The following is a 55,518-nucleotide window of genomic DNA, read 5'->3' as shown; positions in this document are numbered from 1 at the left end:
GCAATGGTGGTGGCGCGCTGGAAACAGGCCGCAAGCGGTGTGAAGACGGTGCTTGCTGCTTGCCTTGTCGCGCCAGGCAGCGCGGTCCGTTCAGGACGGATCGTGCTGCCCGGCGACGACGGACACCGAGAGGGTCGCGTGCCCGGCTCAGAACTCCGCGTGCGCGCGCACGGCCATGATCGAGACCGGGCCGCGGTCGGCGTTGTAGGCCGGGCTCGCGACGAACTGGTAGTCGAGCGTCACCGAGCTCCAGGTGTTGACGCGGTAGGCGTAGTAGGCCTCCAGGATCTTCTCGGCGCTGTAGTTGAGCCGGCCGTCGCCGATCAGCAGCCCGGTGCCGCCAGCGGCCAGGAAGTCGCGATGGGCCGACGACAGGCCGTTGAGCGCGCCGCCGATGCCGATGGTGTCGTCCGGCCGGCCCCACGCGCGCCCCTTGATCGAAACGCCGCCGGACAGGCTCTGATCGATGTCGGTGAACGACAGGATCTCGCTGCGGCCGTCGTTCCAGCTCAGGCGGGCGAACACGCCGACGTCGTCGGTGATCGCCTGCTCGAGATTGGCATAGAAGCCGTATTTGAGCTGGTTCTTGCGGATGCTCGTCATCACGCCGTTGATGTCGAGGGTCGGGTCGGTGGCGGCGATGCCGAGCGCGTCGCGATACTTGCCGGTGACGCCGCGGTTGGCGAACAGGCCGAAGCGCAGCTTGCCGGGCGCACCGAGCAGGGTGTGGCACTCCTCCAGCTCGACCACGCCGCCGGCACCGCCCTTGTAGGCGAGGACGTCGCTGTTCGGCGCTTCGGGCACCTGGAAGAAGCCGCCGCGCACCGCCCAGTCCTTGCGGTTGAGTTCGACCACCGCGCCGCGGGTGAAGCCGGGCAGGTCAGCGGGGAAGTCATAGGCGCCGGATGACCAGATCGCCCAGTTCATGAAGTCGGTGCGCGGGTCCTTGGCGTAGGCGTTGCCGTCGAAATAGTCGCCGACCGCGAAGCGGCCGATGGTCAGCGTCACGCGATCGATGTCGCGCTTGCCGGCGAGCTGCATCGGGCCGTCGGCGACCTCTTCCTGCTCGCCGCCGAGACCGAAGGTCTGGCGGAAGATGTAGCGTTGCGGGCGGAATTTGGGGAAGGTTGCGCCGCCCTTCTGCGCTTCGCCGTTCGGAAAGCCGCCGACGCCGAGCGTGCCGTCGAGGCCGAAACCCTGTGCCAGTTCCGGGTTGAAGTAGAGCTCGCCGCCGTCCCACAGCCGCCAGCCGAGAAAGATGTCCGCAGTCCAGGTCTCGCGCGTCTGGCCGCCGCGCGGCAGGCTGTTCGCGCCTTCATAGGGCGAGCGGATCGAGGGATAGCCCTGGGCGATGAAGGTGGTCTGGCCGTGCACGTTCCAGTTCGGCGATGGCGCGGTGTCGGTCAGCCCTGCGGGCATCGCGAACGGTGCGCCCGTCGCGGGGTCCCACAGGCGGTAGTTCAGCCCGAAGGTGATGCGATGGACGCGCGGATCGACATGAACGTCCGGCAGCGCGAGGGCGTCGAGCTGGTAGGCCTTGCGGCCGAGATCGATGTAGTCGTAGGCGACGCGTGCGCTCCAGGGACCTGCGACCGCCATCTCGATGCCGGCGCCGGCGGTCCAGCCGACCTGCATCAGATGATGCGAGGACATCACGTTGCCGTCGTCGGTGTTGAGGCGCAGCCGGCTCTGGCCGAAGGCGAGGCCGCCGGTGACATAGGGCATGATCGGGCCGAACGCGTAGCCGATGCGGGCCCGCGCCGTTCCCGTGAAGTCCAGCGTGGTGTTGTAGGGCGCCGGGGCAAGACGCAGCTGGTCGATAGGGCTTGCGAAGGTGAGATCGGCTTCCGCACCCAGCACCCAGTTGTTGCGGAGCTGGAGATTATAGCCGGCCTGGAAGCCGCTGATCAGACCGGTCACCGTCGGCTCGACGAACACTGCCTGGGCGGGAATGGCCTGCGTGTCCGGGCCGAGGCTGCCGGTGCCGTAACCGGCATGGCCGCCGACATAGAAGCCGGTCCAGTTGTACAGCGTTGCCGCGGGTGCCTTGAGCGGCAGCGTGCGTGCGGGAAGGTCGGCCGCGAGCGCATTGGTCGCGATGAGGGCGTGCAGGCCGCCGACGGCCAGATGAATCCGTTTCATGTAGTCCTCGATTGGAATCCGTGGAATTGCGCGGGGAGACCGCGAACAAAGGCGGGGAACTGCGGCGCGAGGCCGAAGTGTCGGGTTGGTGAATGGAAACGAGACGAACCGGGTGAGCGGCTCACTCCCTGTCGCAGAAGGTGCGGCGCGGTCCGAGGAGCAGCGCCGCGCCGAGCCGCTCCAGCACGCTCGCGAGGGCGAGCGCGGCACGCAGCGGCTGGGGCGGGAAGCGACAGGCGATGGCGGTGCGCAAGGTCAGGCTGGCGAGCTGCAGCATGAGACGCGCGCTCCATCGGCTGAAGCTTCCCGGCGCCATTGTCATGAGCCGGACATCGCGAGCTGGACGATGCGCACCAGCACGAGGCCGCCGGCGATGACGAGATAGCCGCGCAGCACGATCATCCAGATCCGGCTGAGCGGGCTGAGCCGGGCCGGCGGCAGTTCCTCGAGCGGCGGCATGCGCCAGGTCGTGGGATCGGGCTGGCGTGCCGTCACTGCGAAGCGGGGCTTGTGGACGCTGGCGCCGTAGAGCTTGGTCAGTGCGGTGACGGCGAAGGCCAGCACGCTGCCGCCGATCAGGATGCCGAGGATCCAGCGCTCGTCCATCTCGGGGAACAGCACCGAGGCGGTGAGGATGATCGACAGCATGACGAGGCCCGCGACCACGGCGCCGGTGAACAGGTTCAGCACCTTGGAGTTCACCCACGGCCCGAGCACCGCCCTGTCGTTGCACAGCAGCAGCAGGAACACGGTTGCGCTCGGCAGCAGCACGCCGGCAAGGGTCTGCACCGCATTGGTCAGCAGGCCAAGCGGCGTTCCCGGCGTCAGCACCAGCACGGCCGCGATGGCGATCAGGCCGAAATAGACGCCGTAGAATCCCTTGGCGTCCTTCGGCTTGCGGTGCAGCGAGTGCTTCAGCGAGAACACGTCGCCGATCGCGTAGGCGGTCGACAGCGAGACCGCGGCGGCGCCGATGATGCTGGCATCGAGCAGCGCCAGCGCGAACAGGACCGCCGGCAGGCGGCCGGCATAGGCCTCCAGCCCCTTCGCGGTGCCGAGCGCGTCGGTGTAGTTGCCGAATTCGGGCCGTCCCGCGAACGTCGCGGCGCAGAAGCTCATCATCGCCACCGCGCCGAGGATGACCAGCACGATGCCCAGAGACAGGTCCCAGCGCTCGTAGCGGATGAAGCGCGGCGTGATGCGCTTGTCGACGATGTAGCTCTGCTGGAAGAACAGCTGCCAGGGCGCCACCGTGGTGCCGACGATGGCGATGATCAGCAGCATCACCTCGCTGAGCTTGCTGTCGGTCGGCATTTTCGGCACGAAGAAATCGTGGGCGATCTGTTCGACCGGCGGATGCACCATCAGTGCGATCGGCACCAGCAGCAGGCTGCCGAACACCAGGACGATGGCGAAGCGTTCGAAGCGGCGGAAGTTGCCGGTGGATACCGCGAACATCACGATCAGCGCCGACGCCGGCACGCCCCAGGCCTGCGGCAGGCCGAGATAGCTGAGCGCGAGGCTGACGCCGATGAACTCGGTCACCAGTGTCAGCGCGTTGAGCAGGAACAGGTCGATGACGCTGAACGCGCCCCAGAACTTGCCGAAGCGCTCGAAGATCAGCCGGGCGTGGCCGACGCCGGTGACCGCGCCGAGCCGCACCACCATCTCCTGGTTGACGTAGAGCACCGGGATCAGCATCAGCAGCGTCCAGAGCAGCGTGGTGCCGTAGTTCTGGCCGGCCTGGGTGTAGGTGCCGAACGCGCCGGCGTCGTTGTCGCCGACCATCACGATCAGGCCGGGACCGATGATCGCCATGAGGGTCTTGCAGCGGGCCCACAGGCCGGTGCGCGGGCCATGGTCGCCCTGCCGGATGGAGCCGAGCGCGCCGTGGATGTCGCCGACATGGGCGTCGTCCAGCACCGCGGTGCGCGCCAGCTGCAGGTTTGCGTCTTGGATGATGGTGGTCATGATCTCAGTCCGATACGTGTGGACCGCGGGCGCGTGGCGGCCGCGGTCGGAAAGGGGATGACGTTGTCGCGCGCGGGCGCGGCCGCGCGCGGCCGGCCCGGGGCGGGCTTTGCAGGGGGCGTTGGTGTCGCGATCAGCGCGATGCCGAAGCCGGCGAGATGCCGGACGAGGCCGGTGCTCTCGCGGATGACGGCAATGGCGCTGGTGAGAACGGGCGCGAGCGCGCCCTCGATCGGGTCCGTGGGCGCAGCGATGCGCAGCGGCTGCCGCCTGGTGTTGTCGATGCCGGTCATGGCGATCTCCCGTGTTCGCCCGTGCCGCATCGTCGGCACCAAGGCGAGCGGGAGCATCAGGCGTGGAGGTCGTTTCGACTCCGGCCGCCCTGGCTCATGTCACCTTGGCCGGATCGCGTCACGGCCATCTGCTGAAGGGTGAATTGTCCCGAAGGGATTCCCGCCGCGGCGCCGGATCGGCGGGCGGCGGGACATCTAGGTCCCTCGTCCATGCGGATCTCCTGCGTCTAGACCGCGGCGCGCCGCGGCGGATGATGGGGGGCGGGCGGCGTGGCCGCGGTGGACCGTCCGTCGTGGGGCGTGCCGGTGTGTTCGGCCTCCCAGCGGCAGACGAGACGTTCGCCGTCGATCAGGATCCAATGACAGACCAGCGCCGGTTTTGGAATCCGGCGCCGGCCGGCCGGGTGGCGAAAACCCGGCTGGTTGTCATTGGAAGCGGGGGTCTGGTGGGACCAGATGGCCGCGGCCGCGCACGCAAGGCGAGGTCCGAACGGCCGGAATTGTGCGAGTTTTTCGAACATCGCTCACCTCCACATCCGCATCGTGCGGCAGGTCGGTGAGTCAGGCGGTCAGCGTGTGTGACCGACGAAGCTCACGCGGCCGAGGCCGTCGCGATTGGTTTTGTCGTCCTGTAGCAGTACGAAGCGGCATAAGACCGGATCGCTACTGCCCGAGTTGCTACTGCCCAAGGTCGTACAGAGTCCTTCGTTGGGTGCTTGATCGGGATCTCGCGGCCCACCGGAAACAGCGGGAAGAAAGAGCCCGTCCGGAACATCAAATCCCGGAACAATCCGCCAGTACGCCCGGGCCCAAAGCCTGTCAAGCCGTTTTATTCATCCTGGGGGGAGGATGGTTCATATCCTCTGGGGAGCATGCATGCTATCCTGCCGGCAGGATAGGAGAAGCAATGCCCCACAACCACCATCCCGCCATCGTCAAGCGGCTCAAGCGCGCCGACGGTCATCTGCAGACCATCATCCGGATGATCGAGGAAGGTCGGCCGTGCCTGCAAATTGCCCAGCAGTTGCAGGCGGTCGAAGGCGCGATCGAGAATGCCAAGAAGGCGCTGATTCACGAGCACATCACGCAATGCCTGGAGCAGCCGCTGAAAACGGCGGGCCCGGCGGCGCGCGCCACGCTCAAGGAGTTCAAGCTGGTCGCGAAATATCTCTAGGCCGGTCCGTGCCGCCCGCGCACGCCCGGTCGCGACCGTTTGTCGCGGCGCAGATGCGAGGCGTTCGCATGCGGAACGAAGTGAACGACGGCTCCTTCGCGAGCTGTCCCGTGGCGGTGGTCGGCGTCCCGCTCGAACGGGGGGCTGCTCACCGCTCCCGCTGGCTCGGGCAAGATGCTCGACCTTTGCATTCATCGCCTCGCGCCGTCGGGGCGATGACAGCGAAGCGCGCCGCAGCGCCCGGCGGCAAATCGATTGCATAAATCGGGCAGTGGCCGCGGCTGCGACATCGCGCCGGCGGTACAACTGCGGACATCGCACCGACCCCCGGCCCGTGAGGCCCGTCGTGGCTCGACCGTGCGCCACCGCGATGCTTGAATGGTTCTGATCGGCGTTCCGTCGCCGCCATTCATCTCATGTCACGGCAATGTCCATGGTCCATCATCATCTCCGCGCCAGCCCCGAGACCTGCCACTGGGGCTTCTTCGACGCCACGCTCAAGCCTGTGCTCACGGTGAAGAGCGGCGACGAGGTCACGGTCGACACCCTCAGCGGTGGTCCGGAGGTGCTGCCGGACAGCAGTCGCTTCAGCATCCCGCCGGAGCTGCTGCAGATCCACGCCCGCAACGAGCGGATGCTGCCGGGGCATATCCTCACCGGGCCGATCGCGGTGGACGGCGCCGAGGTCGGCGATGTGCTGGAGGTCGAGATCCTCGACATCCGGCTGCGCCAGGACTGGGGCTGGAACCTGATCAGGCCGCTTGGCGGTACGCTGCCCGATGATTTCCATGCGACGCGGCTGCTCAACATCCCGCTCGACGCCGCGCGCATGGTCGGGCGGCTGCCCTGGGGTCTCGACCTGTCCCTGGCGCCGTTCTTCGGGGTGATGGGCGTCGCGCCGCCGCCGAACTGGGGCCGCATTACGTCGCTGGTGCCGCGCGCCATGGGCGGCAACCTCGACAACAAGGAGCTGGTCGCCGGCGCGAAACTCTACCTGCCGGTGTTCGTGCCGGGCGCGCTGTTCTCGTGCGGGGACGGCCATGGCGTGCAGGGCGACGGCGAGGTCTGCATCACCGCCATCGAGACGGCGCTGCAGGGCCGCTTCGCCTTCACCCTGCGCAAGGACCTCAGCTTCACCTATCCGCGCGCCGAGACGCCGACCCACTACATCACCATGGCGATGGACCCGGACCTCGACCAGTGCGTGGTGCGGGCGCTGCGCGACATGATCGTGCTGCTCGGCGAGGTGCGCGGGCTGTCGCGCGAGGACGCCTACACGCTGTGCAGCCTCGCCGCCGACCTGCGGGTGACCCAGACGGTCAACGGCTCCAAGGGCATCCACTGCATGATCGCCAAGGCGATCGCGCTGGGGTGAGCGTGTCGCGTTCAGCCCTCGGGCGCTGCCGCCCCGAACCGGCGCAGCGCCGTCGGCGCATGGGCGAGCGAGCCGCCCGCGCGCACCGCGGCTGATGGTCCATGGGAGCTCCTTTTTTGGAGGGGGCCCAGAGAGGCGCTGCATGCCCGGACCGGTGCGCGGCAGCTGCAATTTTTTTTGAGGTCCTCGCGAACCGGTCGCGGCTCTGGCCGCCTCTGTTGGCCGATACCAACAGAAAGGACGGACCATGATCTATGTGAAGAACCGGCTGGGAGCGCTGGTCGTGCGCGGCGATGGGACTGGGGTTGATGGCCTATGCCCTGATGGCGGCGTGGGGCGGGGTGCTCGGCTGGGCGACTATCTGGCGCGTTGAGCCGCCGCGGGAACTCGTGGCGGGAACTTGTGGGCGCCGGTCGCGAGAACGTGATTGCGGCCGGTGGGAACCGAAGCCGCGCGACATATCCTTTCACAAATGTTGCGGCTTTGTCACAGTCGGCGGCTCCCGAAAAACAGGCCGGGAACGCGGAACCGGTGGACGCGTTATCGCTGCAGTCACGTTCGCAAACGGGGATTCGTCATGAAAAAGCTTGCTCTCGCAGCCCTCGGCGCGGTGGCATTCGCCTCCTCCGCCGTTGCGGCTGATCTGCCGGCGCGGGTCTACACCAAGGCGCCGCCCCCCTATGTCCCGCCCCAGATCTACAACTGGACCGGCTTCTACATCGGCGGCCATCTCGGTGGCGCGTTCGATGGCAACTCGGCGTTCGGCAACAGCAACGGCCGTTTCCTCGGCGGTGTGCAGGCCGGCGCCGACTATCAGTTCGCCACCAACTGGGTGATCGGCATCGAGGGCCAGTACTCCTGGACCGACCGCAGCACTTCGTCGGCGGCGTTCGTGCCGGGCGGCTTCACCGTTTCCGATCGCGCGAGCAACTTGGGCTCGGTGACCGGACGTCTCGGCTATGCCTGGGGCCCGGCGCTGCTGTACGCCAAGGGCGGTGTCGCCTTCCGCGATGGCAATGGCGTCTGGGACACCGACACCGTGCTCGGCACCGCGCGTCCCTTCGCCGTGAGCAGGAATACGGTCGGCTACACSGTCGGCRCYGGCCTCGARTACMTGTTCRCSCMGAACTGGTCGGSCAAGGTCGAGTACCAGTACTACAACTTCGGCAAGACCAATGTGACCGACGTGCTGTCCGGCACCACGGTCGGCTATACGCGTGACACCCATACGGTGAAGGCGGGCGTCAACTATCGCTTCAACTGGGGCGGCTGATCACGCATCGCATCGCCAACGGAAAAGCCCGGCAGTGCCGGGCTTTTTTGTTGCGTGCTCGCACAATCGGCGAGGCTTCAAGGGCGCTTGGGAATTTCGAGGCCGCGCTGCACGGCGGGCCGCGCCAGGGCACGCTCGAGCCAGGCCGGCACCCGCTTGAGGCTCTTGAAGTCCACGAGCTCGCCGGCGCCGTAGAAGCCGATGAGGTTGCGCACCCAGCCGAGCATGGCGATGTCGGCCACCGTGTAGTCGTCGCCCATGATCCAGGTGCGGCCTTCGAGGCGCGTTTCGATCACGCCGAGCAGGCGTTTGGATTCGGTGACATAGCGCTCCAGCGGGCGCTTGTCGGCGATGTCCTTGCCGGCGAACTTATGGAAGAAGCCGACCTGCCCGAACATCGGGCCGATGCCGGCCATCTGGAAGAACACCCATTGCAGCACCTCGTAGCGCTGCGCCGGATCGGCCGTCAGCAGCTTGCCGGTCTTTTCGCCGAGATAGATCAGGATGGCGCCGGACTCGAACAGGCCCAGCGGCTTGCCGCCGGGGCCGTTGGGATCGATGATCGCGGGAATCTTGCCGTTCGGGTTCAGCGACAGGAATTCCGGCGTCCAGGTCTCGTTCTTGCCGATGTCGATGGTGTGCGGCTCGTAAGGCAGCCCGATCTCCTCCAGCATGATCGAGACCTTGACCCCGTTCGGGGTCGGCAGCGAATAGAGCTGCAGTCGGTCCGGATGCTGCGCCGGCCAGCGCCTGGTGATCGGGAAGGCGGAAAGATCAGACATGTCGAACTCCACGGCGGGCGATTGTGAGGGATCGAGGAAGGGTGACTATCCCGCACATGACTAGTTTTTCGGACATGCTATACTTCGCGCAAGGATTGGGGAGGTCATCATGGCAGTAGTCAGTTTCGGCGTAACATTGCGACAACGCGGGTATTAGTGCGTTGTTGAGTTGCAATCAAAACCGTAGAAAACGGAAGCGCTCTCGGTGATTTGGATCATCATTGGCATAGGTTTTTTACTGATAGAGGTATTAATTTTGCACGATGCGGCACGCGAAGAAGGGCATGACAAAGAAAGTGCCACGCACAATCCTGGCAACGTCTCAATTATTCTCGGTACGCCAGAAAATGAAGAAGCCCGAGTGGAAAGGCATCGCGCCGCAGAACGAGACCATTGGTCTCATGAGCGATGTCATAATCTGCGAGTAGCAATATTTAGTGGCGTCGCGGCAGCAGCCGCGATCCTTGCCGCAGTTATCGCGGCGTGTGCTTTCGTCCAGACCAAACGGCAGGCCGACGAAGCTGCGAAGCAAACTAGAATTTCTGAGCAACAAAATTTGCCGATTATTTTCGTCGAGTTCGACGAGGTGAATGCGAAAGACTGGCTTTCCGGAAAGGGCACGATGATCGCCAAATACCATGTGAACAATTACGGCCGTGCCCCTGCTGTCGTGCGACGTATTGAATGCCTTTTTGCTGTCGTTCCTGCAAGGACCTATCCGGACTTCGCGATGGGCAGCTACGCTCCCCATGAAATTTTGAATGGCAAGCCTTTGATTATCGCAGCTGAAAGCAAAAGCGACCCCATTGACTGCGGAGGTTTTGGCTGGCCAGTTGGTCCAGTTGGTTCTGAGATTCCGCGTATCCCGTGGGGAGCAACCGAGGACGCTGTCAAGGAGCGTATGCGTCAAGTAGTACAAGAACAGTTGTGGCTCCTTGGATCGGCAACATACGAAGATTTGTCGCACGTCACCTACCGAACCACCTTCTGTCTGAAAGTCAGGCCTGTCTCGACCACCCACGAGGATGGCGGCCCCAATTGCAACGTGGTGGGCAAATCGCAGAGCAGTACCAACTAGCGGCTCGTTGCGAAAAGGTGATCGATAGTCCAGATCGGCACTGCTAAAATTAGTCAGGTAGGCAGAAGCGTGGATCATACTGGCGCGCGACGAATACCCAAGCGTAGCTAGTCTGTGTCGCGTCCTAGCGAGGCAATCGGCCCCTCGTGGACAATTCGGGGAGGAGTTCGTATCTCAGGGAGATGGGAAGCGTCATGAATCACCGCAATCTCGGCCGCAGCGGCCTCAAGGTCTCGCCTTTGTGTCTTGGCACCATGATGTTCGGCGACGCCACCGACGAGGTCACGTCCGCCACCATCATCGCCAAGGCGAAGGACGCCGGCGTCAATTTCATCGACACGGCCGATGCCTATTCGCAGGGCAAGTCGGAGAGCATCGTCGGCCGGGCTATCGGCAAGCAGCGCCACGACTGGGTGCTGGCGACCAAGGCGGCGAACCCGATCGGCGAGGGCGTCAACCGCCGCGGACTGTCGCGCAAATGGCTGCTGCAGGCGGCGGAGGAGAGCCTCACGCGGCTCGGCACCGACTATCTCGACATCTATTACCTGCACAAGGAAGACCACGGCACGCCGCTCGAGGAGACGGTGCGGGCGATGGGCGACCTGATCCGCCAGGGCAAGGTGCGCTATTTCGGGGTGTCGAACTATCGCGCCTGGCGCATCGCGGAGATCTGCAACATCTGCGATCGGCTCGGCATCGATCGGCCGGTGGTGAGCCAGCCCTACTACAACGCCATGAACCGGATGCCGGAGGTCGAGCAGTTGCCCGCCTGCCGTTTCTACGGCCTCGGCGTCGTGCCTTATAGTCCTCTGGCGCGCGGCGTGCTGACCGGCAAATACGCGCCCGGCGAACGACCGGAGCAGGGCACGCGCGCCGGCCGCAACGACAGCCGGATCATGCAGACCGAATGGCGGCCGGAGTCATTGCAGTTGGCGCAGACGCTGCGTGCTCACGCCGAGGCGCGCGGCATCACTGCCGGCCAGTTCGCGGTCGCCTGGGTGCTCAACAACCGCCTGATCGATGCGGTGATCGCCGGGCCGCGCACCGAGGCGCAGTGGGATGACTATGTCAAAGCGCTCGATCACCGCTTCAGCGCCGAGGACGAGGCGCTGGTCGACAGCCTCGTGGTCAGTGGCCATCCCTCGACGCCGGGCTACAACGATCCGGCCTATCCGATCGAGGGCCGCCGGCCGCGCACCACGCCGCTCGACGGCTGATCGCACGCGGTCGCCATTCAGGATCGGACGACCGCCGCGGGCCGCCATGCGGCCTGCGGCCCTTGCCAGCGCCGCATTTCCCGTCTATGGGCATGGTCACCATCACGAGTTGAGCTGACGCTCAACGCCAACCTGCTCCCGAGCAAGGTGGCGGTCCCCGGTCACGGGGAGATGCGGCCGATCCGGCAACCAAACGGGCCCTCGCCACATCATCGCGTCTGCTTCGCCCGGTCGATGGACAGACCAGGAAAGGCGGCGTGCATGAGCGAACCCCAGCAATTTGCCAGCGACAATTATTCCGGCATCTGTCCCGCTGCATGGCAGGCGATGGCCGAGGCCAACAGCGGACACGCGCCGGCCTACGGCGAGGACGCCTGGACCGAGCGGGCGGCGGATGCCTTTCGCACGCTGTTCGAGACGCCGTGCGAGGTGTTCTTCGCCTTCAACGGCACGGCCGCGAATTCGCTGGCGCTGGCGGCGTTGTGCCAGTCCTACCACAGCGTGATCTGTTCCGACGCAGCCCATGTCGAAACCGACGAGTGCGGCGCGCCGGAGTTCTTCTCCAACGGCTCCAAGCTGCTGGTCGCGCCCGCCGTCGGCGGCAAGCTGACGCCGCAGGCGATCCGCGCGCTCGCCACCAACCGCCGCGACATTCACTTTCCCAAGCCGCGCGTCGTGACCATTACCCAACCCACGGAAACGGGACAGGTCTACAGCCTCGACGAGGTGCGGGCGATCGCTGCGGTGTGCCGCGAGCTCGGCCTGCACCTGCACATGGACGGCGCGCGCTTCGCGCACGCCTGTGCTCATCTCGGCTGCAGTCCGGCGGACCTGACCTGGCGCGCCGGCGTCGATGTGCTGTGCTTCGGCGGCACCAAGAACGGCATGGCCGCCGGTGAAGCCATCCTGTTCTTCGATCCCAGGCTCGCCGAGGATTTCGATTATCGCTGCAAGCAGGCCGGGCAGCTCGCCTCCAAGATGCGCTTTCTGGCGGCACCGTGGGTCGGCATGCTGGGCAATGGCACCTGGCTTGCCAACGCCGCGCACGGCAATGCCTGCGCGCAGCGCCTCGCCCGCGGGATTGCCGGCACGCCTGGGCTGGAGATCATGTTTCCGGTCGAGGCCAATGCGGTGTTCGTGCGCCTCGCCGAGCCTGCGCTTGCGGCGCTGCGTCGCAGGGGCTGGCGCTTCTACACCTTCATCGGTGGTGGCGCGCGGTTCATGTTCGCATGGGATGCGGATCCGCTGCGCGCCGATGAGCTTGCGGCCGACCTGCGGGCCGTCGCCGGGGAGGCCGCGGCGATGCCGCTGCCGGCCTGAAGGCCGGCGCGGAAAAATACAGTGGCTAAAGCCGCTGCACGGCCTTACCACAGCGCTGGGATCAACGATGTGAACTGATCATGAGACTGCTGATCGTCGAGGATAATGTCGAGCTGGCGCGGCTGCTGGCGAAGGGGCTGACCGGAGCGGGCTTTGCGGTCGACGTGCTCAACAGCGCGGCGGAAGCCCGCGCGGCGCTGACGACGACCCACTTCGCGGCGCTGGTGCTCGATCTCGGGCTGCCTGATGGCGACGGCCTCGCCATCCTCAGGGAGATCCGCCATCGCAAGGACCCGCTGCCGGTGCTGGTGCTGACCGCGCGCGACGGCCTGCAGGATCGCGTCACCGGCCTGCGCAGCGGTGCCGACGACTATCTGGTCAAGCCGTTCGCGCTGGAGGAACTGGTGGCGCGGCTGGAGGCGATCCTGCGCCGGCCGGGCCAGTTGCTCGGCAGCTCGCTGCATCTCGGCAATCTCGTCTACGACACGGAGAGCCGGCAGGTCTTCATCGACAGCAAGCCGTTCGTGTTCTACGCGCGCGAGACCTCGGTGCTGGAAATCCTGCTGCGCCGCCAGGGCCGGGTGGTGCCGAAGAAGACGGTGGAGGACCACATTTTCGGGCTCGCCGGCGAAGTGGCCTCGAACGCGGTCGAGGTCTATGTCTCGCGGCTGCGCAAGCAGCTCGCCGAAAATGGCGCGAAACTGCAGATCCACACCATTCGCGGCGTCGGCTACCTGTTGTCCGAGGACAAGTAGCGTGTTCCGCTTTCCGTCGATCGCCTCGCGCGTCGTGCTGCTGCATGTGGTCGCGGTGATGCTGACGGCGGTGGTGATGCCGCTGGTGCTGTTCTGGCTGCTGAATTCCGAAATCACCAACCTGCATCGCGCCGCGATGCGCGATCAGGCGGAGGCGATCGCGCGCAAGATCACGGCGGGGCCCGACGGCAAGCTCGTGCTCGATCTGCCGCAGGCGCTGCGCGACCTCTATTCGGAGGCCTATGGCCGTTATTTCTACGACGTGATCGAGCCCTCGGGCGAACTGCTGTTTTCGTCGCGCAAAAGCGGGACGCTGCTGTTTCCCGTGCCGTCCGTCAGCCAGCGCGTCAGCTACCAGGAGGCGCGGCGCAACGGCAGCGTGGTGTCCGGCGCAAGCGTGCTGCGCAGGATCGGCAGCCACTCGGTCTGGATCCAGGTCGCCGAGGATCTGTCCCATCGCGACGTGATCACCGACGACATCGTGGCGAACTTCTTCCGCCATGTCGGCTGGATCACGCTGCCGATCCTGCTGCTGCTGCTGGCGATCGACATCGTCATCTTCCGCCGGGCCATGCGTCCATTGCTCGACGCGTCCGAGGACGCCAAGCAGATCGGTCCTGCGCGGACCGATGTCCGCCTCTCGGCTGAGCGGATTCCCAGCGAGATCCTGCCGCTGGTCGCAGCCGTCAACCAGGCGCTCGATCGCCTCGCGGCCGGCTTCCGGGCGCAGCGCGAGTTCACCGCCGACGCCGCGCACGAGCTGCGCACGCCATTGGCCATCCTGCGCACCCGGATCGACACCATTGCCGATCGCAGCGTGGCGGCCGATCTGCACCGCGATATCGACGGCATGGGGCGGATCGTCGGGCAGTTGCTCGACATCGCCGAGCTGAACACACTGGTGGTCGATCCGGCGGAGACCGCGGACCTGTCCGCGGTCTGCGCCGAGGTGGTGGAGTTCATCGCGCCGCTGGCGGTCACCCGGCACAAGAGCATCGGCCTGAAGGGCGCTGCCGAGCCGCGGCCGGTGCATGGCAACGCCGAGATGCTGCGGCGGGCGATCCGCAATCTGGTGGAGAATGCGGTGCATCATACTCCGGCCGGGACCTCGGTCGAGGTGGTGGTGGAGGCGGACGGCGCCGTCAGCGTGCTCGACGAGGGGCCCGGAATTCCGGCGGAGCAGCGCGATCTGATCTTCGAGCGCTTCTGGCGCAGCGACCGGCGCCGCCCGGGCGGCGCCGGTCTTGGCCTGTCGATCGTTCGGCGCGTCGTCGAGCAGTATGGCGGCACGGTCACGGTTGGCGATGGCCCGGCCGGCGGTGCGCGGTTCACGGTGCGGCTGCGTACCGCCCGTGCGGCCCACTGAATTCCATGTGAATGCGACGGATGTGGAGTGCGGTGCGCTATAATTGTTGCGCATCGCGAAACCGTGCGCGCACTGTCATAAATTCCATCGCCAATCAGGTCGGCCCCGGGCGCACCATGTGCCGAAGCCACATCAGCCGGCTGCAGGAGCGCCATGAACGGGACGGCCAGGCGCAGCGCGTGGCTACACGTTTCCCGGTTACACCGCGCTCACCACGGTGGTCCTGAACCTGATTGTCGTCGTGGCGCTGACGGCGGTGTTCAACGCCATCGGCGTCAAACCCGCGGACGAGACCTGCGCGGCAGACGACGACGCGCCGTGAAAGGGGGAGGGATCCCCCTTAGACACGCGGCTCCAGGTGGGAGCGCGTCATGCCCTGGCGCTCGCCGATGAACACCGCGCTCAGCGCGCGGGCACGGAAATGCTCGAGCACGAACAGCCGAATGGCCGATGACAGGTTGTTGGTCTTGCGGTGCTGATCGATGACCGCGATCTGGGTCGACAGCGTCATGCCGCGTCGCGCGGCGATATCCTTGAGGCTGCGCCAGAACGCGTCCTCGAGGCTGACGCTGGTCTTGTGGCCATCGACCACGACCGAGCGCTTGACGACTGCAAACTCCTTGTCGATCGGCATCGCCACAGTATCGGCGACGTGTCTTTCGGTTTCCATGCCCAGCTCCTTCTCCAATTCGTCACCAAATCGGTCACCGTGCAGGTTCACGCGGCCAAAGCTTCATTAGGCCAAGCGTCTTCGCTTGCGCGCGACGAGTCTTCGCCGGACGCGAACCTTTGCACAGTCAGAATGGAGGGTGAGAGAGGCGCGGCCGGCGCCTGTCTCGGCCCCGTCGCATCACGCTTTTTCAATCAGGCGATGCGATGCGGGTAAAACGTAACCCACTTTGTCTACCGTTGATATTCGGTAAACAACCTAGCCGGGTTCACGAATTCGGGGGAGGCCGTCAGGTGTTTTCCTGATGGGAGATCTGCGCAGCCTTGTCCACCCCGTCACCCGATTTCACGTGATCGTTCAACTTCGCGTGACCGTTGGCGCGCTGGCGGAAGTAGTCCAGCACGAACAGCCGGATGGCGGACGACAGGTTGCCTTGCTGGCGATGACCGTCGATCTCGCCGACGAGCTCCGACAGCGTGAGGTCGCGCTCGCTGGAGATCTCCTTCATGCCGCTCCAGAAGGCTTCTTCCAGGCTGACGCTGGTCTTGTGCCCGGCGACGACGATCGAGCGTTTGACGACGGGGGACTTCATGACGCGTCCCCTTGGTCGAGGTGATGCTGATCGAGCAGCGCCTCCTGCCGACGCGCCCTGGCGTCCTCGATGGTCCGTTCAGTCTTGGTGCGTCCGAACTTCGCCCGGTTGGCTTCGGCTTCTTTTTCGGCCTGCGCCCGCGCGGTTCGTTTTCTGACGCGATTGAGGTTGACGACTTCGCCCACGGTCACTCCTCTGGGGTCGGTCCAGCGCCTTGCCCCCGGCACTCCCGAGGGCCTTCCACCGCCGCACCGCCCGATTCCCGTTCGATACACGTTTAACGTGTATAAGTCTGCGACTTACGTGGCAATTCGCAACAGGGGGGACGTACGACTTTAGTTTTTGGCCGCCACCACCACACCATGCTGCCACCGCTATGTCGTATCAATATTTAGTGTGTCCAGATCAACCTGGCTGCGTCATTTTGTCCGGCTGCACCAACTGGTCGAACTCCGCCGGGGTCACAAAACCGAGCCGGACAGCCTCCTCGCGCAGGGTGGTGCCGTTGGCGTGGGCAGTCTTTGCAACCTTTGCGGCATTATCGTAGCCGATCTTGGGCGCCAGCGCGGTGACCAGCATCAGCGAGCGCTGCATCAGCTCGTGAATCCGCGTCTCGTCGGCCCTGATGCCGCTGACGCAGTGATCGGTGAACGAGCGCGCCGCGTCGGCGAGCAGCCCGATTGATTGCAGCATGCAATGCGCCAGCACCGGCTTGTAGACGTTGAGCTCGAAATGGCCCTGGCTGCCCGCGACGGTGATGGTGGTCTGGTTGCCGAACACCTGGCAGCACACCATGGTCAGCGCCTCGCACTGGGTCGGATTGACCTTGCCCGGCATGATCGAGGAGCCCGGCTCGTTCTCCGGCAGGATCAGCTCGCCGAGCCCGGAGCGGGGGCCCGAGCCGAGCAGGCGGATGTCGTTGGCGATCTTGAACAGGCCGGTGGCGGCGGCGTTGATGGCGCCATGAACCGCCACATAGGCGTCGTTGGAGGCCAGCGCCTCGAACTTGTTCGGCGCGGTGACGAAAGGCAGTCCGGTGATCGCCGCGGCATGCTTGGCGAACTTTTCGGCGAAGCCGGGCTTGGCGTTGAGGCCGGTGCCGACGGCGGTGCCGCCCTGCGCCAGCGCGTAAAGTTCCCCGATGGCGCCGCGGATGCGCGCGATGCCGCTCGCGACCTGGGCGGCATAGCCGGAGAACTCCTGGCCGAGCGTCAGCGGCGTCGCATCCTGGGTGTGGGTGCGGCCGATCTTCACGATCCCGGCGAATTCCTGCTGCTTCGCCTCGAGCGCGGCGTGCAGGTAGGCGAGCGCCGGCAGCAGATCGGCCGTGATGCGCTCGGCCGCCGCGATGTGCATGGCGGTCGGGAAGCTGTCGTTCGACGACTGGCTCATGTTGACGTGATCGTTGGGGTGCACGGGCTTCTTGGAGCCACGCACGCCGCCGAGCAGTTCGATGGCGCGATTCGAGATCACCTCGTTGACGTTCATGTTGGTCTGGGTGCCCGAGCCGGTCTGCCACACCACCAGCGGAAAGTGCTCGTCGAGGCTGCCGTCGACCACCTCGCCGGCGGCGCGGATGATGGCGGCGGCGCGCTGGTCGTCGAGCAGGCCGAGTTCGCGGTTGGTCTCGGCCGCGGCCTGCTTGACCACGCCGAGCGCGCGGATGATCGGCTGCGGCATACGCTCGCGGCCGATGCGGAAATTGTTGCGCGAGCGCTCGGTCTGCGCGCCCCAGTAACGGTCGGCGGCGACCTCGATCGGGCCGAAGGTATCGGTTTCGGTGCGGGTTGCCGTCTTGTCGTTCGATGCGTTCGCCATGGAGCCTTCCGTCGGTCGCTGGACGCGGGATATCGGCATGCGGCCGCCCGCGGTTCCTACCTAATGACAGGCATCGCCGGGCGAAAGCCGCCCGGGGCAGAATTGATCAAAACGGCGGAAGGAGCGGCGTCTGGACGCGGCTATTTCTTGCGGAAGCGGTCCAGCCGCACCACCTCGGCGCCCTCGGTGGGCTTGGTCGGCTCGTCTGCGGGCTCGTCCTTGCCCTCGGCCGGGCTCGCCTCCGCCGCGGCCGGGAGCTGTGCGGCCGGCTCGGCCTCGGAGGGTTCGAACTGCAGGCCGAACTGCACCGACGGGTCGAAGAAGCTCTTGATGGCGCTGAACGGGATCGACAGCCGCTCCGGCGTGCCGCCGAACGACAGGCCGATGTCGAAGCGCTCGTCGGTGACGGTGAGGTCCCAGAACTGATGCTGCAGGATGATGGTCATCTCGTCGGGATATTGCGCCAGCAGGCGCGGCGACAGCTTCACCCCGTCGGCCCTGGTGAGGAAGGTGATGTAGAAGTGATGGTCGCCGGGCAGGCCATGGGTGGCGGCATCCGCCAGCACGCGGCGCAGCACGCCGCGGAGGGCATCACGCGCGAGGACGTCATAGCGGATGAGATCGGTCGGCATCGGTCGGTCCAATAATAGCGGCAGCCGGCGACGGCTGCGAACACAACAGCGCGCGAGCAGGGGCGGACAAATCCGGCCGACTCGCATTTTGTTCCATGCTACCCCGCCAGCCGGCCGAGGTCAGTAGCCGCCAGGGCCGATATCGGGCCGGATTGGGGATAGTTCCGCCCCGCGCCAAAGCCGGCGCGGAAAATTGAAGTGGAGGCTTCTGTTGCCAGGTGCCTCCGAACCCCGCCTAACGGAGCTTAACCCGCTAGGACTTTAAAGTGGTCTTTCAAACTGCGTTACGCAGCCTGAGCAACCGGAGCAAAGTTGTCGTTGGCAACTATTGCATAGCCCGATAACGGCGGAACAATCCCGGGAAAAAACACGCCCTTTACGCCCTCGTCGATCCTGTTTCGCCCCCGCCGAAACCCGCGCGTGCGCTGCGGGCTTGGGTGGAGGCGCCGGGTGCTGCCCCCGGGTCCGAATGGTTTATTGCGACGGCCATCTATTTCCATAGCCGGCGAACCGGCACCCCCAATATAGGGGGCAAAACCGCGTCATGCAAAGGGAAGGTCCCGCCATGGCGGCGCGAAGCCCGGCTCTTCACAGCCGAGGCGACGGCATGGCGACTCAGCGTCGCACGGCGCGCATCCAGCGCGGCGCGCGGCCTCCGGCAAATTGACAAAGCCCGTTCGCAATGGTTTGCAAGGTCGTACAAAAACAGTGCGAACAGCCAGTTCGTGACGGGGAAGGGGCGTTCATGGATAAGGCGACAGGCCGAGCGACCGCACCGGTCGTGACCGTGCACCGTGGCGGGGTGCAGAATCCCATCGGCTCCATCTCCCTCATCGCACTCGCCTTCGGGCCGCAGCTCCTCGTGCTGGCGTTCTGGTTCGCCCGCTCGGTGCTGGCGCTCATCCCCGGCAACGAGGCGCTGTTCGGACCGTTCGCCGCGGGGCCTGCCTTCGACATCGTCTCGGGGCTGCTCGCCGACCGCACGCTGCTGACGGTGTACTCGCTGCCGCTGGTGCTGATCGCGATCTTCACCCTGTTTCCGCGCCTGAAGGGCGCGCAGGACTACTATGGCGGCGTCGCGCTGATCGCGGTGGCGCTGTTCGCGTTCTGGGCGTCGAACGACCTCAACGGCATGCGCGGCTTCTCGTTCGGGCCGGGCACGGCGCCGCGGATGTTCGCCGCTCTGCTTGCGGCGCTCGGCATCGCGGTCGCGGCCGGCGGCCTCGTCACCGATGGCGCGCCGCTGGCACGGTTCGCCTGGCGCGGGCCGTTCTTCGTCACGGTCTCGGTCCTGCTGTTCGCGGTGGCGATCCGGCCGCTCGGCCTGATCGTGTCCGGCATCATCACCTTTCTCGTCGCCGCCATGGGCTCGCCGGAAACGCGCTGGCTCGAGGCCGTGATCGTCGGCGTGGCGCTGACCGCGTTCTGCGCCGTGCTGTTTCCATTCATGCTCGGGCTGTCGTTCCAGCTCTGGCCGCAATTCCTGCAGTGAGGGCGTGATGGGGGACGTTTTCGCCAATCTCGGCCTCGGCTTTCAGGTCGTCTTCCAGTGTGTGCCTTGGACGCCGTCTTGGCTCGGCGGGCTGTCGATCCCTATTCCGTGGAACATCATCTTCTGCCTGATCGGCGCGCTGGTCGGCACGCTGGTCGGCGTGCTGCCCGGCGTCGGCACCATCGCCACCGTGGCGATGCTGCTGCCGATCACCTTCAAGCTGGACCCGGTCGGCGCGCTGATCATGCTCGCCGGCATCTATTACGGCGCGCAGTACGGCGGTTCGACCACCTCGATCCTGGTCAACATTCCGGGCGAGGCGACTTCGGTGGTCACCACCCTCGACGGCTTCCAGATGGCCAAGCAGGGCCGCGCCGGCCCGGCGCTCGCCATCGCCGCCATCGGCTCGTTCGCCGCCGGCTGCATCGCCACCGTGCTGATCGCCGTGCTCGGCGCGCCGCTGACCAAGCTGGCGCTGCTGTTCGGCCCGGCGGAGTACTTCTCGCTGATGGTGCTCGGCCTGGTGTTCGCCGTGGTGCTGGCCAAGGGCTCGGTGCTCAAGGCGATCGCGGTCATCGTGCTCGGCTTGCTGCTGTCGATGGTCGGCTCCGACATCGAGACCGGCGTGTCGCGTATGGCCTTCAACATCCCCGAACTCGCCGACGGCCTTGGCTTCGCTACCGTCGCGATGGGCGTGTTCGGCTTTGCCGAGATCATCCGCAACCTCGACCACGGCGCGGAGGAAGACCGCAGCCTGGTGCAGGAGCGCGTCACCGGCCTGATGCCGACCAAAAAGGATCTCATCGATTCCACGCCCGCGATCCTGCGCGGCACCGTGCTCGGCTCGATCCTCGGCATCCTGCCCGGCGGCGGCGCCGTGATCGCCTCGTTCGCGGCCTATACCTTCGAGAAGAAGATCGCCAAGAACCCGTCGCGGTTCGGCCGCGGCGCCATCGAGGGCGTCGCCGCGCCCGAGAGCGCCAACAACGCCGCGGCGCAGACCTCGTTCATTCCGCTGCTCACCCTCGGCATTCCGCCGAACGCGGTGATGGCGCTGATGGTCGGCGCCATGACCATCCACGGCATCGTGCCGGGGCCGCAGGTGATGCAGAAGCAGCCGGAGCTCGTCTGGGGCATGATCGCCTCGATGTGGGTCGGCAACCTGATGCTGCTGGTGATCAACCTGCCGCTGGTCGGCATCTGGGTGCGGCTGCTGCGCGTGCCCTATCGGCTGATGTTCCCCTCGATCGTGATCTTCTGCGCCATCGGCATCTACTCCATCAGCAACGCGCCGATGGATGTGGTCATGGCCGGCGCGTTCGGTCTCGTCGGCTACTGGCTGGTGAAGCACGACTTCGAGCCGGCGCCGCTGCTGCTCGGCATGGTGCTGGGGCCGCTGATGGAGGAGAACCTGCGCCGCGCGATGCTGATCTCGCGCGGTGACGCCACGGTGTTCTTCACGCGGCCGCTGTCGGCGGCGCTGATGGCGATCGCGGCCTTCCTGCTGGTGATCGCGGTGCTGCCGGCGCTGCGCCGCAAGCGCGAGGAAGTGTTCGTCGAATCCGAGAACTAGGGCAGGATATTGCGGGATCGTTCGCGGCCGGCCGCCTCGCGCGCGCCGGCCGCGCTGCGTTTCGGGGCCGTGGTGCTGCGGCGGTTTGGCCGGTTACGCGCCTGCGACAACTCTGCTAGGCCAGCGTAACGATAAATTTTGGGAGGGGCTTTTCATCATGTCTTTTCGCAGCCTTGTGGCGCGCTCGCTCGGTGCGCTGGCCATTGCCGCAGCGTTCGCCGGCATCGCGTCCGCGCAGGACTATCCGACCCGTCAGATCACCATGATCGTGCCGTTCGCGGCCGGCGGTCCGACCGACGTCGTCGCGCGCATCGTCGCCAGCCACATGGCGCAGACACTGGGCCAGGCGATCGTGATCGAGAACGTCGTCGGCGCCGGCGGCACCACCGGCGCGACGCGGGCGGCGCGCGCGCAAGCTGACGGCTACACCCTGATCACCGGCCACATGGGCACCCATGCGGCCGCGGTGCCGCTCTATCCCAAGCTCGCCTACAATCCGGAGAAGGACTTCGAGCCGATCGCGCTGCTCGCCGGCACGCCGATCCTGGTGCTGGCGCGCAAGGACTTTCCGGCCAATGATCTCAACGGCCTCGTTACCTATCTCAAGGCCAACACCGACAAGATCAACATGGCCCATGCCGGCGTCGGCTCGGTGTCCCATGTGTCGTGCGAGCTGTTCAACTCGATCCTCGGCATCAAGCCGACCGGCGTGCCGTTCAACGGCACGGGCCCGGCGATGAACGCGCTGGTGGCGCAGCAGGTCGACTACATGTGCGACCAGGTCGTCAATGCCGTGCCGCAGATCAAGGGCGGCACCATCCGCGCCTATGCGGTGGCGACCGCCGAGCGCAATCCGTCGCTGCCGGAGCTGCCGACCACGGCGGAAGCCGGCCTGCCGGCCTACCAGGCGTCGGCCTGGAACGCGGTGTTCGCGCCCAAGGGGACGCCGGAGCCGATCCTCGCCAAGCTCAATGCGGCGGCGGCCAAGGCGCTCGACGACGACACCGTGCGCAAGCGCCTGCTCGACCTCGGCAGCGACATTCCCAAGCCCGAGGGGCGCACCCGCGAGGCGCTCGGTGGTCTCGTGAAGAGCGAGGTTGCCAAATGGAGCGCGGTGCTCAAGGCGGCGCAGAACTGATCCACAGGGCTGAAAAGGCCTGGTGACAACCGGGCGGTGCCGAGGGCACCGCCCTTGTCGTTTGCGCCGGCCGCCGCCATGGTCCGGGGCAGGGGCGGGGTGTATGATCGCCGTCGGCGGGGGCCCTGAGTCGCCGCTCCGCCCCGGTTCCCGAGCCCGAAAAACCCAGATGCATCAATATCACGACCTGCTTGAGCGTATTCTCGCCGACGGCGCGGAGAAGACCGACCGCACCGGCACCGGCACGCTGTCGGTGTTCGGCCATCAGATGCGCTTCGACCTCGGGCGCGGCTTCCCGATGCTCACGACCAAGAAGCTGCCGCTCAAGGCGATCGTGCACGAGCTGCTCTGGTTCCTGGCCGGCGACACCAACATCAAATACCTGCACGACCACAACGTCACGATCTGGGACGAGTGGGCGGACGCGAACGGCGACCTCGGCCCGGTCTATGGCAAGCAGTGGCGCTCCTGGGTGGCGCCGGACGGCCGTGTCATCGACCAGATCAGCAACCTGATCGCGATGATCCGCAACAGCCCGGATTCGCGGCGGCTGATCGTCACCGCCTGGAATCCGGCCGATGTCGACAAGATGGCGCTGCCGCCCTGTCACTGCCTGTTTCAGTTCTACGTCGCCAAGGGCCGGCTGTCCTGCCAGCTCTACCAGCGCTCGGCGGATGTGTTCCTCGGCGTGCCCTTCAACATCGCGTCCTATGCCCTGCTGACCATGATGGTCGCGCAGGTCACTGGCCTGAAGCCCGGCGAGTTCGTGCATACCCTCGGTGACGCGCACCTCTATTCCAATCATCTCGAGCAGGCGCGGCTGCAGCTGACGCGCGCGCCGCGGGCGCTGCCGACCATGACGCTCAACCCCGACGTCAAGGACATCTTCTCGTTCCGGTATGACGACTTCACGCTCGTCGGCTACGATCCGCATCCGCACATCAAGGCCGAGGTTGCGGTGTGAGCGCGGCCGGTGGCGGCGTGCTGCTGCAGATGGTGTTCGTGGTCGCGGTCGCCGACAATGGCGTCATCGGCCGCGACAATGCGATGCCGTGGCGGCTGAAGTCCGACCTGAAGCGTTTCAAGGCGCTGACTCTCGGCAAGCCGGTGATCATGGGGCGCAAGACGTTTCTGTCGATCGGCAGGCCGCTTCCCGGACGCACCAACATCGTGGTGACGCGCGATGGCAAGTTCCAGGTGCCGGGTGTCATTGTCGCGCGGTCGCTTGACGCAGCGCTCGATGTCGCGCGCGGCGATGCGCTGCGTCGTTTTGCCTCCGAGATCATGGTGATCGGCGGCGCCGAGATCTTCGCCCAGTGGCTCGATCGCGCCGACCGGCTCGAGGTCACGCACATCCATGCGCAGCCGGACGGCGACGCTTTTCTCGATGTTTTGCGGGCGCCGGATCCTGTGCGCTGGGACGAGACCGCGCGCGCGCGCAACGCCGCCGGTGCCGACGACAGCGCCGATTTCACTTATGCGACATATATACGCCGGGCCGGCATTAACCCCGTTTCCCGATGTTTGCATTGACAAAAACCGGGCCGCGCCTACCTGCTGGCGGAGCAGAGGCTGCGTTGTAAGGGGCGCAGCCGTCCCCTATAAAGCCGTCCGGATTGCGTCCGACGCCGTCGGTCCGCGTCAAGGAGACAACTGATGCCGTGGAAGAATCAAGGTGGCGGCCCGTGGGGCTCGGGGCCGAAAGGGCCATGGGGCTCCGGACCGCAGTCGTCGGGACCCAAGCCGCCGGATCTGGAAGACCTTCTGCGGCGCGGCCAGGACCGCCTGCAGTCGATCCTGCCGGGCGGCCATTTCAGCGCCATGGGCATCGTGCTGCTGCTGGTTGCGGCGGTGGCGATCTGGGCGCTGTCCGGCTTCTTCCGCGTGCAGTCTGAAGAGCTCGGCGTCGTGCTGCGGTTCGGTCAGCATGTCCGCACCGTCGGCCCGGGCCTGCACTACCATGCGCCGTATCCGATCGAGAGCGTGCTGCTGCCGAAGGCGCTGCGCGTCTCCACGCTGAGCATCGGCATGCGCTATGACGAATCCCGCCGCGGCGGCAGCTTCCGCGACGTGCCGGAAGAGAGCCTGATGCTGACCGGCGACGAGAACATCGTCGATGTCGACTTCACCGTGCTGTGGCGCATCAAGAACGATGGCGTCGGCGACTACCTCTTCAACATCCAGAATCCCGAGGGCACCGTGAAGGCGGTGGCCGAGAGCGCGATGCGCGAGGTGATCGGCCGCACCAACATCCAGCCGATCCTGACCGGCGCGCGCACTGCGACCGAGACGGCGGTGCAGGACCTGATGCAGAAGACGCTCGACAGCTACAATTCCGGCGTGCTGATCCAGCAGGTGCAGATGCAGAAGGTCGACCCGCCGGCCCAGGTCATCGACGCCTTCCGCGACGTGCAGGCGGCGCGTGCCGACCTCGAACGGCTGCAGAACGAGGCCCAGACCTATGCCAACCGCGTGGTCCCCGACGCCCGTGGCCGCGGTGCGCAGATCCTGCAGGCCGCGCAGGGCTACAAGGAGCAGGCGGTGGCGGAGGCCAAGGGCCAGACCGCGCGCTTCCTGAAGGTCTACGACGAATACAAGAAGGCGCCCGACGTGACGCGGCAGCGCATCTATCTCGAAACCATGGAGCGCGTGCTCGGTTCGGCCGACAAGGTCGTGATCGACCCCGGCTCGTCGGGGCAGGGCCAGGGCTTCGTGCCCTATCTGCCGCTGACCGAGCTGATGCGCCGGCCGCAGGCCGCGGCCCAGACGCAGCAGGGGAGCACACGATGAAGTCCGGCTTTTCAGGTATCGTGGCGATCCTCTTGCTGATCGCCCTCGTCGTGGTTGGCTACAGCGCGCTGTTCACGGTGCGGCAGACCCAGCAGGCGCTGGTGGTACAGTTCGGCAAGCCGGTGAAGGTCGTCACCGAGCCGGGGCTGCACGTCAAGGCGCCGTTCATCGAGAACGTCATCGAGATCGACAAGCGCATTCTCGACCTCGAGAACCCGTCCCAGGAAGTGATCGCGTCCGACCAGAAGCGTCTCGTCGTCGACGCCTTCGCGCGCTATCGCATCAAGGACGCGCTGCTGTTCTACCAGCGCGTCGGCACCATCCAGGCCGCCAACCTGCAGCTCACCACGCTGCTGAACTCGGCGATGCGCCGCGTGCTCGGCGAGGTGACGTTCATCCAGGTGGTGCGCGACGAGCGCGACGCCCTGATGGCCCGCATCCGCGACCAGCTCGACCGCGAGGCCAGCGCCTACGGCATCGCCGTGGTCGACGTCCGCATCCGCCGCGCCGACCTGCCCGAGCAGAACAGCCAGGCGGTCTACCAGCGGATGCAGACCGAGCGTCAGCGCGAGGCCGCGGAATTCCGTGCCCAGGGCGGCCAGAAGTCCCAGGAGATCCGCTCCAGTGCCGATCGCCAGGCGACCATCATCATCGCCGACGCCAATTCGCAGGCCGAGCAGATCCGCGGCGAGGGCGACGGCGAGCGCAACCGCATCTTCGCCGAAGCCTACGGCAAGGATCAGGACTTCTTCGCGTTCTATCGCTCGATGGCGGCCTACGAGGCGGGCCTGAAGCCGAACGACACCCGCTTCGTGCTGCGGCCCGATTCGGACTTCTTCCGCTACTTCAGCAATCCGGCCGGCAAATCGGCGGCGCCCGGGCCCGGTCCGCGGGCAGGCGCAGCGGCCCCCGCCAACCAGTAAGGTCACAGGCGCCGGAGACCCCGGCGCCTGTTCCATTTGTGCCATGGCGGTCCGGCGATCCCGCCGCGTCCGGGGGCAGGCCAGCCCTTCTGAAAACTGCTTTCCACGCCCGCGGATCATGCATTAAACAGCACGGGCGGACCGTCCTTGCGGAGGGCTCGCGGGGTCTGTCTGCGGCGATGGGGCGTCAAGGCCGCGCGCGACGGGACACGACGGCTTTAAAGAGATCGCGCCACGAGAACGTCGCCGGGGAGGCTGGGTGTGCTGAGGTCGATTGCGTTTTCCGACTTGCTGGTCGGCGTCGGCATTCTTCTCGTCGTCGAGGGCCTGCTGTTCGCGGCCCTGCCCAACTGGATGCGCGAGGCGATGAAGAGCGCCATCCTCACCCCCGACAATATCCTGCGGGTGGTCGGCATCGGTTCGGCGGTGTTCGGTCTGATCCTGATCTGGCTGATTCGCCGCCCTTGACGCCGCCGGCCGGCGGTCTGCCGACCGTCTGCGGAGGTCCGCCGGCGCAGTCACGATTTTGCGATCGGGACGCCCTCGTTGCGGCGTACAACCGGCCGTGGTGCAGGCCCGTATTTCGCCGCAATCGGCGCTTTGATCGCCTTCCGGAACAGCTTGCGCCGGCCCCTCGTTCCGGCGCACTCTGACCCGAACTTGGCGACCCCTTTTGTTTCAGGAGACGACCACCCTATGACCAATGCCATCGCAGCATTGAGCCACTGCCTGCCTTCGCGATCCCGGCTGTTTCGCCCGATCGTTCGTGCTGCGGCCGGTGCCGCCGTCGCTGGCCTGCTGGCGGCCTCGCCCGCCGCGGCGCGCGGACCGGACGGCATCGCCGACGTCGCGGAGAAGGTGATCGACGCGGTCGTCAACATCTCGACCTCGCAGACCGTCGAGGCGCGGGGCGGCGAAGACATGCCGAACATGCAGCTGCCGCCGGGATCGCCCTTCCAGGAGTTCTTCGACGACTTCCTCAAGAACCGCCGCGGCGGCAAGGGCGGCGGCGGCGACGGCAAGAACTCCCAGCCGCGCAAGGTCAACTCGCTGGGCTCCGGCTTCATCATCGACCCGTCGGGCATCGTGGTCACCAACAACCATGTCATCGCCGACGCCGACGAGATCAACGTCATCCTCAATGACGGCACCAAGTATCGCGCCCAGGTGATGGGCCGCGACAAGAAGACCGATCTTGCGGTGCTCAAGTTCACGCCCGACAAGCAGATGACCGCCGTCAAGTTCGGCGACTCCGACAAGCTGCGCCTCGGCGAATGGGTGGTGGCGATCGGCAACCCGTTCTCGCTCGGCGGCACGGTGACCGCCGGCATCGTCTCGGCGCGCAACCGCGACATCAACTCCGGTCCCTACGACAACTACATTCAGACCGACGCCGCCATCAATCGCGGCAACTCGGGCGGCCCGCTGTTCAACCTCGATGGCGAGGTCATCGGCGTCAACACCGCGATCATCTCGCCGTCGGGCGGCTCGATCGGCATCGGCTTCGCCGTGCCGTCGAAGACCGTCGCGGGCGTCGTCGAGCAGTTGCGCCAGTTCGGCGAGACCCGCCGTGGCTGGCTCGGCGTGCGCATCCAGCAGGTCACCGATGAAATCGCCGACAGCCTCAACATCAAGCCGGCGCGCGGCGCGCTGATCGCCGGCGTCGAGGACAAGGGTCCGGCGAAGCCTGCCGGCATCGAGCCGGGCGACGTCATCGTCAAGTTCGACGGCAAGGACATCAAGGAGATGAAGGACCTGCCACGCGCGGTGGCGGATACCGCGGTCGGCAAGACCGTCGATGTCATCGTCATCCGCAAGGGCAAGGAGGAGACCAGGCAGGTCACCCTCGGCCGCCTGCCGGATGACGAGAAGCCGACGCCGGCCTCGGCGAAGTCGAGCTCGCCCGAGGCCGACAAGACGGTGACGCAGAAGGCCCTCGGCCTCGACCTCGCGGCGCTGACCAAGGACCTGCGCACCCGCTTCAAGATCAAGGAGAGCGTGAAGGGCGTCATCATCACCGGCGTCGACAGCGCATCCGATGCGGCGGACAAGCGGCTCGGTGCCGGCGATGTCATCGTCGAGGTGGCGCAGGAGGCGGTGACCAACGGCGCCGACGTCAAGAAGCGCGTCGATCAGCTCAAGAAGGACGGCAAGAAGTCCGTGCTGCTGCTGGTCTCCAACGCCGAGGGCGAGCTGCGCTTCGTGGCGCTCAGCCTGCAGTAGGGCGCCTCACCACGATCGTCGCGATGGCCGGGCTCGTCCCGGCCATTTGCGTTTTGGAGCGTCGCTCCAGCCCGTGTGCCTGCGCGATGGCCGGCGCGCTCTCGCGGGCGCCGGCATTGCGGCGTTCACCATCGTCGAGGTGCTGGCCGCGAACCCGTTACGCCGTCACGAATTCGGTGCGCTTGAAGCCCTGAGCGTAGAGCAGCGCGGAGAGGTCGCCATGGTCGATGCGCGCGCCGGCGGCGGCGGCGACCTTGGGTTTGGCGTGATAGGCGACGCCGAGGCCGGCGGCCTCGATCATGGCGAGATCGTTGGCGCCGTCGCCGACCACCAGCGTGTCGATGGCGTCGAGGTCGAAGGTTTCCCGCAGCTCCAGCAGTGTCGCGAGCTTGGCCTCGCGCCCGAGGATCGGCTCGGCGACGGTGCCGGCGAAGCGGTCGCCCTCGGCGATCAGGGTGTTGGCGCGGTTCTCCTGGAAGCCGACCATGGCCGCGATGCGGCTGGTGAACACGGTGAAGCCGCCGGACACCAGGCAGGTGTAGGCGCCGTGGGCGCGCATGGTGCGCACCAGTTCGGTGCCGCCCGGCGTCAGGGTGATGTGCTTGGCCAGTACCTCGTCGACCACGCCGGTCGGCAGGCCCTTGAGCAGCGCGACGCGCTCGCGCAGCGCCGGCTCGAACGCGATCTCGCCGCGCATCGCCCGCTCGGTGATCCCTGCGACATGGGCCTTGAGCCCGGCGAAGTCGGCAAGCTCGTCGATGCATTCCTGCCCGATCATGGTGGAATCCATGTCGGCGAGAAAAAGCTTCTTGCGCCGCGTCGCGACCGGTTGCACCACCACATCGATCGGAAGGTCGCCGCGGGCCTGCCGCAGCCGTTCCGCGATGGCGCGGGGGTCCTCGTCGCTGTCGAAGGTAATATCGGCGGCGACTTCGTCGTGCAGCCAGCTCGGTCTGGCGCCGGCCGGCAGAATGGCGCACGCTGCGTCGATCGCCGTGCTGTCCAGGGCGGGATCGTTGGGGTTGGAAATCAGCGTGGCGACGAGCGACATTGCAGACCTTGGGCTTGGGGGAAACCGCAGCGTGAACCACAGGGGCAGCGCGTGAACAGACACCGTCCGTTCCGGGCCGTGCTTATCGCAGGACCGACCGCCAGCGGCAAGTCGGCGCTGGCGCTCGACCTCGCTTGCGCCGTCGACGGGATCATCATCAATACCGATTCCATGCAGGTCTACCGGGACTTGCGGGTGCTGACCGCCCGCCCGACGCCGGACGACGAGGCCCGCGCGCCGCACCGCCTGTATGGCTATGCCGACGCCGGCGTGAACTGTTCCGCCGGCATGTGGGTCAACGACGCGGTCTCCGCCCTGTACGAGGCGCGGGAGAGCGGCCGGGTGCCGATTTTCATCGGCGGCACCGGGCTGTACTTCAAGGCGCTGACGCGGGGGCTGTCGGCGGTGCCGCCGATTCCGCCGAAGGTGCGCGACGATGTGCGGGCGCGGCTGGAGCATGGCGGGGCGGAGGCGCTGCATCGGGAACTGGCGCTGCGCGATCCCCTGATGGCGCTCAAGCTCAAGCCGCGCGACCGTGTCCGTGTCGCCCGGGCGCTGGAGGTCGTCGAGGCCACCGGCCGCTCGCTCAGCGACTGGCACCGCGAGGGCCTGCCGCCGCTGCTGCCGCCGGACGAGACGCTGGCGCTGTTCCTGGCGCCGGAGCGTGCCGAGCTCTATGAGCGGATCAATACCCGTTTCACGGCGATGCTGGACCAGGGCGCGCTGGAGGAGGTCGCTCGGCTCGCGGCCCGCGGGCTCGATCCGCTGCTGCCGGCCATGAAGGCTCATGGCGTGCCGGCGCTGATCCGCCATCTCGCCGGCGAAATCAGCCGGGACGAAGCTGTAACCATCGGCCAGACCGACACCCGCCACTATGCCAAGCGCCAGTTCACCTGGTTCCGCCACCAGATGTCCGAGTTCCAGTGGATCGCGCCCCACGAGGCGCGTGCCTGGCTCGCCGAGGCGTTTGCGCTGCGCGGGCTGGGGTAGCCGCGGTCCTCACGACGATCTCTCGTTGGGGAGAGGGGCCTGTCGGGGAGCGTGTGATGGACGACGTGGTGCGGCGGGCTGTCGAGGGCGCCGCAATCCTGGCGGCGAGGCAGGGGAACATCAGCTTTCGCGAGCTCAACGAGCTGCTGGGTCATGCGCTGCTGACGGCCGGGCAGATCGAACAACTGCTGGCGGCATTGAGCGCGCGGCATATCCACCTCGTCGACGACGATTGAACGGCGCGCCGGGAGTGTGGACCGCCGCCGCTCAGTGATGCCCGGAGGCGTCGCCGCCGCCGAGCATGTCGCGTGCCGCGCTCGCATCGCCGTTGTCGCGGTTGTCGGGATCGCGCTGGTTGCTGAGGCCGCGCCAGAAGCCGAAGTAGAAGAACGCGCCCAGTCCGATCAGCGCCAGCAGGGGGAGAAACCAGTGCGGCATGGTCTTTCATGCTCCGGGGATCGACACCCCTATCAGTCGCTGCCGGCCCGTCGGAGGTTCTCCGGACCGGCGGAGGTTCTGAAGCCCGTCCGCCGGGCGCGCATGGCTCGCCCGCCAACTTTGCCTCTCGCTCTGCGGAATGAACCGCGTTAGGCTCGGAACCGCGCTGGAAATGGCCCCCAAAAGGCTCGTTCGGCTTGACTTTGGCCGGCCGGGGGCTATAAGGCGCGCAACCTTCAGGAATTTTGGGCGAGAAATGCGCAATATTATTACCAGCATTGTCGTACTTATCGTCCTTCGACACACCGCCGGGGGTGGCTGAGGCCATCTGCAATCCTGGCGGTGTGAAGGGCCCTTCAGAGGCCCTTTTTTATTACCTCGAACGACCTCGGGGAGCCGAAGGCTTCCCGGCCAAGCGGCAAGCGGATCCGGAGTGAACCATGAGCGACAGCACGAGCAACGATCCCAACAAGATGACCGGCGCGGCGATGATCGTCCGTGCGCTGATCGATCATGGGGTCGAGCACATTTTCGGCTATCCGGGCGGCGCGGTCCTTCCGATCTATGACGAGATCTTCCAGCAGAATGAGGTCGAGCACATCCTGGTGCGGCACGAGCAGGGCGCAGGGCACGCGGCCGAGGGCTATGCCCGCTCCACCGGCAAGCCGGGCGTGGTGCTGGTGACCTCGGGCCCGGGCGCGACCAACATGGTCACCCCGCTGACCGACGCGCTGATGGATTCGATCCCGCTGGTGTGCATCACCGGCCAGGTGCCGACCCATCTCATCGGCAACGACGCCTTCCAGGAGTGCGACACCGTCGGCATCACCCGGCCCTGCACCAAGCACAACTGGCTGGTGCGGCGCATCGAGGACCTGCCGCGGGTGCTGCACGAGGCGTTCTATGTCGCGACCACCGGCCGTCCGGGCCCGGTGGTGGTGGACGTGCCCAAGGACGTGCAGTTCGCGGTCGGCACCTACACGCCGCCGCGCAAGTCCGACGTTCACGTCTCCTACAAGCCGCGGGTCAAGGGCGACGCCGAGCAGATCCGCAAGGCGGTGTCGCTGCTTGCCGGCGCCAAGCGCCCGGTGATCTATTCCGGCGGCGGCGTGATCAATTCCGGCCCCGAGGCGTCCAGGCTGCTGCGCGAGCTCGTCGAAGTCACCGGTTTTCCGATCACCTCGACGCTGATGGGCCTCGGCGCCTATCCGGCGTCGGGCAAGAACTGGCTGGGCATGCTCGGCATGCACGGCACCTACGAAGCCAACATGACGATGCATGACTGCGACGTCATGCTGTGCATCGGCGCGCGCTTCGACGACCGCATCACCGGCCGCACCGATGCGTTCTCGCCCGGCTCCAAGAAGATCCACATCGACATCGACCCGTCGTCGATCAACAAGAACATCCGCGTCGACGTGCCGATCATCGGCGACGTCGCCAATGTGCTCGGCGATCTCTTGCAGGTGTTCAAGGCGGAGGCCAAGGCGCCGGACATCAAGCCGTGGTGGCAGCAGATCGCCGCCTGGCGCGCGCGCAACTCGCTCGCCTACAAGAAGAACGACGAGGTGATCCTGCCGCAATACGCGATCCAGCGCCTGTTCGAGCTGACGCGCGGCCACGACACCTACATCACCACCGAGGTTGGCCAGCATCAGATGTGGGCGGCGCAGTTCTTCGGCTTCGAGGAGCCGCACCGCTGGATGACCTCCGGCGGCCTCGGCACCATGGGCTACGGCCTGCCGGCGGCCCTCGGCGTGCAGGTCGCCCATCGCGACAGCCTGGTGATCGACATCGCCGGCGACGCCTCGGTGCAGATGACCATGCAGGAGATGTCCTCGGCGGTGCAGTACGAGCTGCCGATCAAGATCTTCATCCTCAACAACCAGTACATGGGCATGGTGCGGCAGTGGCAGCAGCTGCTGCACGGTAACCGCCTGTCGCACTCCTACTCGGAGGCGCTGCCGGACTTCGTCAAGCTGGCGGATGCGTTCGGCTGCGTCGGCATGCAGGTCAACAAGCCGCGCGATCTCGACGGCGCCATCGAGGAGATGATCCGCATCAAGCGCCCGGTGCTGTTCGACTGCCGCGTCGCGGCGCTGGAGAACTGCTTCCCGATGATTCCGTCGGGCAAGGCGCACAACGAGATGCTGCTGCCCGCGGAGGCCAACGACGAGGCCACCGCCAAGGCCTTCGCCGGCGGCAAGGCGCTGGTGTGAGTTGAGCGGCGCACCCGGCTCGTCTCCTCATCCTGAGGAGCCCGCGCAGCGGGCGTCTCGAAGGATGAGGCCAGGGCCGCGGCCTCATGGCTCGAGACGCGCGGCGTCGCTGCGCTCCTCACCATGAGGGTTCAGCCAAGGGCGATGTGACTTAGAACGAATACCGAGAAAGCAGATCATGACCCAGCCTGCCTCCGCCTATTTCCTCGATGACCGCAAGGATCCCAACGAGACCCACACCCTGTCGGTGCTTGTCGCCAACGAGCCCGGCGTGCTCGCGCGTGTCATCGGCCTGTTCTCCGGCCGCGGCTACAACATCGAGAGCCTCACGGTGTCGGAGACCGAGCACCAGAAGCACGTCTCGCGCATCACTATCGTCACCACCGGCACGCCGCAGGTGATTCAGCAGATCAAGCATCAGCTCGATCGCATGATCCCGGTCTACAGCGTCGTCGACATGACGCTCGCCGGCAATGCCATCGAGCGCGAGCTCGCCATGGTCAAGGTGCGCGGCACCGGTGAGCACCGGGTGGAATCGCTGCGGCTGGCGGAGGCGTTCCGCGCCCGGGTGATCGATGCCTCGACGGAGAGCTTCGTGTTCGAGATCACCGGCTCGACCGCCAAGATCGACCAGTTCATCGACCTGATGAAGCCGCTCGGCCTCGTCGAGGTGGCGCGCACCGGCGTCGTCGCCATCGTGCGCGGCCCGGAGAGCATGTAAGGGAACGCGTCGCCGCAGCGATGGAACGGGCGTGATGTCGCAGCACCTCCTGGTCGCCTTTGTCGTGTTCGCCGTGGTGGCGCTCTATACACCGGGGCCGAACAACGTGATGCTGATGACGTCGGGGCTGAACTTCGGCTTCCGGCGCACGCTGCCCCATGTCGCGGGGGTGGCCATCGGCTACGCCTTCCTGGTCGGGGTGATCGGCTTCGGGCTCGGCGCGGTGTTCGAGACCTGGCCGGTCCTGCAGACGGTGCTGAAATACGCCGGCTGCGCCTACCTCGTGTATCTCGCCGTCGCGATCGCGCGCTCCGGTCCGGCGGATGCCGAGCGGGCCGCCGAGGGCAGGCCGCTATCGTTTTTCGGCGCAGCCTTGTTCCAGTGGATCAACGTCAAGGGCTGGGTGATCGCGATCGGCACCATCACCGCCTATGCTGCAGTTGCGAGCTACCCCTGGAACATCATGATTCTGACTGCGCTGCTGCTGGTGCTCGGGCTCAGCTCGTCGCTCGCCTGGGCGCTGTTCGGCACCTGGCTGAAGCCGATCGTGACCTCGCCGCGCGCGGTGCGCGTTTTCAATGTCGCGATGGCGCTGCTGCTGCTGGCCTCGCTGTATCCCGTGCTGACGGAGGCATGATGTCGCTTCTAGTTATGCAGAAACTACCGGTCTGGAGGGGCTTTCGGGCTTGTCTGGACCGGCTCGCCGCCCTACACAACGGCGGCAATTCGACCGGGCCTGGTCATCGGACAAGGCCCTGACCCACCAACATCTGAGCTGAATGGGCAATCGTGCCCGCTAATGAAGGATAGCGACACATGCGTGTGTATTACGACCGCGACGCGGACATCAATCTGATCAAGGGCAAGAAGGTCGCTGTCGTCGGCTATGGCAGCCAGGGCCATGCCCATGCGCTCAACCTCAAGGACTCCGGCGTCAAGGACGTCGCGATCGCGCTGCGCAAGGGTTCGGCGTCGGCCAAGAAGGCCGAAGCCGCCGGCTTCAAGGTGCTCGAGGTTGCGGAGGCCGCGAAGTGGGCCGACGTCATCATGATGCTCACCCCGGACGAGCTGCAGGCTGACATCTACCGCGATCACCTGCACGACAACATGAAGAACGGCGCGGCGCTGCTGTTCGCCCACGGCCTCAACGTCCACTTCAACCTGATCGAGCCGCGCGCCGACCTCGACGTGCTGATGGTCGCGCCGAAGGGCCCTGGCCATACCGTGCGTTCCGAGTATCAGCGCGGCGGCGGCGTGCCCTGCCTGATCGCGATCCACAAGGACGCCTCGGGCAACGCCCATGACCTCGGCCTGTCGTACGCCTCCGCCATCGGCGGCGGCCGCGCCGGCATCATCGAGACCTCGTTCCGCGAAGAGTGCGAGACCGACCTGTTCGGCGAGCAGGTCGTGCTCTGCGGCGGCCTCGTCGAGCTGATCAAGGGCGGCTTCGAGACGCTGGTGGAAGCCGGCTACGCGCCGGAGATGGCCTACTTCGAGTGCCTGCACGAAGTGAAGCTGATCGTCGACCTGATCTATGAAGGCGGCATCGCCAACATGAACTACTCGATCTCCAACACCGCCGAGTACGGCGAGTACGTCACCGGCCCGCGCATCGTGACGCCGGAGACCAAGGCGGAGATGAAGCGCGTCCTCGCCGACATCCAGAACGGCATCTTCACCCGCAACTGGATGCTCGAGAACAAGGTCAACCAGACCTCGTTCAAGGCCACCCGCGCCAAGCTCGCCCAGCACCAGATCGAAGAAGTCGGCGCCAAGCTCCGCGACATGATGCCGTGGATCAAGAAGGGCGCGCTGGTCGACAAGTCGAAGAACTGAGCTTGTTCGATTTTGCGGGACGCGCAATGCGATCTCGCTACGCAATGGCCGGAGCGGAGCTCCGGCCATTGTCGTTTGTGGGGATGTGCGAGGAGATGAGTTTCCACATTTCCAGCGTCATCACCGGGCGGACGCCAACGGGTCCGCGCGAAGCGCGGCCCGATAAAAGGCTCCGCGTCGAGACCCGGTGATCCAGCTTAAGCAGCTCATGTTCTGTTGCGAGGAAGCTGGATTGCCGGATCAAGTCCGGCAATGACGCATTGGCTGCGGCGAATTTCGAAACGAAACCGACAGGTTTGTAGCCCGGATATTGCAGCGCTCATCCGGGCTACCTGCTGCGTCATCGCAAACCTTTCTGCTCATCCTGAGAAGGCGGCGCAGCTGCCGTCTCGAAGGATGAAGGCCGGTGCTGTCGCCCTGTGGCCTCATGGTTCGAAACGCGGCCTACGGCCGCTCCTCACCATGAGGAGGGTGGGTCGTCGCAGGCCGCGCGATCGCGCAGGCCGAAGGCCGTGGTTTGAACCCCGCCCTCGTTCCCGTCGACCAAATTGTCGGGCGCGCGATGTCGTGCGCGAGAGGTCCTGCATGCCATGACTGCGCGATGGTCCATTGCCGCTGGCTTGATCGCTGCCGTGCTGGCGCTGGCGCACAGCCCGGTGGCGTCCGCTGCCGAGCCGGATCGCGCCAAAGGATCCGGCGACAAGGGCTCGGTCGAGGCGTGCCTCGCGTCCGCCGGCCATGGCAACAGGGCGCTGGAGGCGTGCATCGGCAAGGTCGCGGGCGCCTGTATCGGGCCTGACGAGGGCGCCCGGCGAGATGCGGAAGTCGTCGCCTGTCTCGATGGCGAGCAGGCGCAGTGGGATCGCCTGCTCAACCGCGCCTACCAGGTGCTGCTCAAGGGTCTCGAACAGGACCAGCAGGTCAAGCTGCGCGACATGCAGCGCGCCTGGATCGACAGCCGCAACAAGACCTGTAAGTTCTATTACGACGTCTTCCAGGGCACGATGGCCAACCCGATGATCGCCAACTGCCTCAATCTGGAGACGGGGCGGCGCGCGATATTCCTGCGGGCCTTCGTCGACGACCTCGCGCGGCAATAGCCCGCATGCGGGGCCGTGGTCCGGGTGCAACTGCCCGGCGAGTTCCATTGGCGATGACAGAGGCGCGGAACGTGTGCGTTGCCGCGGCGGCCGGCCATATCGCTGATGCGCAGCCGGCGAAATTGCCATACATCTGGGGCATGGAAACGTTCTCGGAAACGTCCTCGCCTGCCGTGCCGGCCTTCGACGCGCCGTTCCGCAAGCATTTGCTGGAGTTGCTGGTGTGGCGGCGCGACGTGCGGCATTTCCGTCGCGATCCACTGCCCGAGGGCACGCTCGCGCGCCTGATCGGCCTCGCATGCCTTGCGCCGTCGGTCGGCCTCAGCCAGCCCTGGCGCTTCGTGCAGGTCGACGACCCCGCGCGGCGCCAGGCGATCCGCCGGAATTTCGAGGCCTGCAATGCCGCGGCGCTGCAATGCCAGGCGGGCGAGCGCGCCGCGCTCTATGCGCGGCTCAAGCTTGCGGGCCTCGACGATGCCCCCTGCCAGTTCGCGGTGTTCGCTGATCGTGCGACCGTACAGGGCCACGGCCTCGGCCGCCTCACCATGCCGGCGACCATCGAATACTCCGCGGTGATGGCGGTGCACACGCTGTGGCTTGCCGCCCGCGCCGAAGGCATCGGGCTCGGCTGGGTGTCGATCCTCGATCCGGCTGAGGTCGCCGCGATGCTGGCCGTGCCGCCCGAGTGGACTTTTATCGGCTATTTCTGCCTCGGTTATCCGCAGCACTGCGACGATGTGCCGGTGCTGGAACGCGAGGGCTGGGAGACGCGCCGGCCGCCGGCCTCCGTGCTGCTGGTGCGCTGAGCGCGGCGTCGCGCGGGCTACTCGATCGGTTTCAGCGTCAGGTCCGCTGCGCTGGCGCCGACGAAGCCATAGCCGCGGTAGATGTCCTGCGCCGTGCCGGATGCGATGAACGCGAGCCAGGCGCTGGCGGCGCCGCCATGCGGCGTGTCGTCGAGGCGGCCGATCGCGTAGGACACCTCGTCCCGCAGGCTGTCCTGTGGGGGAAGGTCGACGGCCTCGACCGCGGCGCCGCTGCGCAGCGCCTGCAGCACTTCGGTGCGCCACACCACGCCGACGTCGGACTGGCCCGCGGCGATCCGCTGCGGCGTTTCGCGGTGATGCACCGCGGTAAACCAGTTGTTGGCCGTGGTCTGGCAGCCCGTGCATTCCTGTCCGCCGGCAATTGCCGGCCACAGGCCGTGCCGCTCCAGCACCTTGCGCAGGTAGAACTGCATGATGCCTTCGTTGACGGGGTTGGGCAGCGACGTGCGTACGTCGGCGCGGACGAGGTCGTCGATGCCGGCAACCTTCTTCGGATTGCCGCGCGCCACCATGATCTGCAATTCGTTGTGCATGTAGACGAGGGACTGGCTCATCAGCCCGGCGCGCTTCAGCTCCCGCAGATGGCCGAGATTGACCGAGGCATAGATGTCGGGGCGGCCGCGCACTGTCTCGCCGTCATAGCTTACGCCGCCGGCCTTGATGGCCTGCAGCAGCAGCCCTGGCGGCAGGGTCAGCAAGCCGACGGTGGCGGTCGGGTTCTGCTTCTGGAACGCAGCAACGACCGCGTCCATGGCGAAGAACTGGTTGCCGGCCAGCCACAGGATCAGGTCGGCATGGGGCATCTGCGCGAGCGCCTGGCGCCCGGTGCTGATCGTCCCGCCGGGGTGGTAGAGCTTGATGTCGGAGTCGTGATGGCTGGGGATCTCGGTCAGCGTCGGGTCGGCTTTGGTCTCCGCTGCCGGTTGGGCCGGCGGGTCGGCGAAAGCCGGCGCTGTCGCGGCAATCGCGCTGACGATCACCGCCGTCACGCCGAGTCTCGAAAGTGTCCTGAACATTGCTGATCGCGATATCTGGCTTGAGGTCGTGAGCATCGTCGCCTGCGCGACGGCACGGCCGGGAGGTTTCAACGTAGAGCGGGGTTCGCCAGACCGCAAGCTGCGGCATGAGCGCGATGACGGACCTTGCGTGCGGTCCGTCATGACAGCGCAATCTGCAACGTCCAGTTTCGCCCGTGATATGCTGTCGCCGGGATTTGAAGCACACTGCAGTCGGGGGAGAGATCATGCGATCCGTCGTTATCACCGGGACATCGACTGGCATCGGCTTTGCGGCCGCGAAGGTTCTCATCGACCAGGGCTTTCGCGTGTTCGGCAGCGTGCGCAAGGCGGCGGACGCGGAGCGGCTGCGCCAGCAGCTGGGTGCCAACTTCGTGCCGCTGGTGTTCGATGTCACCGACGAAGCCGCGGTGCGCGCCGGCGCCGAGACGGTGCACGCGGCGCTCAGCGGCGAGACGCTGGCAGGGCTCGTCAACAATGCCGGGATTGCGGTCTCCGGGCCATTGCTCGAGCTGTCGGTCGACGAGTTTCGCCGCCAGATGGAGGTCAACGTCACCGGCGTGGTGATCGCGACCAAGGCGTTCGCGCCGCTGCTCGGCGCCGACCGCACGTTGAAGGGGCCGCCGGGGCGGGTCGTCATGATCGGCTCGGTCGCGGGTCAGAACGGCAACCCGCTGCTTGCGCCCTACAGCACCTCCAAGTTCGCGATCGAGGGCCTGTCGGAAAGCCTGCGCCGCGAGTTCATGCTGTTCGGCATCGATGTGATCCTGATCGGCCCCGGTGCGGTGAAGACGCCGATCTGGGACAAGGCGGAAGAGATCGACATTGCCCGCTTCAGCCAGTCGCCGTTTCTGCCGGCGCTGGAGCGGCTGCGCACCTTCATGCTGACGCTGGCCAGGACTGGCCTGCCGCCGGAGCAGATCGGCGCGCTGGTGCATCATGTGCTGACCACGCCGCGGCCGCGGGTGCGCTATGCCGTCTCGCCCGAGCCGTTGCAGCTGCTGCTGGCCAAAATCCTGCCGAAGCGGCTGATCGACCGCATCATCGCCAAGCGCCTGGGACTGCTGCCCGCCGGCAATGGCTGATCCGGAAAGACAGGCGCCACGTCCGGGGGCGGACGTGGCGCGGGGGGATGGATCCAAGCAGGATATCTTACGACATCGCGTAGCTCGGCTCGCTGCGCTTGCGGCCCATCATCAGCGACAGCAGCGCCGCGACGATCCCGGTGACGCCGGCGATGACGAAGGCCTCGAGGTAGCTGCCCTGCGCCGACCGCATCACGCCGGCGAAGAACGTTGCCGAGGCCGCGCCGAGCTGATGGCCGGCGACCACCCAGCCGAAGATCATCGGCGCGTTGCGGTCGCCGAAGGCTTCGTTGGCGATGCGTACCGTCGGCGGCACCGTGGCGATCCAGTCGAGGCCGTAGAACACCGCGAACACCGTCAGGCTGGTCAGCGAGAAGTTCGAGTAGGGCAGGTAGATCAGCGACAGGCCGCGCAGCCCGTAATAGAAGAACAGCAGCTTGCGCGGATCGAAGCGGTCGGTCAGCCAGCCCGACAGCGTGGTGCCGAACAGGTCGAACACGCCCATCAGCGCCAGCAGGCTCGCGGCCTGCACCTCGGCGATGCCGTAGTCGCCGCAGAAGGCGATCAGGTGGGTGCCGACGAGGCCGTTGGTGGTGAAGCCGCAGATGAAGAACGTGCCGAACAGGAACCAGAAGGTGCGGGTCTTCGCGGCGCCCAGCAGGTTGTCGATCGCGGTCTTGAACGGATTCTGCGCCGGCGGCGGAGGGGCGACATCGTCCTGCGTGCTGCCATAGGCGCGCTGGCCGATCGAGGCCGGCCGCTCCGGCACGAGGAAGTAGACCAGCGGAATCAGCGCCGCGCAGCACGCCGCCACCGTCAGCACCACGGGCTGCCAGCCGCCGCGCTCGGTCAGAGCCGCCAGCAGGGGCATGAAGATCAGCGTGCCGGTTGCGGTGCTCGCGGTCAGAAGCCCCATCACGAGGCCGCGGTTGGTGACGAACCAGCGGTTGACGATGGTGGCGCCCAGCACATTGGTGACCGCGCCGGAGCCGAGCCCCGACAACAGGCCCCAGGTCAGGAACAACTGCCAGGGGGCGGTCATGAAATAGCTCGCGCCGGTGGAGGCAGCCATCAGCGCCAGCGCGGCGAGCACGGTGCGGCGGATGCCGATGCTCTGCATCACCGCGGCGGCGAACGGACCGGCGAGGCCATAGAGCAGGATGCCGGTGGCGGCCGAGATCGAGATGACGTCGACGCTCCAGCCGAACGACTTCTGCAGCGGCAGCATCAGCACGCCCGGGGTGGAGCGCAGTCCGGCGGCGCCCAGCAGCGAGAGGAAGATCACGGCCACCACCACGAAGGCATAGCGCTGGCCGAACGGACGTCGGGAGGGCGGGAGACTTGAACTCGGGGGTGTCTGCATGTTACTTACCGGTACGTATTGCGATGGGCTGAAGATACGTACCGGTCAGTAACATTGTCAAGGGCCATGACCGCATGAGCAAGATTACCGAGACGGCGCCGAAGGCCGCCGACCGCATCCGCGCCTCGGCGCGCGAGCTGTTCTACCGCGAGGGCATCCGCGCCGTCGGGGTCGACGAGATCGTGCAGAAGGCGGGGGTCACCAAGCCGAGCCTCTATCGCAGCTTTCCCTCGAAGGACGAGCTTGCCGCCGCCTACCTGCGCGACTACGACGAGAGCTTCCGGGAGAGTTTCGAGAAGCCGGGCGGCAAGAGCTACAGCGATCCGCGCGAGCATGTGCTCGCCTATATCCGCTGGCTGTCGAAACGCGCCGCGGCGGACGGCTATCGCGGCTGCGGCCTCAGCAACGCCACCGTCGAATATCCCGCCCGCGAGCATCCGGCGCGGCAGGTGGCCGATGCCAACAAGCGCGCATTCCGTAAGCGCCTGCGCGAGCTCGCCGCGGCGATGGGGGCGAGCAAGCCCGATGTGCTCGGCGACGGCCTGTTGCTGCTGATCGAGGGGATCTACATCACCGGGCAGCAGATGCCCGCCGGGCCGGCGCAGTCGGCGCCGCAGGCTGCGACGGCGCTGATCGAGGCGTTCGTCAAACCCGTGTGATGCGTCGCCGCTGACCGGTGGTCCTGTAGCCCGGGTCAGCACAGCGAGACCCGGGGCGGCGCGACCCGTCATCGATGGCCGTTGTTTTGATTCCCGGATGTCGCTGCGCTCATCCGGGCTACGAATTGTTCGCGCCGCAAGCCTTGCTGATCAATCCGGCAGCCGTGGTGCCGGCATGTCGCGGCCGTTCTGGTGCAGCGTCATCCGCGTCGCGCGCCCCTTGGCGTCGGTCTCGAACGCGATCTGGGCGTCGACCTCGTCGCAGAAGAACTGCGTGGGGCTTTCCGGAAACAACTGGATCTTGGTCTGTCCGGTGGCCTGGGCGAACAGGCCGTTGCCTTCGCGCGTGACCGTCAGGATGAATTTCGGCGCCAGCTGGTAGCGGCCGGCATAGCCGTCGAACAGTATCGGATCGACCGTGGCAACGCTGCGCTTCGTCGGTGGCGGCGCCAGCGGAATCTGCGGATCGAGCAGGTGGATGCCGATGTCGTCGATGCCGAGCCTTGTCGATGCGTTGGACAGCACCACCACGCCGACTTTCGATTTCGGCAGGAAGCCGATGAAGGCCTGGTAGCCGCCGGTGCCGCCATTGTGCCAGACGATCTCCTCGTCATGTCCCGGCGTGATCGCCCAGCCGAGTGCGACCTCGCCGCCGGGCGCGCCGCTGAGGCGACGGGTCCGCAGCGCGGTGGCCAGCGCCGGTGACAGCGGCGTATCCCTGGCCCCGAGCGCCATTTCCAGGAACGTCATCATGTCGTTGGCGGTCGAGCGCAGCGCGCCGGCGCCCGCAAGGGCCGGCAGATCCCAGTTGGGCACGACCTTCAGCGCGCCGTCATGGCCCGGCGCGAGGCGGGCCGTGAGCGCTGCCGACAGGGTGATGGCGGTGTCGTTCATGCCGAGAGGATTGAGGATGCGCTCGCGCACCAGCGTCTTGTAGTCGGTGCCCTGGCGCCGCGCCAGCGCATGGCCGAGCAGGCCGTAGCCGAGATTGGAATATTCGAACTGCGTTCCGATGCCGCGCGGCAGCTTGTAGGTTGCAAGGAACTGGTAGAGCTGCGCGATCGTGTAGTCGGCATACGGATTGGCTGGATTGGCCGGCGCGAAATTCTCCGGCATTCGCGGCAGCGCGGAGGTGTGGGTGGCAAGATCGACCAGGGCGATGGGGCGGCCATCGCGTTGCGGCACGCTGACGCCCTCAGGCAGATATTTCGCCACGGGATCGCCGAGCGTGACCTCGCCGCGCCGCGCCATGTCGGCGAGCAGCAGGCTGGTGAATACCTTGGTGACGGAGCCGATCTCGAACACCGTGTCGCCGTCCACCGGCCGCGGATCGGTCTTGCTGAACGTGCCGTGCGCGACGATGCGGCGGCCCTGTCCGTCGACCAGCCCGACCACGATGCCGACACCCTGCCTTTCGGCGTCGATGCGGTCGACGAGGATGCGCCGCACCGCGTCGTCCGATGGCAGCGAAGGGCCGGACGCGGAGGCCCCGGGCACGGTCACCGCCACCAGGGCCAATCCTCCTGCAAGCAAGCGCCTCATCGGTCTGAAAGCTCCGTCCACGAAAACACGGCAGTCGCCGCTCGGTCGAGCGGACGGCGAACCATCGCAGCGCTAGATTGCATGAACCTTGCCGCGATCCGGTGTCCCGGTTCGCAAGTTCGCCGCATTTGCAGCAATCGCAGGAACTTCGCGTTCAGCACGCGAGGCTGTCACGCGGCGTTCGCAGCGGTTGTTAGCGCGCAGCGTTGGCGCGCGGCTTGGCATCGCTCACGATCAGGCGCAGCAGCTCCTGCGCGGCGGGCGGCAGGGCGCGGCCACGCAATGTGAGGACGTGGCTGCGGCCGCGATACAGCAGCGCATTCTTCATCGGCAGCGCGACGATGCGCGAGGCCTCGGCCGCGGCCATGGTCAGGCGCGGCACCAGCGCGTAGCCGAGGCCCGCTGCGACGAAGTGCATCACCGCGTCGAACGAGGCGGTGGTGAGCGCGACATTGAGGCGGACCCCCTCGCTGATCTCGGCGGCCTCGATGTGCTGGCGCACGCCGAAACTGCGGTGCACGGTGGCGCCGGGGTAGGGCACGAGGTCGGCGAGGCGCAGCGGGCGGTCGATCTGCGCCAGCGGATGGCTGCGCAGCACCCAGGTCTGGATCGGCTGCGGATTGGAATGATGCGAGCGCAGCCGCTCGTCGTTCGGCGGCTTGAACAGCATGCCGATGTGAATGCGTTCCTCGAGCAGCGCCTGCACGATCTGGTTGGTGCTGCCGACGTCGAGGCCGATGGTGATCTTGGGATGGGCGCGCATGAAGGGGGCGAGCGTGCGCGGCATCAGCGTGTCGATGTAGCCTTCGCCGGCCATGATGTCGATGTGGCCGCTCTCCACCTTGCGGATGCTGTCCATCTGCGCCAGCAGGGTCTGCTTCTCGCTGAGCTGGCGGCGCAGATAGGTGGCGAGCAGGGTGCCGGCGTCGGTGGGCGCGACGCCGCGGCCGCGCCGCTCGATCAGTGCGGTGCCGCACTCCTGCTCGAGCTGGCTGACCGCGCGGCTGACGGCGGACGGGTCCATGCCCAGCGCTCCGGCGGCGCCGCGCACCGAGCCGCTCTCCAGCACCTGCATGAAGTAGCGCAGGCGACGGGTATCGAGCCGGTCATCCATGTCGCCGAGCACTGCCGCCACCTCGAAAGCTGTCGCCGGAGCCGCCGTGCGGCTGTCTGCTGCAATTGTGACCGTTGCATGAAATGCAACACATAATCACTGTCGCTGTCATTGATGCAAGGCAGATTTTCTCTGAAAGTCGAGTTCCAGAGTTGGTCACGCGCGCGACCTCAAGCGCCGCATCACATCTGGAGCGCCGAATGACGACGACAACTGCCGCCGCTGCCGCTGAACCGAACTCCGTGCCCCTGACATCCTCCGGGATGGCGAAGCTGAAGCTCTTCGTCATCGTGATGGCGATCGTCGCCGTCGCCGAGACCATCGGCATCGTCCAGTTCCAGGTCGGACCGGGCAAGGTGCTGCTGCAACCCATGGTGTGGGCGCTGCTGATCGCCGCCGCCTGGGGCGTGGCGCAGCGGCTGCTGCCGAGCGTGGCGCGGATCGAGCCCGCCTTGCAGGCGTTCGCCGGCGACCTGCTCAACGTCGGGTTGCTGCTGTTCGTGGTCAAGCTCGGCCTCACCGTCGGCAGTGCGCTGCCGCAGGTGAAGCAAGCCGGCTGGGCGCTGCTGTTCCAGGAATTCGGTCACACCTTCGGCACGCTGGTGCTGGGCCTGCCGCTGGCGCTGCTGCTCGGCGTCAAGCGCGAGGCGGTCGGCGCCACCTTCTCCATCGGCCGTGAAGGCAACCTCGTCATCATCGGCGAGAAGTACGGCATGGCCTCGGCCGAAGGCCGCGGCGTGCTCGCCGAATACATCACCGGCACCGTGCTCGGCGCGCTGTTCATCGCGCTGCTGGCCGGCTTCGTCACCAGCCTGCACATCTTCGATCCGCGCTCGCTGGCGATGGGCGCCGGCGTCGGTTCCGCCAGCATGATGGCCGCCGCGATCGGCGCCATCAACGGCCAGCAGCCGGCCTCGGCAGCCTCGCAGCTTACCGCCATCGCCGCCGCGTCCAACCTGCTGACCCAGGTGGCGGGCTTCTACTTCACGCTGTTCCTGTCGCTGCCGGCGTGCTCGTGGCTGTACGACCGCCTCGAGCCGGTGCTCGGCCGCTTCTCCAGGCGCAAGGCGCCGGAAGGCGTGGCGCTGGCCCCTGCCGGCGGTCTCGGCGCGAAGGACTTGTCGTTCGTCGATACCATGATCGCCTGGGCGATCATGACCGGCGGTGTGACCATCGGCAATCTGCTCACCTACAAGGTGCCGGTGTCGCAGTCGCTGTTCGGCATGCTGCTGGTGGTGGCGATCGCGCTTGTGATCGATGTCATCAAGCGCCTGCTGCCGAAGCTGCCGATGGTGCTGGTGCTGTCGGTGGTCTCCACCCTGCTCGTCGTTCCCGGCCTGCTGCCGTTCAGCGATGTCCTGGCCGCGGCGACCGCCAAGCTGAACTTCCTCGCCTTCACCACCCCGGTGCTGGCCCTGGCCGGTTTCTCGGTCGCCAAGGACTTGCCGATCTTCCGTCAGCTTGGCTGGCGCATTGTGGTGGTGTCGCTCACCGCCGCTGCCGGCACCTTCCTCGGCGCCACGCTGGTCGCAGAACTGTTCCACTGATACCAACCGACGGATCCTTCCAATGTCTGAGCATCCCGAATCTGCCCAACCCGACATCGCTGCCGACATCCGCGCCCGCATGGTGGCCTGGCGCCGCGACATCCATGCCCACCCGGAGACCGCGTTCGAGGAGCACCGCACCGCGCAGGTGATTGCGGAGGCGCTGACCGAGATGGGGCTGCCGGCGCATCGCGGCCTCGCCGGTACCGGCGTCGTCGCCTCGCTGACGAACGGCGATGGCCCGAGCATCGCGCTGCGCGCCGACATCGACGCGCTCGACATCAACGAACTCGGCAATCCGGCCTACAGGTCGCAGCGCCCGGGCAAGATGCATGCCTGCGGTCATGACGGTCACACCGCGATGCTGCTCGGCGCCGCGGCACATCTCGTGCGCCACAAGCCGTTCCGCGGCACCGTGCAGTTCGTGTTCCAGCCGGCGGAGGAGAACGAGGGCGGCGGCCGCCGCATGGTCGAGGAGGGACTGTTCGACAAGTTTCCCGCCGACGCCGTCTACGGCATGCACAACATCCCGCAGATCCCGCGCGGCAAGTTCGCGATCAAGCCCGGCATCATGATGTCGTTCTTCGACACCTTCGAGATCGTCATCACCGGCAAGGGCTGCCATGCGGCGACGCCCGAGAAGGGCATCGATTCCGTCGTGGTCTCGGCCCAGCTCGTCAATGCGCTGCAAGCGATCGTCAGCCGCCGCATCGGCGCGATGGATGCCGGCGTGATCAGCGTGACCCAGATCCATGGCGGCGACACCTGGAACGTGGTGCCGGAGACCGTGGTGCTGCGCGGCACCGTGCGCACCCTCGACGGCGAGATCCAGGACGAGATCGAGGCGGCGATGCGCCAGACCTGCGCCGGCATGGCGCAGATCCACGGCGCGACCATCGCGCTCGATTACCAGCGGCGCTATCCCGGCGTCATCAACACGCCGGCCGAGACCGATGCGGCAATCGCCGCTGCGGCGAGCCTCGTCGGCGCGGCGCTGGTGCAGACCGACATCAAGCCGGCGATGGGCTCGGAGGATTTCTCGTTCATGCTGCAGAAGCGCCCCGGCGCCTACATCTGCATCGGCGCCGGCGAAGGCAAGAACGATCCGCCGCTGCACAACCCCTATTACGACTTCAACGACGCCATCCTGCCGATGGGCGCGGCGTACTGGGTCGCGCTGGTGCAGCAGCAGCTCCCGCTCGCGGGACGGCGCTGATATTCGCGGTTAACATCGCCGCGAATAGGCGACGCGAATATGAGGGCTGGAACATGTGTAGCCAGGCTCATCGGTTCCATTGCAGTCTGTCTCCTCATGGTGAGGAGCGCGGCAAGGCCGCGCGTCTCGAACCATGAGGCCAATGAGCCGGAACGTGCGGGCCTCATCCCTCGAGACGCCCGCGGAGCGGGCTCCTCGGGATGAGGGTTGAGGTTGGCGTGATGCTCTCCGCCTTCGACATCTTCAAGGTCGGGATCGGGCCGTCGAGTTCGCACACCGTCGGGCCGATGCGCGCGGCGCTGATGTTCGCGCGGCGGCTCGATGAGGACGATCTGCTGGCGCGCACCGCACGGGTCGAGGTCGAGCTGTTCGGCTCGCTCGGCCTGACGGGGCGCGGCCATGCCAGCGACCTCGGCGTCATCCTCGGCCTGTGCGGCGAGACGCCGGACGGCGTCGATCCGGCGATCGCCCGTGAGCGGCTGGCGGCCATCGCGCAGACCGGCGAGCTGCCGTTGCTCGGGCACCACCCGGTTGCGTTCGATCGTGCCCGCGACATTCTCTTCCGCGGTGACCAGGCGCTGCCGGAACATCCCAACGCCCTGCGGCTCGCAGCGTTCGCCGCCGATGGCGGGCGGCTGAGCGAGCGCTGCTATTTTTCGGTCGGCGGCGGGTTCGTGATCGAGGCGGGCTCGGACGCGCCGCACGCGACGGTCGCGGCCGGTGCTGCGGTGTGGCCCTATCCCTTCCACAGCGGCGCTGAACTGGTGGCGCAGGCGACCGCCAGCGGCCGTTCCGTCGCCGGTGTGATGCTCGCCAATGAATGCGTCTGGCGCACGGAAGCCGAGGTGGGGGAGCGTCTGCTGCGAATCTGGCGGGTGATGCAGGCGTGCGTGCGGCGCGGCTTCGGCCTCGACAATGCGGAGGCTGAGGCGCGGCTGCCCGGCGCGCTCAACGTGCGTCGCCGCGCGCCGGCGCTGTACCGCGAACTGATGGCGCGCGGCGGCAACACCGAGGCGGTCGATCCGTTGGCGGCGATGGATTGGGTCAATGCCTTCGCCATGGCGGTCAACGAGGAGAACGCCGCCGGTGGCCGGGTGGTGACGGCGCCGACCAATGGCGCTGCCGGCATCATCCCCGCGGTGCTGCACTATTACGAGACGTTCGTGCCCGATGCCTCCGACGCCGGCGTTGTCGAATTCCTGCTCACCGCGGCGGCGATCGGCGTGCTCTACAAGACCAATGCCTCAATCTCCGGCGCCGAGGTCGGCTGTCAGGGCGAGGTCGGGGTGGCCTGCTCGATGGCGGCGGGCGCGCTCGCCGCCGTGCTCGGCGGCAGCGTCGCCCAGGTCGAGAACGCCGCCGAGATCGGCATGGAGCACAATCTCGGCCTGACCTGCGATCCGGTCGGCGGCCTCGTCCAGATCCCCTGCATCGAGCGCAACGCCATGGGCGCGGTCAAGGCGATCAACGCCGCGCGCCTCGCGCTGCGCGGCGACGGCCATCACTATGTGTCGCTGGATACCGTCATCCGCACCATGCTGCAGACCGGCGAGGACATGAAGTCGACCTACAAGGAGACCTCCCTCGGCGGCCTTGCGGTGAACGTGGTGGAGTGCTGACGGCGCCCGCGCCGCCGCTTATTGAATGGCGCAGGTCCGTGCGGTTTCGTCGGCGAGCCAGCCGACGAAGGCGCTGGTGTCCGCATCGCCGGACAGCTCCGCGCGCCAGCGCGCGACATGGACCTTGCGTGATTCCATCACCGGGCCGTCTGGAAACAGCCGGGCCAGGCGGCCGTCGGCGATGGCGTCGCTGACCAGCAGTGAGCGCCCCAGCGCGACGCCTGCCCCCTCGGAGGCAGCGGCGAGGCACAGTCCGATATCGCCAAGCTGCAGGCCGTTGCCGCGCGCCCGTGTGTAATGCAGGCCGAAGCGGCGAAACCAGGTCTCCCAGCTCCATTCGCTGGTGCGGTCGGCGTCCTTGTAGATGAGGGGCAGCGACAGCAGCGCAGTGGGCGCGGCCTGTGGCGGCCGCAGTGCCGGTGCGCACACCGGAAACACCTGCTCGCGAAACAGCGGGCGTTGCGTGGTCGTCTGCCGTGCCTCGTCGCCCGGCACCCAGGCGATGCGAATGTCCGCGGGCTCTGCGCCGGCATCGTGCGGCGTCAGCTCGAGGGCGATGTCAGGATGTTGCAGGGCAAAGCGCGGCAGCCGGCGCACCAGCCACCATGTGCTCAGCGCTGTGCCTGCGGCGATACGCAAGCGGCGCTGGCGCGCAGCGCGGCGGACATGGACGTCGAGCGCACCCAGGGTGTCGAGTGCCGCCGTGAGTTCAGGCAGCAGCGCGCGGCCTTCGCCGGTGAGATCGACGCCCGGCCGCCGCCGGTCGAGCAGGGGTGTGCCGAAATACTGTTCGAGCCGCCGCACCTGATGGCTGATGGCACTCTGCGTCACACCGAGCTCTGCCGCCGCGCGGGTGAACGAGCGGTGACGCACGACGGCGTCGAAGGCGAGCAGCGGCTGAAAGGGCGGCAGGCGGCGCGGCATGGCGCCATGATATCGTTTCATGGGGTTTTGAAGAAGCGTCATTCGCAAGGCGGCGGGAGAAGCCGCAGCCTCGGCGCCATGTCTGCTCATCCCCCGTGTTCCGATCCCATGGCCTGTCCTTCCGCACGCGGCGTCACGCCGGCTCAGGCGGCGCTGTGGGCGACCTGCATCGGCGGCTTCCTGTTTCAGTTCGACCTCACCGCGCTCGCGGCCGCGCTCGCCGATGTCGGCGGCGACTTCGCGCTGGCAGGTGCGGCGTCGGCCTGGGTGATCGATGTCTTCAGCCTGGGGCTGGTGCTCGCCCTGCCGGCCTCCGGCACGCTGGCGGACCGTTTTGGACGGCGGCGGATGTTCGCCCTCGGGGCAGTGGTCTTCGGGGTGGCGTCGGCGATGTGCGCATCGGCGCCGTCGTTCGTCATGCTGCTCGCGGGGCGGGCGTTGCAGGGCGTCGGCGGCGCCGCGCTCACCAGCGCATCGCTGGCGCTGGTCGCGGCGACCACGCCAGTCGCGGCGCGGCCGCGCGCGTTCGCGATCAACGGCACCGTGATCGGCATCGCCATGGTGATCGGGCCGCCGCTCGGCGCGCTGGTCGCGGCGACGGTCGGCTGGCGCTGGATTTTCTGGCTCAACCTGCCGCCATGCGCGGCGGTGCTGATGCTGATCCGCTGGCGTGTGCCGGAATCGCGCGATGCCGGGGCGGTCGGCGCGGCGCTGGACTGGCCGGGCTGCGCGGCGCTGGCCGCCGCGGCGGGCGGGCTCGCCGTCACGCTGCTGGAGGGCCATCGGCTGGGCGGTGCGGTTTCGGCCATCCCGCTCGGCGCGGCTGGTCTCGCTGCTCTCGCATTCGTCGCAATCGAACGTCGCAGCCGTGCTCCGGCGATCGACCTCACGCTGCTACGCGGTCCGCGCTTCGTGGCGATGTGCGTCGCGCCGCTGGCAAGCTCGGTCGGCTACTGGTCGCTTCTCGTCTATGTGCCGCAGTTGGCGCGGGGGCCGCTACAGATGACGCCGCTGGCGGCCGGCGGGCTGCTCACGGCTCTGACGCTGCCGATGCTGCTGGTGCCGTGGCTCGGCGCGGTGCTGGCGCGTCGCTGGCCGCCGCGGCTGTTCTTTCCGCTCGGGCTCGCGATCATGGGCCTCGCCGATCTCGTCGCGGCGGTTGCCGTCGGGGCCGGCGCGGGCGCCGTGGCGGCTGCGCTGCTGGCCAGTGGAGCTGGGGCAGCGCTGATCCAGGCCCAGGTGACGGCGGCGGCCATCGGTGCCGCGCCACCGGGCCGCGCCGCGATGGCGGCGGCGATCTGCGTCACGCTGCGCCAGCTCGGCTTCTGCCTTGGCGTCGCGGGGCTGGGTGCGCTGGTCGCTGCGGGCGGCCAGGCCGGCTTCATGTTGGCGTTCTTCGGTGCGGGGGTCCTGTCGCTCGCGGCTGCCGGCACCTGTCGCCTCTTGCTCGGGAGGGCGGAGGGCTGATCGACCCGAGCGGACCGGACCGTTCCGGGCTCACGCGGCACCGCGCTGCGCCGGCCATCGGTTGGCTGGCCCGCGGCGGCACCTGAATTGGCGCTGAACGCCGCAGCCGGGCCGCTGCGGCCAAAGGACTACGTTGCGAATTCATGACAGTTTGACTACGTTTTTATGACACGGCGGCAGCCGCCGGCCGCGCCGTTCGCCTGCTGGCCTCCGCCAGCGCCAGGCCTTGACCCGCCGGATGGTTTGCGTCCCCGCCCATGGCGCCGTCGCCCAATTCCGGCCTGCCCAATCCCGAGACGCCTGATGGCAGCCGCGCCGCGGTCGCCGCGGGTGCTGCCTCGGTCGGCCTGTGGCGGCTGCTCGCGGTCGCCTCGCCCCACCTCGCCGCGGCGGTGGTGATGCTGCAGACCGAGACCGACCTGATGTCGCGGCTCGGCTTCCTGTTGGCCTGGGGCATCCTCAACTGCGGCTTCGTCGCGCTGCTGCGCCGCCCGGCGCTGTCGGGCGCGCTGTCCTTTGCCCTGATCGTGGCCCTGATCCTGTTATCGCGGCTCAAGCACGACGTGGTGCAGATGACCGCGAACTTCGTCGACCTCATGGTGATCGATCGCGACACGGTGGCGTTCCTGTTCACCATCTTTCCGAACCTGCGCTGGTCGGCGATCGGCACCGCCATCCTTGTGCTGCCGCTGATGGTGGCGCTGTGGCGGCTCGATCCGTTCCGCCTGCGCCGCCTGCCGGCGGTGGCCGCACTGCTCGGCTGCCTCGCCGCGCTGGTCGGCCTCGCGAAGATATCGCCGGACGAGGCATGGCGCGGCTACTACGACGACGGCTATGTCTCCAAGTTCGCGCGCTCGGGGGTCACCGCCGTCTCGGATTTCCTCAACTATGGCTTCATGCAATCGGATGCGTTCGCGGCCGAGGCGCTCAAGCTGCCGCTGGTGGATTCCTGCACCCCGGCGGGACGGCGGCCGAACATCATCATGATTCATGATGAATCGAGCTTCGACATCCGCGCGGCCGGCGGCGTCAAGGTGCCGGCCGGCTATGGCAGCCATTTCCTGTCCTACGACGGCAAGGCGCGCAAATTCCTGGCCGAGAGCAATGGCGGCCCCAGCTGGTTCACCGAATACAACGTGCTGGCAGGTCTCTCCGCGCGTTCGTTCGGGCCGTTCGCCTACTTCGTCACGCGCATCGCCTCGGGGCGGGTCGAGCGCGGCCTGCCGCTGGCGCTGCGGCGCTGCGGCTACAGCACCGTCTCGCTTTACCCGGCGTTCGGCGGCTTCATGAGCGCCAGGAGCTTCCAGCTCACCACCGGCATGCAGGCGTTTCATGACGCCCGCGCGCTCGGCGCCCGGGGCGTCGAGCCCGACAGCTTCTTCTACGGCAAGGCGCTGAACCTGCTGGCGCAGGAGAAGGGGCCGCAGCCGGTGTTCATGTTCGTCTATCTCGCAGCCAACCACTTCCCCTGGGAGGTGAAATTCCGTCCCGAACTGACGCCGCAATGGCGCGCGCCGGGCAACGCGCCGGTGGTCGACGAATATCTGCGGCGCCAGGCGATGAGCGCCAGGGACTATGCCGGCTTCGTCGCGGCGCTGAAGAAACAGTTTCCCAGCGAGCCGTTCCTGATCGTGCGCTATGGCGACCACCAGCCGGAATTCTCGCCGCAACTGCTCGACCCCGGCCTCAGCGAGGCCGATATCGGCAAGAAGCTGATGGCCCACGACCCCAGCTACTTCGCCACCTATTACGCCATCGACGCGGTGAATTTCAAACCGGTGGCGAGCCCGACCGCGATGGACACGATCGACGGCGCCTATCTGCCGCTGGTCATCCAGGACGCGGCCGGCCTGCCGCTCGACCCGACCTTCACGGAGCAGAAGAAGATCATGCTTCGCTGCGGCGGGCTGTTCTATGCCTGCCAGGACGGCGCCGAGGCGCGGCGCTTCAACCGCCAGCTCATCGACGCCGGTTATATCAAGGCGCTGTAGTGCGGCGCGCGGCGTTCTCGATGAATTCGCGGCGGTAACATGACGGCGTCTGCCGGTAAGGTTGACTGGTTAGGTTAAGAGCGGACTTCGGATGCGCGGTTCGATAGCCCTGCTAACAGTAGGGCTGTTCCACCGTGTTGGCCGGAGACCCCAGAAATCACCGGCGACGTTCACATGGCTGGAACAGGGGGCCGCCGATTCAGTTGCGTACGGCGGCCCCGCTTTTTTTCCCGCCGCGGGCGAGCTGCGGCGGCCGGCTTTTGTTATGCGTCGGTCTCACAGGCCTGCTACAGATCACGGTTGCTGTTGCCGCAAGGCGTCGCGCCCTGCGGGCTGAACCGTGGACCTGTTCGATGCTCGATCCTCGCCGTCATCCGATGTTCGACCGCCGCGCGCTGCTGAAGGGGGCTGTCGCCGCCGGGCTGATGGCGCCCGGCCTGCCGCTGATCCGCTCCGCTCCCGCGCGCGCCGATGGCGACAAGACGCCGTTCACGCTCGGCATTGCCTCGGGTGATCCGGCCACTGACGGCTTCGTGATCTGGACACGCCTGGCGCCGCAGCCGCTCGAGCCGCGCGGCGGTCTCACCATGCAGCCGGTCGAGGTGACCTGGGAGGTCGGCGACGATGCTGCCATGCAGCGCATCGTGCGTACCGGCACCACCCTGGCGCGGATCGAGCTGGCGCATTCCGTCCATGTCGAGGTCGAGGGCCTCGCGCCGGGCCGCGACTATTTCTATCGCTTCCGCACCGGCAACGTCGAAACGGCGGTCGGCCGCGCGCGCACGCTGCCGGCAGCCGGCGCCGACCTCGCGCAGCTGCGCTTCGCCGCCGCGGGCTGTCAGGCGTTCGAGAGCGGCTACTACACCGCATGGCGGCATCTCGCGGCGGAGAACTTCGACTTCGTCTTCCACTATGGCGACTACATCTACGAGCACGGCTTCGTCACCGTGGACCGCGCCGGGCGCACGCTGCCGCGCCAGATGCCGAAGGATTTCACGCCCTGTGTCACGCTGACCGACTACCGGCGGCGCTATGCGTTGTACAAGAGCGATCCCGACCTGCAGGCCGCGCATCTGTCGTGCCCGTTCCTGCCGAGCTTCGACGACCATGAGGTCGCCGACAACTGGGCCGCGGACACCGATTCCAAGGACACGCCGGCGGAAGCCTTCCTGTTCCGCCGCGCGGCCGCGTTCCAGGCCTGGTACGAGCACATGCCGGTGCGGCACGCGCTGCTGCCGCGCGGCCCGGACGTGCTCGCCTATCGCCGCTTCCGCGTCGGCAGCCTGATGGATGTCGCGGTGCTCGACACCCGGCAGTATCGCTCCAAGCAGCCCTGCGGCGACGGCATCAAGGCCAATTGCACCGCTGCCGACGAGCCGTCGCGCACCATGATGGGCGCGCGTCAGGAGGCGTGGTTCGCCGAAGGGCTGCGCGCCGCCCAGGCGGCAGGGCCGGCGACCTGGCAGGTGCTGGCGCAGCAGGTGCTGTTTGCCCGTCTCGACTGGCGGTCCTATCCCTGGCTCGCGCCATCGGAAGCGCCGCTGATCAATCTCGACGCCTGGGACGGCGCCAGTGCCGCGCGCGACCGCCTGCTGCGCACCCTGCATGAGGCCAAGGTGGCCAATCCGGTGGTGCTCACCGGCGACATGCACCGCGGCGTCGCGCTCGATCTGCATCTCGACTGGCGTGAGCCGAGTTCGCCCTGCGTCGCCGTCGAGCTGCTGGCGACCTCGATCTCGTCGGGCGGTGACGGCGTCGCGGTGATGAGCAATGCGGATACACTGCACGCCAACAATCCGCATCTCAAATTCATCAGCGACCAGCGTGGCTATCACCGCCACACCGTGACGCGCCAGCGCTGGCAGGCCGATTTCCGCGTGGTGGCGCAGATCTCGCAGCCGGATCAGCCGGTCGCGACGGCGAAGTCGTTCGTGATCGAGGCAGGCAAGCCGGGGCTGGTCGAGGCGTAGTTCGTCTCGCGTGGTCAGACCCGGATGTCGCTGCGCTCATCCGGGCTATCGTATTTCCGGGGCGTCGCCACACCCGATGCGTCATTGCCGGACTTGATGTTCAGTCCGGGGACATCACCGACGGGTGTTCGGAGACATAGCCGACACATCACAATACATGGACAGGCTGTTAGGGAGTCGGTCCATGCCATGGCGCAAGGTGTCGGTGATGGAGCAACGACGGGAG

Annotated in this window: 51 protein-coding genes, 1 other RNA gene and 1 riboswitch; of the genes, 33 read left to right on the top strand and 19 right to left on the bottom strand. The window is 67.1% G+C overall.

The annotated features are described in order from the left end of the window. Nucleotides 1–147: 147 nt before the first annotated feature. From AB4Z37_RS17835 to AB4Z37_RS17815, 5 genes are all read right to left on the bottom strand, one after another. The gene (locus AB4Z37_RS17835) at nt 148–2,142 is read right to left on the bottom strand and encodes a carbohydrate porin (protein WP_441518079.1); all 1,995 of its coding nucleotides are present in this window, start codon (nt 2,140–2,142) and stop codon (nt 148–150) included. 121 nt (nt 2,143–2,263) lie between these two features. Then, entirely contained in the window at nt 2,264–2,419 is a 156-nt protein-coding gene (locus AB4Z37_RS17830; RefSeq protein ID WP_441518078.1) for a hypothetical protein, read from the bottom strand. Nucleotides 2,420–2,460: 41 nt separating this feature from the next. After that, complete coding sequence (locus tag AB4Z37_RS17825) at nt 2,461–4,113, bottom strand: Nramp family divalent metal transporter (RefSeq protein WP_441518077.1); 1,653 nt, start codon at nt 4,111–4,113, stop codon at nt 2,461–2,463. Continuing rightward, on the bottom strand, nt 4,110–4,406 hold the full coding sequence (locus tag AB4Z37_RS17820; protein WP_441518076.1) for a hypothetical protein: 297 nt from the start codon (nt 4,404–4,406) through the stop codon (nt 4,110–4,112). The genes AB4Z37_RS17825 and AB4Z37_RS17820 overlap by 4 nt, the downstream gene beginning before the upstream one ends. A 227-nt stretch (nt 4,407–4,633) precedes the next feature. Further along, nucleotides 4,634–4,927, bottom strand: a complete 294-nt coding sequence (locus AB4Z37_RS17815; RefSeq protein ID WP_441518075.1) for a hypothetical protein — start codon at nt 4,925–4,927, stop codon at nt 4,634–4,636. Between the two features lie 386 nt (nt 4,928–5,313). Here AB4Z37_RS17815 and AB4Z37_RS17810 point away from each other — a divergent pair, with 386 nt between their 5' ends. The 3 genes from AB4Z37_RS17810 (at nt 5,314) to AB4Z37_RS17800 (ending at nt 8,228) form a co-directional block, all read left to right on the top strand. Continuing rightward, a complete protein-coding gene (locus tag AB4Z37_RS17810; RefSeq protein WP_441518074.1) occupies nt 5,314–5,580 on the top strand; it encodes a metal-sensing transcriptional repressor in 267 nt (88 codons plus the stop codon). Nucleotides 5,581–6,013: 433 nt separating this feature from the next. Then, nucleotides 6,014–6,955 carry an acetamidase/formamidase family protein gene (locus AB4Z37_RS17805; protein WP_441518073.1) on the top strand — a complete coding sequence of 314 codons (942 nt, stop codon included), beginning with the start codon at nt 6,014–6,016 and terminating at the stop codon, nt 6,953–6,955. Nucleotides 6,956–7,532: 577 nt separating this feature from the next. Beyond that, nucleotides 7,533–8,228: an outer membrane protein gene (locus AB4Z37_RS17800; protein WP_441518072.1), complete on the top strand. Its 696-nt coding sequence runs from the start codon at nt 7,533–7,535 to the stop codon at nt 8,226–8,228. A 77-nt stretch (nt 8,229–8,305) separates the two neighbouring features. Here AB4Z37_RS17800 and AB4Z37_RS17795 read toward each other — a convergent pair whose 3' ends face one another. Beyond that, nucleotides 8,306–9,010, bottom strand: coding sequence for a glutathione S-transferase N-terminal domain-containing protein (locus AB4Z37_RS17795; protein ID WP_441518071.1), 705 nt, complete (start codon nt 9,008–9,010; stop codon nt 8,306–8,308). Nucleotides 9,011–9,215: 205 nt separating this feature from the next. Here AB4Z37_RS17795 and AB4Z37_RS17790 point away from each other — a divergent pair, with 205 nt between their 5' ends. From AB4Z37_RS17790 to AB4Z37_RS17770, 5 genes are all read left to right on the top strand, one after another. Then, nucleotides 9,216–10,088, top strand: coding sequence for a hypothetical protein (locus tag AB4Z37_RS17790; protein WP_441518070.1), 873 nt, complete (start codon nt 9,216–9,218; stop codon nt 10,086–10,088). Nucleotides 10,089–10,282: 194 nt separating this feature from the next. Continuing rightward, on the top strand, nt 10,283–11,305 hold the full coding sequence (locus tag AB4Z37_RS17785; RefSeq protein WP_441518069.1) for an aldo/keto reductase: 1,023 nt from the start codon (nt 10,283–10,285) through the stop codon (nt 11,303–11,305). Nucleotides 11,306–11,399: 94 nt separating this feature from the next. After that, nucleotides 11,400–11,508: riboswitch (SAM-I-IV-variant riboswitch) on the top strand. Nucleotides 11,509–11,566: 58 nt separating this feature from the next. Beyond that, the gene (locus AB4Z37_RS17780) at nt 11,567–12,625 is read left to right on the top strand and encodes a threonine aldolase family protein (protein WP_441518068.1); all 1,059 of its coding nucleotides are present in this window, start codon (nt 11,567–11,569) and stop codon (nt 12,623–12,625) included. A gap of 80 nt (nt 12,626–12,705) precedes the next feature. Then, the gene (locus tag AB4Z37_RS17775; protein ID WP_441518067.1) at nt 12,706–13,380 is read left to right on the top strand and encodes a response regulator; all 675 of its coding nucleotides are present in this window, start codon (nt 12,706–12,708) and stop codon (nt 13,378–13,380) included. A gap of 58 nt (nt 13,381–13,438) precedes the next feature. Beyond that, on the top strand, nt 13,439–14,746 hold the full coding sequence (locus AB4Z37_RS17770; RefSeq protein WP_441518242.1) for an ATP-binding protein: 1,308 nt from the start codon (nt 13,439–13,441) through the stop codon (nt 14,744–14,746). A gap of 340 nt (nt 14,747–15,086) precedes the next feature. Here the strand turns inward: AB4Z37_RS17770 and AB4Z37_RS17765 are convergent, their stop codons facing one another. From AB4Z37_RS17765 to ssrA, 6 genes are all read right to left on the bottom strand, one after another. Then, nucleotides 15,087–15,416 carry a ribbon-helix-helix domain-containing protein gene (locus tag AB4Z37_RS17765; RefSeq protein WP_441518066.1) on the bottom strand — a complete coding sequence of 110 codons (330 nt, stop codon included), beginning with the start codon at nt 15,414–15,416 and terminating at the stop codon, nt 15,087–15,089. A gap of 289 nt (nt 15,417–15,705) precedes the next feature. After that, complete coding sequence (locus AB4Z37_RS17760) at nt 15,706–16,008, bottom strand: ribbon-helix-helix domain-containing protein (RefSeq protein WP_441518065.1); 303 nt, start codon at nt 16,006–16,008, stop codon at nt 15,706–15,708. Then, nucleotides 16,005–16,193, bottom strand: a complete 189-nt coding sequence (locus AB4Z37_RS17755) for a DUF4169 family protein (protein WP_441518064.1) — start codon at nt 16,191–16,193, stop codon at nt 16,005–16,007. Before AB4Z37_RS17755 ends, AB4Z37_RS17760 begins: the two co-directional genes overlap by 4 nt. 220 nt (nt 16,194–16,413) lie before the next feature. Then, a complete protein-coding gene (gene fumC / locus AB4Z37_RS17750) occupies nt 16,414–17,826 on the bottom strand; it encodes a class II fumarate hydratase (protein WP_441518063.1) in 1,413 nt (470 codons plus the stop codon). 140 nt (nt 17,827–17,966) lie between these two features. Next, nucleotides 17,967–18,458: an SspB family protein gene (locus AB4Z37_RS17745; RefSeq protein WP_441518062.1), complete on the bottom strand. Its 492-nt coding sequence runs from the start codon at nt 18,456–18,458 to the stop codon at nt 17,967–17,969. 197 nt (nt 18,459–18,655) lie between these two features. Next, nucleotides 18,656–19,012: a transfer-messenger RNA gene (ssrA, locus tag AB4Z37_RS17740) on the bottom strand. 191 nt (nt 19,013–19,203) lie between these two features. Between ssrA and AB4Z37_RS17735 the strand changes: the two genes are divergently transcribed. The 9 genes from AB4Z37_RS17735 to AB4Z37_RS17695 all read left to right on the top strand — a co-directional run bounded on the left by AB4Z37_RS17735 (nt 19,204) and on the right by AB4Z37_RS17695 (nt 28,597). Continuing rightward, a complete protein-coding gene (locus tag AB4Z37_RS17735) occupies nt 19,204–19,950 on the top strand; it encodes a tripartite tricarboxylate transporter TctB family protein (protein WP_441518061.1) in 747 nt (248 codons plus the stop codon). 7 nt (nt 19,951–19,957) lie between these two features. After that, nucleotides 19,958–21,523, top strand: coding sequence for a tripartite tricarboxylate transporter permease (locus AB4Z37_RS17730; protein ID WP_441518060.1), 1,566 nt, complete (start codon nt 19,958–19,960; stop codon nt 21,521–21,523). Nucleotides 21,524–21,680: 157 nt separating this feature from the next. After that, nucleotides 21,681–22,661, top strand: a complete 981-nt coding sequence (locus AB4Z37_RS17725) for a tripartite tricarboxylate transporter substrate-binding protein (RefSeq protein ID WP_441518059.1) — start codon at nt 21,681–21,683, stop codon at nt 22,659–22,661. Between the two features lie 169 nt (nt 22,662–22,830). Further along, entirely contained in the window at nt 22,831–23,625 is a 795-nt protein-coding gene (locus AB4Z37_RS17720) for a thymidylate synthase (protein ID WP_441518058.1), read from the top strand. Nucleotides 23,626–23,654: 29 nt separating this feature from the next. Next, a complete protein-coding gene (locus tag AB4Z37_RS17715; RefSeq protein ID WP_441518241.1) occupies nt 23,655–24,194 on the top strand; it encodes a dihydrofolate reductase in 540 nt (179 codons plus the stop codon). 123 nt (nt 24,195–24,317) lie between these two features. Further along, nucleotides 24,318–25,451, top strand: coding sequence for an FtsH protease activity modulator HflK (gene hflK / locus AB4Z37_RS17710; RefSeq protein WP_441518057.1), 1,134 nt, complete (start codon nt 24,318–24,320; stop codon nt 25,449–25,451). Next, entirely contained in the window at nt 25,448–26,374 is a 927-nt protein-coding gene (gene hflC, locus AB4Z37_RS17705; RefSeq protein WP_441518056.1) for a protease modulator HflC, read from the top strand. Before hflK ends, hflC begins: the two co-directional genes overlap by 4 nt. Nucleotides 26,375–26,638: 264 nt before the next feature. Further along, entirely contained in the window at nt 26,639–26,842 is a 204-nt protein-coding gene (locus tag AB4Z37_RS17700) for a DUF2065 domain-containing protein (protein ID WP_441518240.1), read from the top strand. A gap of 228 nt (nt 26,843–27,070) precedes the next feature. Continuing rightward, nucleotides 27,071–28,597, top strand: a complete 1,527-nt coding sequence (locus tag AB4Z37_RS17695; RefSeq protein WP_441518055.1) for a DegQ family serine endoprotease — start codon at nt 27,071–27,073, stop codon at nt 28,595–28,597. A gap of 157 nt (nt 28,598–28,754) precedes the next feature. Here the strand turns inward: AB4Z37_RS17695 and serB are convergent, their stop codons facing one another. Then, entirely contained in the window at nt 28,755–29,648 is an 894-nt protein-coding gene (gene serB / locus AB4Z37_RS17690; protein WP_441518054.1) for a phosphoserine phosphatase SerB, read from the bottom strand. Between the two features lie 51 nt (nt 29,649–29,699). Here serB and miaA point away from each other — a divergent pair, with 51 nt between their 5' ends. Both miaA and AB4Z37_RS17680 read left to right on the top strand, forming a co-directional pair. Further along, on the top strand, nt 29,700–30,638 hold the full coding sequence (miaA, locus tag AB4Z37_RS17685; protein ID WP_441518053.1) for a tRNA (adenosine(37)-N6)-dimethylallyltransferase MiaA: 939 nt from the start codon (nt 29,700–29,702) through the stop codon (nt 30,636–30,638). Nucleotides 30,639–30,694: 56 nt separating this feature from the next. Continuing rightward, nucleotides 30,695–30,874, top strand: a complete 180-nt coding sequence (locus AB4Z37_RS17680) for an RNA polymerase sigma factor region1.1 domain-containing protein (RefSeq protein WP_441518052.1) — start codon at nt 30,695–30,697, stop codon at nt 30,872–30,874. Between the two features lie 31 nt (nt 30,875–30,905). Here AB4Z37_RS17680 and AB4Z37_RS17675 read toward each other — a convergent pair whose 3' ends face one another. Then, complete coding sequence (locus tag AB4Z37_RS17675) at nt 30,906–31,076, bottom strand: hypothetical protein (RefSeq protein WP_441518051.1); 171 nt, start codon at nt 31,074–31,076, stop codon at nt 30,906–30,908. A gap of 440 nt (nt 31,077–31,516) precedes the next feature. On the opposite strand from AB4Z37_RS17675, the gene AB4Z37_RS17670 reads away from it, so the two are divergent. The 6 genes from AB4Z37_RS17670 (at nt 31,517) to bluB (ending at nt 37,758) form a co-directional block, all read left to right on the top strand. Then, the gene (locus AB4Z37_RS17670) at nt 31,517–33,295 is read left to right on the top strand and encodes an acetolactate synthase 3 large subunit (RefSeq protein WP_441518050.1); all 1,779 of its coding nucleotides are present in this window, start codon (nt 31,517–31,519) and stop codon (nt 33,293–33,295) included. A gap of 178 nt (nt 33,296–33,473) precedes the next feature. Then, on the top strand, nt 33,474–34,016 hold the full coding sequence (ilvN, locus tag AB4Z37_RS17665) for an acetolactate synthase small subunit (RefSeq protein WP_441518049.1): 543 nt from the start codon (nt 33,474–33,476) through the stop codon (nt 34,014–34,016). Nucleotides 34,017–34,050: 34 nt separating this feature from the next. Then, nucleotides 34,051–34,653: a LysE family translocator gene (locus AB4Z37_RS17660; protein ID WP_441518048.1), complete on the top strand. Its 603-nt coding sequence runs from the start codon at nt 34,051–34,053 to the stop codon at nt 34,651–34,653. Between the two features lie 179 nt (nt 34,654–34,832). Beyond that, nucleotides 34,833–35,852 carry a ketol-acid reductoisomerase gene (ilvC, locus tag AB4Z37_RS17655; RefSeq protein ID WP_441518047.1) on the top strand — a complete coding sequence of 340 codons (1,020 nt, stop codon included), beginning with the start codon at nt 34,833–34,835 and terminating at the stop codon, nt 35,850–35,852. Nucleotides 35,853–36,442: 590 nt separating this feature from the next. Beyond that, the gene (locus AB4Z37_RS17650) at nt 36,443–36,952 is read left to right on the top strand and encodes a lysozyme inhibitor LprI family protein (protein WP_441518046.1); all 510 of its coding nucleotides are present in this window, start codon (nt 36,443–36,445) and stop codon (nt 36,950–36,952) included. A gap of 140 nt (nt 36,953–37,092) precedes the next feature. After that, nucleotides 37,093–37,758 (top strand): 5,6-dimethylbenzimidazole synthase, encoded by a 666-nt coding sequence (bluB, locus tag AB4Z37_RS17645; protein WP_441518239.1) that lies wholly within the window; start codon nt 37,093–37,095, stop codon nt 37,756–37,758. A gap of 17 nt (nt 37,759–37,775) precedes the next feature. Here bluB and AB4Z37_RS17640 read toward each other — a convergent pair whose 3' ends face one another. After that, nucleotides 37,776–38,768, bottom strand: coding sequence for a molybdate ABC transporter substrate-binding protein (locus AB4Z37_RS17640; protein WP_441518045.1), 993 nt, complete (start codon nt 38,766–38,768; stop codon nt 37,776–37,778). A gap of 254 nt (nt 38,769–39,022) precedes the next feature. Here AB4Z37_RS17640 and AB4Z37_RS17635 point away from each other — a divergent pair, with 254 nt between their 5' ends. Further along, nucleotides 39,023–39,880, top strand: a complete 858-nt coding sequence (locus AB4Z37_RS17635) for an SDR family NAD(P)-dependent oxidoreductase (RefSeq protein WP_441518044.1) — start codon at nt 39,023–39,025, stop codon at nt 39,878–39,880. 67 nt (nt 39,881–39,947) lie between these two features. Here the strand turns inward: AB4Z37_RS17635 and AB4Z37_RS17630 are convergent, their stop codons facing one another. After that, complete coding sequence (locus AB4Z37_RS17630; RefSeq protein ID WP_441518043.1) at nt 39,948–41,243, bottom strand: MFS transporter; 1,296 nt, start codon at nt 41,241–41,243, stop codon at nt 39,948–39,950. Nucleotides 41,244–41,317: 74 nt separating this feature from the next. On the opposite strand from AB4Z37_RS17630, the gene AB4Z37_RS17625 reads away from it, so the two are divergent. Further along, nucleotides 41,318–41,902: a TetR/AcrR family transcriptional regulator gene (locus AB4Z37_RS17625; RefSeq protein WP_441518042.1), complete on the top strand. Its 585-nt coding sequence runs from the start codon at nt 41,318–41,320 to the stop codon at nt 41,900–41,902. A 150-nt stretch (nt 41,903–42,052) separates the two neighbouring features. Here the strand turns inward: AB4Z37_RS17625 and AB4Z37_RS17620 are convergent, their stop codons facing one another. Together AB4Z37_RS17620 and AB4Z37_RS17615 are read right to left on the bottom strand one after the other, a co-directional pair. Next, the gene (locus AB4Z37_RS17620) at nt 42,053–43,411 is read right to left on the bottom strand and encodes a serine hydrolase (protein WP_441518041.1); all 1,359 of its coding nucleotides are present in this window, start codon (nt 43,409–43,411) and stop codon (nt 42,053–42,055) included. Nucleotides 43,412–43,637: 226 nt separating this feature from the next. Further along, nucleotides 43,638–44,579, bottom strand: coding sequence for a LysR family transcriptional regulator (locus tag AB4Z37_RS17615; RefSeq protein WP_441518040.1), 942 nt, complete (start codon nt 44,577–44,579; stop codon nt 43,638–43,640). 179 nt (nt 44,580–44,758) lie between these two features. Between AB4Z37_RS17615 and AB4Z37_RS17610 the strand changes: the two genes are divergently transcribed. From AB4Z37_RS17610 to AB4Z37_RS17600, 3 genes are all read left to right on the top strand, one after another. After that, a complete protein-coding gene (locus AB4Z37_RS17610; RefSeq protein WP_441518039.1) occupies nt 44,759–46,105 on the top strand; it encodes a DUF3100 domain-containing protein in 1,347 nt (448 codons plus the stop codon). A 22-nt stretch (nt 46,106–46,127) separates the two neighbouring features. Further along, nucleotides 46,128–47,321, top strand: coding sequence for a M20 aminoacylase family protein (locus tag AB4Z37_RS17605; protein ID WP_441518038.1), 1,194 nt, complete (start codon nt 46,128–46,130; stop codon nt 47,319–47,321). A gap of 200 nt (nt 47,322–47,521) precedes the next feature. Next, nucleotides 47,522–48,940 carry an L-serine ammonia-lyase gene (locus AB4Z37_RS17600; RefSeq protein WP_441518037.1) on the top strand — a complete coding sequence of 473 codons (1,419 nt, stop codon included), beginning with the start codon at nt 47,522–47,524 and terminating at the stop codon, nt 48,938–48,940. Between the two features lie 18 nt (nt 48,941–48,958). Here the strand turns inward: AB4Z37_RS17600 and AB4Z37_RS17595 are convergent, their stop codons facing one another. Beyond that, nucleotides 48,959–49,885: a LysR substrate-binding domain-containing protein gene (locus tag AB4Z37_RS17595; RefSeq protein ID WP_441518036.1), complete on the bottom strand. Its 927-nt coding sequence runs from the start codon at nt 49,883–49,885 to the stop codon at nt 48,959–48,961. 87 nt (nt 49,886–49,972) lie between these two features. Here AB4Z37_RS17595 and AB4Z37_RS17590 point away from each other — a divergent pair, with 87 nt between their 5' ends. The 3 genes from AB4Z37_RS17590 to AB4Z37_RS17580 all read left to right on the top strand — a co-directional run bounded on the left by AB4Z37_RS17590 (nt 49,973) and on the right by AB4Z37_RS17580 (nt 55,292). After that, complete coding sequence (locus AB4Z37_RS17590; RefSeq protein ID WP_441518035.1) at nt 49,973–51,331, top strand: MFS transporter; 1,359 nt, start codon at nt 49,973–49,975, stop codon at nt 51,329–51,331. 257 nt (nt 51,332–51,588) lie between these two features. Further along, nucleotides 51,589–53,322 carry a sulfatase-like hydrolase/transferase gene (locus tag AB4Z37_RS17585; RefSeq protein ID WP_441518034.1) on the top strand — a complete coding sequence of 578 codons (1,734 nt, stop codon included), beginning with the start codon at nt 51,589–51,591 and terminating at the stop codon, nt 53,320–53,322. A 353-nt stretch (nt 53,323–53,675) separates the two neighbouring features. Beyond that, on the top strand, nt 53,676–55,292 hold the full coding sequence (locus AB4Z37_RS17580) for an alkaline phosphatase D family protein (RefSeq protein WP_441518033.1): 1,617 nt from the start codon (nt 53,676–53,678) through the stop codon (nt 55,290–55,292). Nucleotides 55,293–55,518: the final 226 nt, after the last annotated feature.

This window comes from Bradyrhizobium sp. 2TAF24, from assembly GCF_052115025.1.
Classification (GTDB): domain Bacteria; phylum Pseudomonadota; class Alphaproteobacteria; order Rhizobiales; family Xanthobacteraceae; genus Bradyrhizobium_A.
The sequence above is the reverse complement of the archived record's forward strand: the minus strand, read 5'-3'. Positions and strand labels throughout refer to the sequence as shown.

Excerpts from the sequence above, each read along its gene's own strand:
- hflK (WP_441518057.1), top strand. The coding sequence starts at position 24,318 with ATGCCGTGGAAGAATCAAGGTGGCGGCCCGTGGGGCTCGGGGCCGAAA.
- hflC (WP_441518056.1), top strand. The coding sequence starts at position 25,448 with ATGAAGTCCGGCTTTTCAGGTATCGTGGCGATCCTCTTGCTGATCGCC.
- AB4Z37_RS17795 (WP_441518071.1), bottom strand. The coding sequence starts at position 9,010 with ATGTCTGATCTTTCCGCCTTCCCGATCACCAGGCGCTGGCCGGCGCAG.
- AB4Z37_RS17720 (WP_441518058.1), top strand. The coding sequence starts at position 22,831 with ATGCATCAATATCACGACCTGCTTGAGCGTATTCTCGCCGACGGCGCG.
- AB4Z37_RS17805 (WP_441518073.1), top strand. The coding sequence starts at position 6,014 with ATGGTCCATCATCATCTCCGCGCCAGCCCCGAGACCTGCCACTGGGGC.
- AB4Z37_RS17815 (WP_441518075.1), bottom strand. The coding sequence starts at position 4,927 with ATGTTCGAAAAACTCGCACAATTCCGGCCGTTCGGACCTCGCCTTGCG.
- bluB (WP_441518239.1), top strand. The coding sequence starts at position 37,093 with ATGGAAACGTTCTCGGAAACGTCCTCGCCTGCCGTGCCGGCCTTCGAC.
- AB4Z37_RS17635 (WP_441518044.1), top strand. The coding sequence starts at position 39,023 with ATGCGATCCGTCGTTATCACCGGGACATCGACTGGCATCGGCTTTGCG.
- AB4Z37_RS17835 (WP_441518079.1), bottom strand. The coding sequence starts at position 2,142 with ATGAAACGGATTCATCTGGCCGTCGGCGGCCTGCACGCCCTCATCGCG.
- ilvC (WP_441518047.1), top strand. The coding sequence starts at position 34,833 with ATGCGTGTGTATTACGACCGCGACGCGGACATCAATCTGATCAAGGGC.
- AB4Z37_RS17695 (WP_441518055.1), top strand. The coding sequence starts at position 27,071 with ATGACCAATGCCATCGCAGCATTGAGCCACTGCCTGCCTTCGCGATCC.
- AB4Z37_RS17650 (WP_441518046.1), top strand. The coding sequence starts at position 36,443 with ATGACTGCGCGATGGTCCATTGCCGCTGGCTTGATCGCTGCCGTGCTG.
- fumC (WP_441518063.1), bottom strand. The coding sequence starts at position 17,826 with ATGGCGAACGCATCGAACGACAAGACGGCAACCCGCACCGAAACCGAT.
- AB4Z37_RS17675 (WP_441518051.1), bottom strand. The coding sequence starts at position 31,076 with ATGCCGCACTGGTTTCTCCCCCTGCTGGCGCTGATCGGACTGGGCGCG.
- serB (WP_441518054.1), bottom strand. The coding sequence starts at position 29,648 with ATGTCGCTCGTCGCCACGCTGATTTCCAACCCCAACGATCCCGCCCTG.
- AB4Z37_RS17600 (WP_441518037.1), top strand. The coding sequence starts at position 47,522 with ATGAGGGTTGAGGTTGGCGTGATGCTCTCCGCCTTCGACATCTTCAAG.
- AB4Z37_RS17680 (WP_441518052.1), top strand. The coding sequence starts at position 30,695 with ATGGACGACGTGGTGCGGCGGGCTGTCGAGGGCGCCGCAATCCTGGCG.
- AB4Z37_RS17625 (WP_441518042.1), top strand. The coding sequence starts at position 41,318 with ATGAGCAAGATTACCGAGACGGCGCCGAAGGCCGCCGACCGCATCCGC.
- AB4Z37_RS17820 (WP_441518076.1), bottom strand. The coding sequence starts at position 4,406 with ATGACCGGCATCGACAACACCAGGCGGCAGCCGCTGCGCATCGCTGCG.
- AB4Z37_RS17785 (WP_441518069.1), top strand. The coding sequence starts at position 10,283 with ATGAATCACCGCAATCTCGGCCGCAGCGGCCTCAAGGTCTCGCCTTTG.
- AB4Z37_RS17745 (WP_441518062.1), bottom strand. The coding sequence starts at position 18,458 with ATGCCGACCGATCTCATCCGCTATGACGTCCTCGCGCGTGATGCCCTC.
- AB4Z37_RS17585 (WP_441518034.1), top strand. The coding sequence starts at position 51,589 with ATGGCGCCGTCGCCCAATTCCGGCCTGCCCAATCCCGAGACGCCTGAT.
- AB4Z37_RS17765 (WP_441518066.1), bottom strand. The coding sequence starts at position 15,416 with ATGGAAACCGAAAGACACGTCGCCGATACTGTGGCGATGCCGATCGAC.
- AB4Z37_RS17605 (WP_441518038.1), top strand. The coding sequence starts at position 46,128 with ATGTCTGAGCATCCCGAATCTGCCCAACCCGACATCGCTGCCGACATC.
- AB4Z37_RS17810 (WP_441518074.1), top strand. The coding sequence starts at position 5,314 with ATGCCCCACAACCACCATCCCGCCATCGTCAAGCGGCTCAAGCGCGCC.
- AB4Z37_RS17730 (WP_441518060.1), top strand. The coding sequence starts at position 19,958 with ATGGGGGACGTTTTCGCCAATCTCGGCCTCGGCTTTCAGGTCGTCTTC.
- AB4Z37_RS17595 (WP_441518036.1), bottom strand. The coding sequence starts at position 49,885 with ATGAAACGATATCATGGCGCCATGCCGCGCCGCCTGCCGCCCTTTCAG.
- AB4Z37_RS17760 (WP_441518065.1), bottom strand. The coding sequence starts at position 16,008 with ATGAAGTCCCCCGTCGTCAAACGCTCGATCGTCGTCGCCGGGCACAAG.
- AB4Z37_RS17590 (WP_441518035.1), top strand. The coding sequence starts at position 49,973 with ATGGCCTGTCCTTCCGCACGCGGCGTCACGCCGGCTCAGGCGGCGCTG.
- AB4Z37_RS17715 (WP_441518241.1), top strand. The coding sequence starts at position 23,655 with ATGGTGTTCGTGGTCGCGGTCGCCGACAATGGCGTCATCGGCCGCGAC.
- AB4Z37_RS17580 (WP_441518033.1), top strand. The coding sequence starts at position 53,676 with ATGCTCGATCCTCGCCGTCATCCGATGTTCGACCGCCGCGCGCTGCTG.
- AB4Z37_RS17735 (WP_441518061.1), top strand. The coding sequence starts at position 19,204 with ATGGATAAGGCGACAGGCCGAGCGACCGCACCGGTCGTGACCGTGCAC.
- AB4Z37_RS17660 (WP_441518048.1), top strand. The coding sequence starts at position 34,051 with ATGTCGCAGCACCTCCTGGTCGCCTTTGTCGTGTTCGCCGTGGTGGCG.
- AB4Z37_RS17630 (WP_441518043.1), bottom strand. The coding sequence starts at position 41,243 with ATGCAGACACCCCCGAGTTCAAGTCTCCCGCCCTCCCGACGTCCGTTC.
- AB4Z37_RS17825 (WP_441518077.1), bottom strand. The coding sequence starts at position 4,113 with ATGACCACCATCATCCAAGACGCAAACCTGCAGCTGGCGCGCACCGCG.
- AB4Z37_RS17780 (WP_441518068.1), top strand. The coding sequence starts at position 11,567 with ATGAGCGAACCCCAGCAATTTGCCAGCGACAATTATTCCGGCATCTGT.
- AB4Z37_RS17775 (WP_441518067.1), top strand. The coding sequence starts at position 12,706 with ATGAGACTGCTGATCGTCGAGGATAATGTCGAGCTGGCGCGGCTGCTG.
- AB4Z37_RS17830 (WP_441518078.1), bottom strand. The coding sequence starts at position 2,419 with ATGCTGCAGCTCGCCAGCCTGACCTTGCGCACCGCCATCGCCTGTCGC.
- ilvN (WP_441518049.1), top strand. The coding sequence starts at position 33,474 with ATGACCCAGCCTGCCTCCGCCTATTTCCTCGATGACCGCAAGGATCCC.
- AB4Z37_RS17770 (WP_441518242.1), top strand. The coding sequence starts at position 13,439 with ATGCTGACGGCGGTGGTGATGCCGCTGGTGCTGTTCTGGCTGCTGAAT.
- AB4Z37_RS17610 (WP_441518039.1), top strand. The coding sequence starts at position 44,759 with ATGACGACGACAACTGCCGCCGCTGCCGCTGAACCGAACTCCGTGCCC.
- AB4Z37_RS17725 (WP_441518059.1), top strand. The coding sequence starts at position 21,681 with ATGTCTTTTCGCAGCCTTGTGGCGCGCTCGCTCGGTGCGCTGGCCATT.
- AB4Z37_RS17670 (WP_441518050.1), top strand. The coding sequence starts at position 31,517 with ATGAGCGACAGCACGAGCAACGATCCCAACAAGATGACCGGCGCGGCG.